Below are 57,671 nucleotides of genomic sequence, written 5' to 3'. Positions count from 1 at the left end.
TCCATATATAATTGACCACTTTGAGACAGATAAGCCTCTTCGTCAAAATATTGGGTATGAAATAACTCAGTCGTGCCTTCAGCAGCTGAACCAGTTAAAATTGGCGGATCAACTTTAACAAAACCTTCCTTTTGGAAAAATTGATAAGTTGCTTGGATGATTTGATCCCTAATTTTCATAATGGCATGTTGTTTCTTAGATCGCAACCATAAATGCCGGTGATCCATTAAGAATTCTGTACCGTGTTCTTTCGGTGTAATCGGATAATCTGTTGCTTCATGGATAACCTCTATTTCTTTCACTTGCATTTCATATCCAAATGGTGATCGAGTATCCTCTACAATCGTTCCCGTAACATACAACGATGATTCCTGGGTGATCGACTTTGCCAATTGGAAAGTTTCTTCTGATACTTCAGCTTTTACGACTACTCCTTGAATGAAGCCAGTACCATCACGCAATTGTAGAAAAGCGATTTTACCACTGGAACGTTTATTGGCAAGCCAAACACCGATGGTCACCTCTTGATTAAGATAATTTGCTACCTGATTAATTGTTGTTTTCATAAAAATCCTCCACTATCGTTCGTACTTATTGGTGATTTTCAACAAATCGTTTAACCCGATTTGCTGCTTCTTCTAGTTGTTCTAATGAAATAGCATAGGAAAGACGAACATTATTTGGTGCACCAAATCCTGAGCCTGGAACTAATGCTACTTTTTCTTCTTCTAATAAAGCTGTAACCCAATCGTCGACCGTATCGAAGCCATTCATTTCCACTGCTTTCTTCACATTTGGGAACAGATAGAAAGCTCCTTTTGGTTTTACACATTCGATTCCTGGTATAGCCACTAACCATTCATATAATTTTTCTAGTCGTTCACTAAATGCTTCACGCATATCGGTTACTGGATTTTGTGAGCCTCTGTAAGCTGCTTCTGCTGCTACTTGTGCAATCGACGTTGGATTTGATGTAGAATGTGATGCTAAATTGGACATTGCTTTAATAAGTTGTTTGTTCCCAACAGCATAACCAATTCTCCATCCTGTCATTGAATGTGACTTGGAAACTCCGTTAATGATAACAGTCTGTTCTTTTAATTTTGGTGAAATCTCTGCAACAGATACATGTTTTGTTGCTGTATAGGTTAATTTTTCATAAATTTCATCTGAAACGATTAAAATATTATGCTTGAGGCATACTTCACCTAAAGCTTCTAATTCTTCTTTCTCATACATAACACCTGTTGGGTTACTAGGAGAATTGATGATAACTGCTTTTGTTTTCTCTGTTATAGCATTTTCTAATTGTTCCGGTGTTAATTTAAATTCATTTTCTTCTTGTGCATCTACAAATACCGGTTTACCTTCTGCTAATTTAATTTGTTCAGGATAACTTACCCAGTATGGTGCTGGAACAATCACTTCATCTTCTTTATTGAGTAACACTTGAAATAAAGTGTATAGTGCATGTTTTGCACCAATTGTTACAATAATTTGGTCAAGATCGTAGGCTAATCCTTGATCTTGCTGCATTTTTTTCTGAATAGCCTGCTTTAATTCAATCGTTCCTCCGGCTGGAGTATATTTAGTAAAACCTTCATACATGGCTTTAGATGCTGCTTCTAAAATGTGTTCTGGTGTATTAAAATCAGGTTCTCCTGCACCTAAACCAATCACATCATGTCCTGCTTGTCTTAATTCTTTAGCTTTTGCTGTAATAGCAAGCGTTGATGATGGAGTTAATGTTTGTACTCTGTTTGCTAATTCCATACTCTTTAATCACCTTTCTATTATTGAAATGATGGCTTTAAAGTTAATCGATAGTGCGTTTTGTCCTCTAGTAATACATGTTCATACACCAGTCTATCTGATGTATCAAGGTATTTAATTTCGAGAACAGGATAGCCACTATCTAATCCAATTGTTGAACCTAACAACTCACATGATGTACATCGATCACGCCATTCGGATAAGAGAATATCTTCAGCATAAAGGGATTCTTTATTATAAATATCATATTCCCATTCCTCTTCCGGCTGATACATATATACTAACGTGGCTTGATTATCATTCGTTTCACCATCTACCACATAGTATAATTGATCGCCATGAAATCGTTCAATACTATGTATCACATCTAGTGAAGTATTATCCAATGCTAAAGTTCTCACCTCATCAAAATGTTCTGTTTTACTATTTATTACGTCTTGGTAAAGCGAAATAAAATAGTACGAAGCGATCAATAAAAAGATAAAAATTATTGATACAAAAATCCATAATTTACTGCGTTCGATAAATGGTAAAGATTGCTTTTTCATCATTATCCTCACTTAGTGTTAATCCAAACATAAGATTTTCTTCTTTCAACGTTCGATTTAGACTATCGACAATTTTATACAAATCGTCCGCATATGTCAGCTGAACAGTAGACAGTGTAGTAATTTTTGAATGGCTTATTTAAGACACCTCCAACAGATATAAGATAGGGAAAGCGATGATCTCTTTCCCTATTGTGTAAAAAGACATTCTTTTATTTATTTTGATAGACTTTGATCAATTTTTCAACTGAAAACATGGTATATTTTAAAATATATATGGTTATTTAAGAAGGTAACAGGCTGACTGAACTATTTTCCGTAAGAATTTCGTAGTCATCCTTATTTAATCGGACAAATACGGTACCAGACTGTTTTAAAAAGTAAACATCAATCCAAGTTGCGTTTAACCGCTCAATTAATGATTCATTAATCTTATGTGTTTGACTTGGAAAAATGATACTCATATATGGATCGATATGTTCCAGAAAGTTTTGGGACGGTGAATGTCCACTACCGAAAGCAGCTACTTTTAATATATCTACATCAACGGTCTGCTCAATTAATTTTTGTTCAATGGTCGTTTCTTTGTCATTCAAAAACAAAATGGACTCTTTTCCATATCGCATTAAAAAAGAAATATCTCCATCCTTAGTTTCATCCAACGGACGGATATTTACATCTTCCCAGAGAGAAAACTCTTCGTTAAGCTTCCAAGTTTCAACCTCGACAGCTTCTAAAAATTCCACATTCATGTTCGAAGGAATGATTAGTTTTTCGACTTGATAATGTTCCAAAAAATACAATAAATTTCCTGTATATTCTTCTGATTGGTTTGTTACAACAATCGTGTCAATTTTGTCGACATGTAGTTTACTTAATTGCTGATATAATGTTTTTTGACTACGTTTAGAAGCTGTATTCACTAAAATGTGCTCACCGTTATGATTCGTTAATAAACTTGCTTCACCGTGTGGTACATTAAAAAATATGATGTCTAATTCATCAGTATTTAATTTTGGTATATCAGGTATAGCTAGTAACGTCGGACTAACCAATAATAATATGGAGCAGAACAAATGTTTTATCATTAGGAAACCTACCTCTTTGATTTTTGATTATACATGTAGGTTTTCACAAATACGGAAGTTTATCATAGCCATTTTTTACTTACACGATTTAGTAAGTCTTGCATGGTTTCATAATGAATAGGAATGTCAGGTATTGATTGAATAAATGTCTTACCATACCGTTTGGTCATGATTCTTTCATCAAAGACAAAAATCATACCATGATCTGTATCTTTTCGTATTAGTCTGCCAAATCCTTGTTTGAATTGCAATACCGCTTGTGGTAAAGCTAATTCCATAAACGGATTCATTCCTTTTGATTTAAAATAATCTGCTTTTTTTATATATACTGGATCTTGTGGTGACTGAAAAGGTAGCTTCACAATGATTAAGCACGACAAATCATTACCTGGAATGTCAATGCCCTGCCAATAAGCATTTGTACCTAACAGAATCGATTTTTCAAATGCTTGAAATTGTTTAATTAATCGATTCCTGCTGCCTGTCGAAACACCTTGCCCAATAATCATATAGTCCATTAACAGATCTGTTTCTTTTAAAATAAAATAGCTTTTTCGCAACATGTCATACGAAGTAAACAGTACTAACATTCTCCCCTTCGTCTTCTCGGCAATCGAAATAATCGCTTCATTAATCGCAAAGATAAAGTCGTCATTATTAGGATATTGTATAGCCGGAAGATCGTTAGGTATCATAAGCTCTACATGGTTCTGATAGTCAAAATGATGTTCAACAATATACTCTTTCGTATGCTCCGTATCAAGCCCTAGTCTTTCTTTTATATATCGGAATGATTGGTTCATGGTTAGAGTAGCACTAATTAATATAATCGATTGCTTTTCCCGAAATAAATAAGATTGTAATATATTCTTAACTGAAAATGGTTCGTGCTGAATAAATACAGCATTCTCTGCACCTTGTTGATCAATTTCCAGCCATGTAACAGCTTCCTGTTTTTCTTCAATCAATAGCTGACGAAGCAGTTCTTCTACGTGTAAGATTTGTTCCTTCTCATCCGTTATATCTTCTGGGAATAATTGTGCTAAATCTTTGATTACCATGATTGTTCGATAAACGCTGTCAACAAGTTCTATTTGTTCATCATGGTTCCAAACAGTTTTTAAACGCCCTACATCTGTAACATTTTTCTGTTTTTTATTCTGTTCTTTGACATATTGATATAACTGACGGAATAATATATCTGTTTCATATTTAACCGTATCTATAGATTGTTGAAGACTTGTACTTTTAACATCACTTTTTTCCAACTGTTGATAAAAGTGAGTTAATTCAAAATAGCTTAAAGAATCTCCAAGATAATTGGTTGCCATTTGTTCCAGTTGATGTGCTTCATCAATAATTAATCTTTGATACGCAGGCAGAATGGGCTTATCTGCTAACATGTCAATTGCTAACAGAGAATGGTTGGTGACTATGATCGAAGCTTCTGTTGCTGTTTTTATCATTCTTTGATAGAAACAATAATCCTTCCACATTTCATTCGCTTTTTCGTTATTGACAACAATTTGATAAAAAACAGGGTGTTTTTCAACCGGAAATTGTATTTCATCTAAATCACCTGTCGTTGTTTCCGTAAGCCAGACGATAATCATCGCTTTTAGCAATATATCCTGATAAGAACGATAATTAGAATCATGAAAGAATTGCTCGAAATTTTGTAAGCTTAAATAATGACTTTTTCCTTTCATAATAGCTGTTCGAACCGGTAAATCTAGTTTTGCTAAATCTTGATCGATTAATTGAGACTGTAAGTTAGTATTAGTTGTACTAATCACTACTTTATTATGGTGATTTAGTGCTTCATAAACAGCCGGAATTAAATATCCAATGGTTTTCCCGACACCTGTTTCCGCTTCGATAAGTGCATGCTCATTCATTCGAAAATGATCATATATCTTTTCACTAATGAAGACTTGTGCGTTTCGTTTCTCGTATCGGACATAGGCTTGTGCAAGTTTGCCATGATCACCATATATTTCATCTAAATATGCAGAAAAGTCTTGCGAAATATAAGCTTCTTCTTCCTTTATTTCTTCTTGTTTCTTTAAAGAAAAACCTCTAATTTCTTCTATATCTGTGCGAATCGCTTGTTGATCTAATGACTCACACAATATAGCAAAATCTGTACGTAAAGGGTGAGATATTGATAACATTTGCTGGATGACATTCTCCGGTAAGCTTTGCAATTTGTTTATTAGCATAATTAGTAAATCAGCTGTTACCAGTGCATCTGATATCGCCCGATGTGGATTAGCATGACTGATCATTAAATATTCAGCTAATTCATTTAATTTATAGCTAGGTGCTTTTGGTAATAAAATTCTTGCTAGTTCGACCGTATCGACAACATAAGGGTGAATTTTGAATTCACCTACTCGTTCAAGCTCTTCATTTAAAAAAGTTAAGTCAAATGGTACATTGTGTGCCACTAAAATAGCATTATCCAGTAAACCTTTAAACTCGGGAACAATTTCAGCGAATACAGGTTGTGTTTCCACATCTTCATCAGTTATAGAAGTTAATTGTGAAATAAAGGTTGGAATAGGTTGTTCTGGATTAACTAGTTGATTATACTGTTGTGTAATTTGGTTGTTTTCGATTACTACTAAAGCTATTTCAATTATTCGGTCACCTTTTGATGCGGATTGTCCAGTAGTTTCGACATCTATTACAACAAATTTTTGCAAAGGATCATCCCCGATACTTGATATTACATTTCCATTTATTATTAGCAACTTCTGACAAATAAATATATAAACATTCGCTTGACCATAGTTCACACTAGATAAAAACTGCGAAGTAATGTGGTAATTAGATGTGCGGTCACCTAAGCGATAATTTTGAAATATATTGTGATGATAACTACCACTTCGGCTGCCCACTTCCCTTTCCGTGGGGTTTGCCCTTCAGCTAACTTTTTCAAGCAAAAACCGCTCGAAAAAGTGGATCTTCAGGCCAAACAGTTCCCACAGGAGTGGAAGTGGGCGGCCTTCGTTAAGCTATTCTCCACAACACTAATCCGAAATCAACCAATCGATTTCCCCACCATATGTAGTTCCGGAAGTGTCGCATTATCCACATCTTAGTATACAATTCTGATCAAGTGACAAGAAATTCAAAGAATTTAGTTCCATGAGTTCTATCCTTTCTATAATCAGAGCACAACAATAGCGGAGTATTCTGCCGGAGCGGTTTGCATGTACTCTCTAATTGAAGAATAGCAGAGAGCAATTCCTTTTCCTCGTTACTGCGCAGTATATAGATGCAGTATATAGATACTGTACATCGTTAGTTGCTATTTTCAAAAAACAAACTCTTATCTTGGTGGATAAGAGTTTGTTTTCATGAAAGGCTTGATAATGGTGGTTCTTGCTCTAAGATTTCTTTTATATTGTTGTGCTCATCCATTACAGCCACTTTTGGTTTGAATTCTTTTAGCTCTTCGTCTGATATGATGCCGTATGAAACGACTATTATAATATCATCAGGCTGAACAAGACGAGCAGCTGCACCATTTAAACAAAATACCTTACTGCCTCTTTCTCCAGCAATTACATATGTCTCCAAGCGTGCTCCATTATTGTTGTTTACAATTTGCACTTTTTCATGAGGTAAAATACCTACTTTATCTAAAATTTCTTCATCAATCGTAATACTACCTACATAATTTAAGTTTGCCTCTGTTACACGTGCGCGATGAATTTTTGATTTCATCATAGTACGTAACATAATCGTTCCCCCTAAACAATTGCTTTAGGTACAGTTCCATTCTCACTTATGATAAGATTGTCAATTAACCGTGCTTTCGTAAATTGAACAGCTACAGCAATGATGACTTGTTGATCAATACTACCTATTGGCTTTAAGGATGGAAAAGTTAACAAATCTACATACTCAATTTTACCGTTTGTTTCTCTATCTAAATATTTTTTTACTTCCTCTATAATCATAACAGGATTTTTTTCACCGTCAATGATTAATTGCTGTCCTGTACATAATGCTTTATATAAGTGAGCGGCTTCTTTCCTTTCCTCTTCAGACAGGTAAACATTCCGACTGCTCTTAGCCAAACCATCTAACTCTCTTACTGTAGGCACTGCAATTAGTTTGGTACGGAAATTGAAATCATCTATAAGTCCTTTTACAACAGCAACTTGTTGTGCATCTTTGAGACCAAAAAAAGTAAAATCTGCTTTTGTTAGATGAAAAAGCTTTGTCAAAACGGTGGCAACACCGTCGAAATGGCCTGGTCGACTTTTACCACATAATACATCCGTTCGTTTCTGTACATGAAGTTTAATCGTTGCCTCCTGAGGATACATTTCGTCCACCGTAGGCAAAAATAAAATGTCGACACTATGTTGTTCAGCAATCTCTTGATCGCGTTCTTCATCTCTTGGATAGCGTTCAAAATCTTCACCTGGCCCGAACTGTAATGGGTTTACAAAAATACTTGCAATTAACACATCTGCATACTTTTTGCTCTCATCCATCAATGTAGTATGGCCTTCATGTAAATAGCCCATGGTAGGGACGAAACCGATCGTTTTATTCTCCTGTTTCAATCTGTCTGTAATAGCTATCATTTCGTTAACAGTACGTACAATTTCCACTTTTATTCCTCCAAATTCAAATCAGCAGCTAGCTGTTCACTCATAACGAATGTATGTTCTCTGCTTGGGAATTCACCGGATTTCACTTGTTTATGATACTGTTGAATCGCTGATTTAATATCTGAACCAACTTGATGATATACTTTTACGAATGAAGGCTGAAAATCTACTCCATAATGTAAAATATCATGATAAACAAGCACTTGTCCATCACAATCCTTGCCTGCTCCTATACCGATAGTTGGTATCGATAATTGTTGACTTATATGTTTGGCTAATCGATCTGGTACACATTCTAATACTACACTGAATGCTCCACTATTTTCCAACTTTTTCGCATCTTCTATTAACTGTTTAGCTGTTTCCTTATCTTTCCCTTGGATTCGATAACCACCTAACACATGAACTGATTGTGGCGTTAAACCTAAATGGCCAACTACTGGTACACCTGCTTCTGTTAGTTTCTCGATCAGCTTTAAAGTATTTGTCGAGGCACCTTCGACTTTTAACGCGTGTGCATTTGTCTGCTGCATCATTTGCTGTGCATTCTCCATTGCTTTTTCTATTGATAAGTGATAAGACATAAAAGGCATATCAATAACAGTAAATGTATTTGGGGCACCTCGTGTAACAGCTTTTCCATGATGGATCATATCTTCTACCGTAACCTCGATCGTTGATTGATAGCCTAATACGACCATCCCGAGAGAATCACCAACTAATAGCATATCAACTTCCGCTTCTTCTGCTAATTTTGCGGCTGGATAGTCATATGCTGTGATCATAGTGATTTTTTCACTGTTCTTTTTCATCTTTTGAAATTGGATTGTATTTTTCACTTTCATCACCCCTTACCATGTAATTTCTGCACTATAAATAACCTTTTCATCCTGATTGTCCTTTAGTACAACTAATGCCCCATCATCCGTTATCCCATTGACAGTAGCATCATACTCTTCTTGGTTTGTTTTTACATGGATTTTTTCATTTAATTTATAAGCGTGCTCTAACCATTTTGATTTGATTGGTTCAAAACCGGTTTGCAAATAGAACTGATAAGCTATTTCGAAATCCTGTAAAATATGCTGAATCATTTCTCGCCGATTCCATTCCTGTCCAGAAGCAATCCGAAGAGAAGTAGATTTTTCTTTTAGTTCTTCGGGAAAATCTGAAGTCAACTGATTGACATTAATTCCGAAACCAATGATTAAATACTGAATGGCTTCCAATTCTGCTTGCATTTCGGTTAAGATTCCAGAGATTTTTCTTCCATCGATAAAAAGGTCATTCGGCCATTTAATTTGGATCTTTTGTCCTGTGACTCGCTCGAGTGTGTCTACTAGGGTAACAGCTACAAATAACGTCATTTGGGATGCCTGATGTGGAGGAATGCTAGGTCTGAGAATGATACTCATCCATATTCCGCCATCATGATCAGAAACCCAGCGCCGGTCCATTCGTCCACGACCAGATAATTGTTTGCTTGTCGTAACAACCGTACCATGTTCTGCACCTTTTCTTGCTAAAGCATGCGCTAAATCCTGTGTAGACGCTAATTCTTGTCTGAAATCAATACGTTTACCCAACCAGTCTGTTTCTAATCCCCATTTAATTGTACTTTCATTGAGTTGTTCTGGCTTAGATACTAGACGATAGCCTTTTTTAGGCACTGAATCAAATTGATAGCCATCTTTTTTCAATTCATTTATATGTTTCCAAATAGCAGTACGGGATACGTCTAATTTCTCAGACAAGGCCTGTCCAGATATATATCGATCTTCTTGTTCCGCCAATATGGAAATTAATTCGTGGCGTTTATTGTTTGTCATATTGTAACCACTCTCTTATACCATTTTTATCATTTTTTATTAATTCTGAAACAACTGCCTTCTCCGTTTCAAGAAGCATGTTCTGAATCCAAGAGCCTTTAGCTCGATTAGGGAAAAAGGAAATAATATCTTGTCCATTAATCGCTAACTCACTTCTATCTTTGATTACTAAGTTCTTTTGTAACATTTTAATTTCTTCTTGCGTAAATGCATCCTTGTGAAACAACTCACACAATATGGTGAATTCTTCAATTAAATCTTCGGGTAAGCGATACAGCACCCAATTGAATGGCTCTTTTGGGTAATCTTGAACAAGTTGAACTAATAAACGGCTAGATTTTTTGATTTGATTGGATAGTTTCCACTTATTTGTCCAATCAGAAATAGCAATGTCTGATACGTTTAAATTCATATAAGCGATGAATGACGCAAAGCTTGGCAGTGGACCATGCAACGTTTGAAATGACTCTTGTATGTCACTATTTTCAGATAAAATGGGTATGTGATTGACTAAACCTGTCCGAAATAGTGATTGTTTTGCATCGTGGAAATAGGTGCCTTTTAACGTTTTTTCCCATTCTACTGCAATTCTTTCCACCGCAATTTTGTCTAGCCATTTTCTATTATCATCGATAGCTTGTAAAACTTCAGTGGCCAATTCAAATCCTAATTGACTCTGAAAACGGATTGCTCGCATCATTCTTAAAGGATCTTCTAAAAAACGCTCCTGCGCTCTTCCGACAGTACGAATCAATTTATTGTTGATGTCGGTTTGGCCATGATATGGATCAATCAACTGTAATGATTGATCCATCGCTATGGCGTTCATAGTAAAATCTCTTCTTGCAAGGTCTTCCTTTAAATCCGTAACAAAGCTTACTGCATCTGGTCTTCGAAAGTCACTATAACTTGTTTCGGTTCGAAATGTCGTCACTTCAAAGGATGTGCTTTGATAACGTACTAGTACAGTACCGTGCTCAATCCCAGTAGGTATTACCTTTGGGAATATTTTCTGTATTTGATCAGGATAAGCTGATGTTGCGATATCAATATCATCAACAGTTCTATCAAGTAGCAAATCTCTAACAGCACCACCAACAATATATGCTTGAAATCCGGAGTTTCGAATTTCTTGGACTACTTGTTGGGCTAATTTAAATAGTTCAGCTTTCATTGTTTTCACCTAACACCTCAGCATACAACGCTTCATATTGCTGTTTAATCTTATCCGATGAAAAATGTTGTACGACTCGTTCTTTTGCCTTGGCTGAAAATGAATGCCATTTATCCATATCATTAACTAACTCTAGCGTTCTTGCAGCAAAAGCATCAATATCTCCCAGTTCTTCTATATAACCTGTCACCCCGTCTTCAATAACTTCAGGAATTCCTCCAATATTGGAACCAATACAGGGAACACCGCAAGCCATTGCTTCTAATAAGACAAGTCCAAAGCTCTCTTTCTCAGATAATAGTAATTTAATATCTGCAATGGAAAGCAAACAAGGAATATTCTTCTGTTTACCAAGGAAATGGACTACATGATCCAATTGTAATTCTCGAACTAGATCATATATTCTACCGTATTCAGGACCATCGCCAATTAACAGTAGCCGAGAAGGAGTCTCTTTATACACGGTTGCAAAGGTGTGAATAACATCTTCTAACCGTTTTACTTTTCGAAAATTAGAAATATGAATCAATACTTTCTCATTTTTTTGAATCCCAAATTCTTGTTTCAATTCTTCCTTACTTTGTGCTTGGTATTCCTGTTCATTCACAAAGTTATAAATGACATGAATAGGACGCTTAATCCCTAACATCTCTTTCGTTTGGTTCACTAGGCTATGAGATACAGCGGTAACCGCATCTGACTGTTCGATACCAAATTGAATCATCTTTTTCAAACTTAGATCAATTCCCAGTACGGTAATATCTGTACCATGCAATGTCGTAACGATTTTAACTGGGTGCTTTGCCATTTGCTTTGCTAAAATAGCACAAATTGCATGTGGCACTGCATAGTGAGCATGAATAATATCTAATTCTTCCGTATCTATGACTTCTGCTACTTTCGTTGCCAAAGCTAAATCGTAAGGTGGATATTGAAAAACAGGATAATGATTTAACTCTACTTCGTGAAAATATATATTAGGATTAAATGAATTCAAACGAAATGGAACACTAGATGTAATAAAATGGATTTCATGTCCTTGTTTTGCTAGCATCTTACCTAACTCGGTCGCAATAATTCCAGATCCACCTACAGATGGATAACAGATAATTCCTATTTTTAGCATGTGGCAACCCACCTATTATTTTGTATTTAGGACTTTATATTACGCCATTCAAAAAAGCCTGCATCAAGCGCTCTTATCATGACCTCTGCTCCTCCTAAATTAGTTACAAGAGGAATTTGATAAACATCGCATAAACGCATCAGTGCACTTATATCTGGCTCATGGGGCTGAGCTGTTAATGGATCACGGAAAAATATAACAAGATCCATTTCGTTCGTGGCAATTTTTGCCCCAATTTGCTGATCGCCACCTAATGGTCCAGACTCAAAGCGTTGAATAGCTAGACCTGTTGCTTCGTTAATTCTTTTACCAGTTGTGCCTGTTGCATATAATGTATGATTTTTCAATATTGCTGAATAAGCTACCGTAAAATTAACCATATCCGTTTTCTTTTTATCATGTGCAATTAAAGCTATATTCATTTGGCTCTCTCCCTATTCAAGTATATTCTCTAATCCATAAACTAAAATATCGAGTTTCATGACATTATCAATCGCTAGTTTGACTCCTGTCATAAAGGAACTGCGGTGAAACGAATCATGTTTGATGGTGAGATTCTCTCCTGTAGAACCGAATACCACTTCTTGATGTGCAACTAAACCTGGTAAACGCATACTATGAATCCTCATACCATCGACATCAGCACCTCTTGCACCAACAATCGTTTCTTTTTCATCAGGATGACCTTGATTTTTCGTTTCTCGTACTTCTTTTATTAATGATGCTGTTTTAACTGCAGTTCCGGATGGAGCATCCAGTTTATTATCATGATGTTTTTCAATGATTTCAACATCTGGAAAATATTTAGCTGCCCATTTCGCAAATTGCATCATCAGCACCGCACCTAAAGCAAAGTTCGGTGCAATGATAACCCCAACTTCTCTTTCTTCTGCCAAATCAGTCAGCTCTTGTAATTGATCATCTGTAAAGCCAGTAGTACCGACTACTGGTCTAATACCATAATTAATGGCGGTCTTGGTATGTATATATCCAAATTCAGGTGTAGTTAGATCGACTAATACATCTGCCTCTACGGATTGAAAACATGTTTCAATATCGTTATAGATTGCAGCATCTAAATTTGGTAACTCTTCAAACTCTTTTATTTGTTTACCTTCAAATTTATGATCTAAACAAGCAACTAATTCCAAGTCTTCTTGTTTTTCAATCATTCTTAAAGCTTCGCTACCCATCTTTCCTCTAGGTCCTGCAACAATTACTTTTACTTTATTCATCGTTATCCTCCTGATTCACTATTCTTGTCCAACGATCTTTGTCTCTTGTTTCGATTTTATTCATTGTTTTTGCAAAGGCGTCACTTAAACTAATATTTTGCGAGTTAGCAAAACAAATCATCACAAAGAGAATATCTCCCAATTCTGCTTCGATCGTATTATCGTCTTCAGATTTTTTCTTTGGCTTTTCACCATAATGATGGTTTACTTCTCGTGCTAGCTCACCAATTTCCTCTGTGAAACGTGCAAGCATACTTAATGGTGAAAAATAACCTTCTTCAAATTGTGAAATATACTGATCTACTCTCTTTTGCATATCTTGCATATTTTCTTTATTATACATTTAACACCCTCCAGAGATAAAGTAAAAAGACAGATGTGTACACATCTGTCTTTCATCATATTTAATATTAATCTTCATTTGCAAGTAAAAACATCGAAGCAAAACGGATTAACTCTGCTACCGCAACGAGTGCTGCTGCAACATAGGTTAATGCTGCTGCATTTAGTACTTTTTTCGTTTGTCGTTCTTCATTATTACGGATGATTCCGGAAGAAATGAGTTGCCCCATTGCACGGTTAGAGGCATCAAATTCTACAGGTAATGTCACCAGTTGGAAAAGAACCGCAAACGACATAAAGATTACCCCAACTAGTACTAAGTCCATCATTCCTAAGAATATTCCGGCTAGGATAAAGATAAAGGACATTTTATCTCCTAGACCAGCAATCGGTACTAATGCATGGCGAAAGCGTAAAAATGCGTATGATTCAGCATCTTGTATTGCATGCCCTACTTCATGAGCAGCAATGGCTGCTGCTGCTGCTGAATAACCATGATAGTTGTCACTGGATAAACGAACTACCTTTTTGCGAGGATCATAATGATCAGACAACATACCTTTTGTTTCCTCTATATTTACATCGTATAACCCATTATCATCTAAGATCTTTCTAGCGACTTGTGCACCTGTTACCATGTTAGAATTCATGACTTGTGAATACTTTTTATAGGTGCTTTTCACTTTCGATTGTGCCCACAGTGGCACAAGAATTAATATAGCAAGATAGACAAAATATCCTAGCATTTTCATTCCTCCATCAAAAATAACATCTTTCTAAGGTCAATTTTAGTCAAACAGTGACATTATGTCAATTAAAATGTTTATACTGATTCGCCTCTGTATTTTGCCCAGGCAACATAAGATAAACTCAGGAAAATAAAACCGAATACGATAAATATTAGCCACTTAGTATAATGAGCATTTGCATTATGAAGCGTGTCAATATTAAGCTTAGAGATTTGTGAAAATGATTCTTCTAATTCCCTTTCGTTATATGATTGATGGCTATTCGTTATGACACTTAATGACTGTTGATAATCTTGATATTGTTCATCATTTAAATGCAATTTCACAACTGGGGATATTGCCTCCACATAATAGACAATCTCCTCCATTTCAGCTTGCCTTACATGCTCCTGATCTAATAGTTTATTCATTTTATTATCTAATTCATACTTCCAAGATGTCCATAATGGAGCACTATCTGAAGTCATAGCATCCCATAAAATAATGGTTTGTTGCGCTACTAACGTTTTCTTAGATTCCGTTGTTTGCTCATCTTGAAGTACATGGAGACATTTATCAATGTATTCTTTCATTACTGGTTCATATGTTCTCTTTTCTTCTGCAACTCTCTGTAAAATGGTGGTTTGATTATTCTCGATAATTTGAACCGCAACATCATAACGTTGCTCTTGTACAAGCCGTTCAAAGGTGTACATATAATGATCATGATCTTGAGCAGAAAGATCGAATGGATGAAAAGCTTGTATTACTATTGAGATGAAAAAAAATGAAAACACATAAATAATTCGCACAACTACCCCTTCTTCCATCTTTCTTTTTAAAAATGTATGAAAGATCTGTAGCAGTTATGCATTCTAATGCTATCCAATCAAAAACCCCATGAAATCGTGTTATTTAATTCATTAATATAAAAAAAGAATCATTCTCTTCAAGAAAAAAATATTTAATAATAGCACAAAATCCATAAGCTGCGCAGTAACTCTCATGAAAATCTGCACTGTCCATCCTCCCATAGAGAGTGTACTGATTACCGCTTCGGCAGAATACTGCGCTTTCCGTGGGCACGGCCTCAGCTAACTTGGTAAAGAAAACCACTTTACCAAGTGGATCTTCGGCTCGTGCTGATCCCACAGGAGTCTCCGTATTCTGCCTACGCTATTTTGGTTCTCTGATTATAGAAAGGAATGAATGCACGGATCTAAATTTTTTTGTTTTACTGCAGTTCTAATCGGCTGTAATTCTGTTACATATGGTGGAGAAATCAACTGGCTGATTTCGGATAAGTGTTGTGGAGAATACCTTAACGAAGGCCGCCCACTTCCACTCCTGTGGGACCTGTTTGACCTGAAGATCCACTTTTTCGAGCGGTTTTTGCTTGAAAAAGTTAGCTGAAGGACAAACCTCACGGAAAGGGAAGTGGGCAGCCGGAGTGGTAGTTATCATCACGATATATTTCAAAATTATCGCTTAGGTGACTGCACAGTATGATCTTATATACATTAAGTGGGCTATGGCGTTTGGTTTCATGGTTCTGGTTATAATTGTCTAATATTTTTCTTTACCGATATCTGGTAAACGGTGAAGATAGTGATAATAGATAGCCAAAAAGTAAAGTAGCCGATATGTTGTTGGTAATCAGCTAAGCTACCATAAACAGGCATCATACCATATACGTAATCGATTAACTCATTATGTAATAACCAGATGGAGGCAATCGCTAAATGGCCCAATTTAATTTTATAAAGTGGTGCATACAAAAATGCTTGAATAGCCATCGCTCCATGAGAAGCGATTAACATATACCCTTGCCAACTTAAATCTCCACTAATATAAAGAGTTAATAAGTTCATCACAACAGCCCATGTCCCATATTTAACAAGTGAAGTAAATGCTAATGCTTCAATAATTGGTACATGCTTCCCTATTAACAAAAAAAGTAAAAACAATGTAAAAAACAGACTAGCTGTTGGGCTGTCAGGTACAAAGGCAAGAAATTGTACAGGTGTATCACTTAGTTGGTTACCATACCAGAAGTATCCATAAATAGTACCTAGTAGATTCACAATGAATAAAAGAGCAATAAAATAAGGATGGAACAAAATCTTATGAATCATTATATCTTTCTCCTCTGCAATTCACTAATTTTGAATTGATTATTCTCTCATTGTGTTGGTAGAGAATAATACTACTTCAAAACAATTTACAAAAATATCGATTAAAAACCCTCGCTCAAGCGTATTTCGAGCGAGGGTTTTTATTTATTCTTCTGCTGAAGCTTCTTCGTTTACTGATACAATAAACTCAGCAAGCTGTTGTAATTCTTCTTCGGTACCTTGGAACTGATCGGCGGGCATTGAACCAACACCATTAACAGCAATATCTTTAATTTCGTCAACACTATGCTCTATGCCAATTAAACCTGGTGCAGCTCCCCCACCGGCAAGATCTCCACCATGACAATTAATACAGCTGTTCTCTTCATACAGTGCATAACCTGGAGCAGACTCATCTATTTCGACAGATGGTTGATCTTCAGGCAACTCTGGTTTATTGTTTTCTGCTTTTTCTTCCCAGTCAACGTGTGCTGCTGCTTCATACGTTAACCAGAAGACTGCAGCAAAACTAAGAAGCATTAATCCTGTTGCAATTGGTCGTTTATGTGGACGGCGCTCTTTTCCTTTGTCTAGGAATGGTGCTAAGAACAGCGCACCAAATGCAAGTCCAGGAATAACTATTGCACCCAATACAAAGAATTGAGCACTTGCAAATTTATATTTCAGTAATTGATATAAAAATAAGAAATACCAGTCTGGTAATGGTAAATAACTAGTATCAGTAGGATCAGCCATTTTCTCTAATGGTGCAGGGTGTGCAATGGTTAGACATAAGAAACCTACTAAAAATACCGCTCCTACTAACCACTCTTTTAATAAGTAATTTGGCCAAAACGCTTCTGTTCTACCAGGATATTCCGAATAATCTTTCGGAATAAACTTCTGTTTGTCAGCTGTAACACGTGAATCGCCAACAAACTTCATCCCTTTTCCTCGTTTCACTGCTATCCCTCCTTCTTTAGCTCTAGTTTATAGCGGACCAGAAATCCCTTGTTTACGGATCATGATAAAGTGAATAGCCATCAACACGAATAGTGCTGCTGGTAAGAAGAACACATGAATCGCAAAGAATCTAGCTAAAGTTTGGGCCCCGACAATAGATGGATCACCATTAAGTAATGTTTTTGCCATTTCTCCTATGAACGGAACACCTTCCGCAATTTCAAGTGTTACTACAGTTGCAAAGTATGCTTTATTGTCCCATGGTAATAGGTACCCTGTTAATCCTAATGCAAGCATAACAAAGAAAAGAAGGACACCTACCATCCAGTTAAGCTCACGTGGTTTCTTATAAGCACCTTGAAAGAAAACACGCAACGTATGTAAAAATAGCATTACAATAACTACACTCGCACCCCAGTGGTGCATACCTCTTACGATTTGTCCATGTGCTACTTCTGTTTGTAGATAATAGACAGAGCGCCATGCATTTTCAATATCTGGTACGTAATACATCGTTAAAAACATACCTGATAAAATTTGGATGACTGTTACAAAGAAAGTTAAGCCTCCAAAGCAATATACGAACGCAGAAAAATGATGTGCAGGGTTAACATGCTCTGGTACTTCGTGATCTGCAATATCTCGCCACAGCGGCGTTATGTCTACACGATCATCAATCCAGTCATAAATCTTCTGTAGCATTTATTAAGCCCCTCCTTCCTGAACCGGATTCTCTTTAACATTTCCTAGATATAATGTTCCGTCTTTTACTTCGTATTCAAATAAATCTAATGCCGCGTTTGGCGGTGTATTCGGGACATTCAAACCATTTTTGTAATAACGACCATCATGACATGGGCAGAAAAATTGATCAGGATAATCTGGATTACCAGCCCAATTTACTGCACATCCTAAGTGTTTACATGTTGGTGATAGCGCTACGATTTCATCATTCTCATCTTTGTAAACCCATGCACTGTGAGTTACGTCCGATGTATACCAAGCGTCGACTTGCTCAACGGTCCAATCAAAACGTTGAGGCTCTTCGGTAATTTCTGATACATCAACTACAGCATGCATATCTTCTCCGCCAGTAGCTTGTAAAACTGGATCAATAGCAAAGCGAACCATTGGTGCTAACATACTAGCAGCCATAAAACCGCCGACGCCTGTTAATGAATAATTTAGAAATTGACGACGGGACACTTGTTGTTTTTTCTCTGACATCATTTACCCCCCTCTACACATATTCCGACTTCATGGATTATAAACTCTTCTATATTACTAGGACATTACTATGATAGCGTAAACTTTTGAACTGGTCAATAAAATCTAATTTATATTATTTATTTTCTATTAACAAACAACTGTTACCAATAGCTTCTGATCAATTCACTAATCTGGATTACTTGTTCGTTTATCCATTTTTTCGTCTGGTCCGATTGATAATCATCAATAGAAGTAGCCGTTAGCCATATCAAGTTACTATCTAGCATACGTTCATGTTTTTTCCAATTCACATCATATGTAAGGAGAAATATATGGTTAAAATGATCATTGGAAAACATGCTTGTCCATTTATTAAGCATAGCACTCTCGTTCTCATAGTTTGTGCTTCGTATATATGTATAAGCTGGACTTAGCATTATTCTACCCGTATAATTTCTTTCTAATTCATCTGATATAATCTGTAATGACGTATATTGATCAGCTAATTTGGTTGCCTCCGACTCTGTTTGTAAATCCAACGGTATTAATGGTACACAGAGTGTATCAATATATTCTTTTGATTGAAAAAACATATTCAGATCTTTCTTTTTCCACCGCATCTATTATCCTCCTCATTAGCGTTACTAGAACATGAAAAACTTGGCGTGATGCCAAGTTGAAAAAATTCACAAAAAGAAACGGAATAACCCGTTCGGAATGGGGTCCCGTTCAAGCAATCTGTTCACTTCTTAATAATATAGGATGCTTCCAGTTTCTTCAATTGATCAGAGTAATGTTCAAATAATTGTTGATTTTTTTGATCTAATGCCTCATTTATGTTTTGGAGTAACATTTCTCTTTTATATTCATATAACGAATATGCTAACCATTCTTCTGCCATCTTTTTATCGCTTTTAGTCAAGAAGTAGTCATCAGGAATAAACGGATTATCCTCCAATACTTTCATATAAGGGATACACTGTTTGGAATCTTTAAAATTAAGTTGGATATATATAGGTTCTTTGGCATGTAATCGAATATCATGAAACGATTTATCCGCATCTGTTGTTACAATATGCTTTTTATAAAAGCGAAAAGCTATTTCTTTTGAACAATGTGTTGAAATAATCATAGCTCTTGGACAGAATCGTGCTTCTAACACAAAATGAACATGCTCCAATAATTGTTCATGGTTTAATAAATAATTAAGAATCCAAACACTTTCTCTTTTTTTTAGTTGATAATTCCCTAAAAACCACTGAATAAATGATTTCTTATCCTCCACACGAATTGAAGTTTCCAATTTTCACTTCCCCTCCATTTAAAAGAGAGTATCATTATTTTGATCTTTCAGCCTTTCGGCATATTGTTGAATATCGAAATCTGATGGCTCTAAAACCAGATACTCTTCAAATATTTCTAGAGCTAAACTGGTCCTCCCTTCTTCTACTAGAAAATATCCATAATCTTTTAAGAAGTCGGTATCTTGCTTTATTTTAGTGTATGCATTTTGGTATGCATTTAATGCCTGTTTAAACTCTTCTTCCTCATTATAAGCTTTCGCAAGCTCCCAATAAAAAATTCCATCTAACGGTTCAATCTCAACCTGTTCAGTTAGTAAGTGGATAATTTCAGCATAGTCTTCCCGTTTTTTATAGGCTTCAACGAGGAACAAAAGTGCTTCCTGGTATTCATTATCTAACGATATTGCTTTTTTCACTAAATCAAATGCCCGATCTGTGTTGCCAGTTTTTAAAGTGATTCTGCCTGCGGTAAACCACATTTCTTTATTAAACGGGTCCATTTCTACCCCTTGATTACCCGCTTGATATGCCTCATCAAGCATACCTTCTTCTTCATATGCCTTCGCTAAATACAAATAGACAGAAGGATATTCTAATTCTTCTTCCAATAATTTTTCCCAAGCCTGAATTGCTATTTCATATCGCTCAGATTTATATGCTAAAAAACCATAACGAAAAAGGGTTTCAGGATCTTCGGTATCTAATGATTGATAGTGATGAAGAGAAGATTCAAATTCACCATTTAATGCATATGCTTCTGCTAAGCGACTGGCAATGTTAACACCGGCAAATTCTTCGGTTTTGCTTTTTAGTTTTTCATAATAAACAATTGATTTATGATATTCTCCTGAAGAAAATAATAATTCACCTAATGCAAAGTCAATGATTGGTTCGTCTGGTGCAATATTTTTAGCTATCAACAGCTTTTGTTCTGCTACTTCAAATAGCCCTTGTGCTTGATATAGGTCTGCTAGCTGCACTAGTGCCTGCAAGAAATTATCATCACCATCTTGTATTTCATTCAGAAGTTCAATCGCTTGTTCGTCTTTATTATCATCAATCATTATATCTGCTAATAATAATTTTGCCTCACTATTACCTGGCTCCGTGTTTAAGACATCTTCTAAAACTTCTTGTGCTAAATCATGATTTCCTAATTCTACAAAGATCTGAGAAATCTCAAGCTTCGTATCTATATCAGCTGAAATTGCCGTTTCATTCAGCAATGATAAAGCTTCTTCTACTTCCCCTGCATGGATCATTTCAATTGCTTGTTCAATCGTATTCAATGATTTCAACCTTTCTTTATAACGTATACTTCTAACTATTCATCTTATCGAATAACATCCAATCGAGCAACTAAGACAATTTGTAAGATCAAAAAAATTATATACATAGTCCGTCCCTGCACGATCTCAATAAGATACGCATTAGATAACAACTGCGAAGTTGTGAAAATTTGTCTTGGGGTAGCTTCCTCCCATTCTGATTTAAGGTGAGTGCTAGCATTCGCTCCGGCAGAGTACTGCGCTTTCCATGGGCACGGCTTCAGCTTCCTCGGAAAGCAGAGATCACTTTCCTGCGGGATCTTCAGCTCGCGCTGTCCCATAGGAGTCTCCGTACTCTGCCTCCGCTGTTTCTAATGTTCTCATTGTTGGAAAAAGAAAATCTTCGGATATATAATCAAGGGACTTCTTCTCACTTATCCAAAATACTAATCAAAGCTGCGGAAAAATGCGACACTCCTGGGGGAATAGCGCGAGCCGAAGATCCAATTGGTGAAGTGGTTTTCTTCACCAATTTAGCTGAGGCCGTGCCCCCGGAAAGGGAGTATTTTTCCGCAGCGACGATCATGCACTCATCAAAATTCAGAGTAGCAGAGAGCAAATCCATGTCTAAATTACTTCGCAGTTTATGGATTTTGCCTAAGCAGCAAAAGCTCCAAGTTCAGTATTATACTAAACTTGGAGCTTTTGGTTTAGTTGGATAATAAGGAGTGTAAGTCTTCGAAAAAAGTTGGATAAGAAATTGCGATACATTCGTCATCATGTAATTCTACTTTTTCATCTGTTAAAAGAGAGGCAACTGCAATCATCATACCAATCCGATGATCACCAAATGATTCGGTTACACCGCCATGTAGCTTGGTATTGCCCTCGATGATCATTCCATCTTTAGTTCCAGTAATGGTCGCACCTAACTTGGATAATGTATGGACCACTGATTCAATCCGGTCTGTTTCTTTAAAACGCAATTCTTCAGCATCCTTTATAATGGTTTGACCAGTTGCTTGTGTCGCCAATAATGCAATAACAGGAATTTCATCAATAATTCGAGGGATAATATCCCCTTCTATAACAGTAGCTTTTGGTTTTGAATTCCGTACCGTAATATCTCCAATTGGCTCCCCGCCAATTGTTCTTTTCTCCACAACATCGATGGAAACACCCATCATATTTAAGACATCTATGATTCCTGTTCTAGTTGGATTCAGTCCCACATTTTCTATAGTCACATGACTTCCTTCTGTAATAGCAGCAGCTACCAAGAAAAATGCAGCAGATGAAATATCTCCAGGTACTTCGATATCACAGCCTGTTAATTTTTTATTACCTGTTATTTTTACTTTTGTACCCTCCACATTAATATCAGCACCAAACGCTTGTAGCATATTTTCCGTATGATCACGTGTTTTTGTTACTTCTTCAACAGTTGTTACACCATTTGTTAAAAGACCAGCTAATAAAACACCTGATTTAACCTGTGCACTTTTTACAGGTGGTTTGAAATCGATCGGGGACAATTGCCCACCTCGTATTGCTATTGGAAGTAACCTACCTTGTTCACGACCATCAATTTTCGCTCCCATTTCGCGTAACGGATGGACAATCCGGTCCATCGGTCGTTTCGATAGCGAATCATCACCATACAAGGTAAAGTGGAAAGGTAAGCCTGCTAATATTCCCATTAACAGTCGAGCGGTTGTTCCAGAGTTACCAAGATTAATCGGTTGAACCGGTTCTTGCAATCCATTAATCCCTTCTGATTCAACCAATACTGTATTATCTTCACGCTTAATAGAAACCCCCATTGCTTGAAAAGCCTCGATGGTTGATAAGCAATCCTCACCAGCTAAAAAGTTAGTTATCTTTGTTGTTCCTTCTGCAAGAGAACCAAACATAACTGCTCGATGAGAAATAGATTTGTCTCCTGGAACCGTTATGTGCCCCGTTAGCGTCTTTTGTTCAAATGCTAATACTTTTTGTGACAAGATATTCCTCTCCTATTCTTCAATCACCGTATCATAGTGATTTTTCTTCAAAATAGCCTGACTTAGTTCTTGATCATTTTTATTTTGGAAGCTTAAGCGTAACACACCAGTAATTCCTTCTCTAATCTCCAATATTTCAATATTATTAATACTAATATCATGATTAGCAAGTAACTCAATTACTTTCAATATAGCGCCTGGTTGGTCAAAAATATCAACATATAAATCATAATAAGATGGAATAGCTCCCTGTTTTCTACTATCCAATCCATCACGATATTCGCGAGCTTGCTCTAAATATTGCTGGATTTGTGTTTTTTCTCCTGTGTCAATCAACTCTTTTAACTGTTTCATCTCTTCTATCCAATCAGCTAATAACCGACTCATTTTGGATCGATTCTGAAAAAATATATCTCTCCACATTAAGGGGTTACTAGAAGCAATCCTTGTAATATCTCGAAACCCTCCTGCAGCGAGCTTATGTATATATGGATGTGTTTTTTGCCAATTTCTCGCTTGATGAACAAGTGATGAAGCAATTAAGTGCGGAAAATGAGAAATAACACTGGTCATTTCATCATGTTCTTCTGGTTCTAAAATTAAAAATTTACTATTTGTAGGAGTTAATAGTGCTTGCAATCGTTCTACATCCTCTTTTCTGCTGCTTTCTGTCGGGGACAGTACATAGATCGCATTTTCAAACAAATGTTTCTTTGCCGCTTGAATTCCTTTCTTGTGTGAGCCTGCCATCGGGTGACCACCAATAAAGGAGATGTGAGGTGAATCGATCTTACTCGCAGCATCCATAATTGGCCCTTTAACAGATCCGACATCTGTCACGATCAGCGATTTATTTAAGGAAATAGTACTCAAATGGTTAATCAGCTCTATTGTTACAGAAACTGGAGCGGCTAAAATACAAATATCTGCCTGCAGTAGGGCCTCAGTAAAATCACTGTAAACTTCATCTACGATTTTATTCATTTTAGCATATTCCAATGTACTGTAATTGGAATCATATCCTATCAATCGTACTTCCTTTGTTTCATGTATACTTAAAGCAAGCGAGCCTCCTATTAATCCGAGACCCGCTATCAAAACCGTTTGCTTCACGATTTATTCTCCTTTTATATTGATGCTAAATATTCTTTCATGTTTGTTACTAATTCACTCATTTGTTCTTTAGAACCAATGGTGATCCGTACGGCATTAGGATGACCTAATGCCTCACCAGAGCGAACGATGAAACCTTTTCTTAATAAATAATCAAATAAGGCGTCACCTGAAGTCGGTAATTTCACAAATAGGAAATTTGCTTCTGAATCATAATAGCTTAACCCCATCTCATCACAACTTTTCATAAACGCTTTTTTATTCTCAAGATTTTCTTCATACGTACGTTGTAAGAAAGCTTCATCTTCAAGCGCTGTTAGAGCGGATAATTGTGAAATCGATGTTGTATTAAACGGTCCACGCGCAATATTTAAATAGGTGGCAACCTCTTCTGATGCAATCCCATAACCTACACGCAGATTAGCGATACCATATGCTTTAGAAAAGGTACGCAAAATTACTAAATTCGGATATTTTCTTAATAATCCAAGACTATCCGGGTTTTGACTAGCTTCGATATATTCATAGTAAGCTTCGTCCAATACAACCATAACATCTGCAGAACATCTATCTAAAAAAGAGTCTAACTTATCTCGACTGATCAATGAACCAGTAGGATTGTTAGGGGAACAAAGCCACACAACTTTTGTCTGGTTATTGATTTTCTCTAGCATTGTTTCTAAATCATGATAACCATCGATTAAGGGTACTTCTACAATATTTGCCCCTTGAATTAAAGCATTATGTTTATACTGAGGAAACGTTGGAGTTGCCATTACCGTATTTGTTCCTTCTTCTAAATAAGTGCGACAAATGATATCAACAACTTCATCTGAGCCACAACCAAAAATAAGCTGCTTCTCTCCTACATTTAATTTCTTAGCTAATGTTTCTCTTAATGCCGTCGCATACCCATCAGGATAAATCTCCAAGTGATCTATCATTTTTGGAATAGCTTCTTTTATTTTATCTGAATAGCCGAATGGATTTTCATTTGAAGCTAATTTAACTATTCTTGTTAAGCCATATTCCTTTTTGACATCCTCAATTTGTTTTCCAGGTGTATATGGCGACATATTTTGAAATACTTGTTTTGCTTGCAATGACATAACTCCTTTCATGTACTTACTTTTCTTCTAGTAAGTCGGGTCTTAACTTTACTGCATCGTTTAAATAGATATGTTCAATTTCTTTTTGGGATTTTGATGTATTCACTGTCATCATTACGCGAATACATTTCGGTAAACTACCAGGAACATCAATCTCTGGCATACACATTACCGGTACATACTTCCAACCATCAATAAGACGTAGTGCTTTAGCTGGAAAAGTGGCATTTAAATCAGAAGTTACTGAAATCATTACCGAAGCAATTGTTTCTGGGTCTATATCGTTTACTCTAGCCATCGCTTCAATCATCTCTTTTGTTGCCTGGACGATTTCATCTGCGTCATTGTTCTTGACAGTTGTTGCCCCTCGTATTCCTCTTATCATTAAGAATCCAACTCTCTCATAAAGTTTTCAAGAAGATTGGTTAGGTCATAATCAGGTATATCTTCTGTAACTGGCACACCTATTTCTTGTAATAATACCATTTGAACAATGGCATTCTCTGATTTTTTATCTATTTTCATGCGCTCAACAAGTTTTTTAGTTGATATCGCTGGCAAATTTAACGGATAATGATTTTTGGATAGCCAATTATATAATGTGTCATATGGTAACGTACTATTTAATCTTTGTTCACTTACTTTTATAGCAAATAACATGCCAATTCCAACTGCTTCACCATGCGTAATTTGCCCATAGCCTAGCTCCGATTCAATGGCATGACCCAATGTGTGCCCAAAATTCAAAAATTTCCGAATATTAGACTCCTTCTCATCTTGTTCCACGATCTTTGCTTTGACAGAGATCCCTTTCTGCAGATGATCGGTCAGCACATGTGAATCAATCTCTTGTGTTAGGTCTACTTTCCATATATCTTCCAGATAAGCAAAGTTACTTATAAATCCATGTTTCACTACTTCTGCATAACCTGATCGTTTTTCTTTAGCTGGAAGTGAATTTAATGTATCAATATCATAAAGAACTGCCTGAGGTGGATAAAAACTCCCGATTAAATTCTTACCCTCTGGATGATTAATCGCCACTTTGCCACCTACACTACTATCATGAGCTAAGATGGTAGTAGGAACTTGTATAAAGTCAATCCCTCTCATATAAGTAGCTGCAACAAATCCCGCCAAATCTCCAATCATCCCTCCACCAAGTGCGATAATCAGTGATTTGCGATCTAACTGATAGTCAATCGCTTCTGTCAGCAATTGATAATAGTTCTCCATGCTTTTAGAAGCTTCTCCAGTTGGAACTACACTAACAGATACCTTAGCATCATTTGGCAGGTTGGCTACCACTTTTTCCGTGTAAAGCTCGTTTACCACTGAATCCGTAATAATCATAATATTTCGATACGGTTTAGGTAGATAGTCTTTCAAATTCCCCAAAATATCTTTACCAACAAAAACATCATATTGATTGGTACTAGTTGTTATTGTCTGCCTATGCATTAAAAGCACCTTATTTCCTCGCGGTAGTTATCAATTGTTTCTTTTAATTTCGGAAATTGATCGTTCGGGAATTGTTCCAATATCGCTTTTGCAATTTCAAATGCAACGACATGTTCCATTACCACAGCTGCGGCCGGAACAGCACAGGAATCAGATCTTTCAATACTTGCATTAAAAGCTTCTTTCGTCTCAATATCCACACTTTGAAGTGGTTTGTATAGTGTAGGGATTGGCTTCATAACTCCTTTTACGATTACAGGCATACCAGTTGTCATTCCACCTTCAAAACCGCCTAAACGATTCGTTCTTCGGTAGTAGCCTCGTTCTTCAGACCAGAGAATTTCATCATGTACCTCACTGCCATTTTTACGAGCTGCTTCAAATCCAATTCCAAACTCAACACCTTTAAAGGCATTAATACTTTGCACTGCTCCGGCTATACGACCATCTAATTTACGGTCATAGTGTACATAAGATCCAATTCCTGCGGGTAATCCTTCAATAGCAACTTCACAAACTCCACCAATAGAGTCCCCATCTTTTTTCGCTTGATCGATTGCATCCATCATTTCTTTACCAGCTGTCTCATCTAAACAGCGGACAGGTGATTCTTCTGAAACACGGATCTTGTCATCGATTGATAAACCCGTTTTTTCTTCCGCTTTAATTCCTGCAATTTCTTTCACATAACCAATAATTTTAATATCTAATTGTTTTAACAACGTTTTTGCAACTGCGCCAGCTGCAACTCGAGCGGTTGTTTCTCTGGCAGACGAACGTTCTAAAATATTTCGCATATCTCGATGGCCATATTTCAGTGCGCCATTTAAATCAGCATGGCCCGGACGTGGTCGAGTTACCACACGACGAATATTTTGGTCTTGTGGCACAGGATCTTCTCCCATTACGTCAATCCAGTGTTTAAAGTCATCATTATGTACAACTAGAGCGATAGGAGATCCTAAAGTATAACCATGACGTACGCCACCAACTATATCTACTAAATCTTTCTCTATTTGCATTCGCTTCCCTCTGCCGTGGCCTTTCTGACGGCGTAGGAGTGAATCATTAATATCATCTTGTGTAATCGGCATTCTCGCTGGTAAACCCTCGATAATCGTTGTTTGTTGTTTACCATGCGATTCACCTGCAGTTAAATATCGCATTGTTCTCCCCCTCAAAATTATTTTTTGTATTACTATAACACAGCATGGGAAAAATGTGTGTGGAAATATTCTGATTTTTATGTATTTTATTTTTTTCCATAAAAAAAGGTGTCCAAAACTTTGAACCCGTATTTATCGGGTGAAAATATTTGTTCAGTGCTTCCTACAAAAAAAATACCATCATTAGCTAATGCATCACTAAACTTATGATAAATCGAGTTTTTGGCTTCTTCCGTAAAATAAATGAGTACATTACGGCAAACAATCAAATCTACTTGAGCTGGATATGGGTCTGCTAGTAGGTTATGTTCCTTAAAGGTGATAGCCTGCTTTAATTTATCATCTACTTTAAATGTACCACCTTCTTGATGAAAATATTTCTTTTTTATATCTGCAGGTACTTCTTGCAGTGCTCTTTCATTATAAATACCTTGCTTAGCTCTAGCTAACACATTAGGATCTATATCAGTTGCTAGAATATCAATATCTGACAAATTCCAGAATTGATTGGCAATAATCGCTAATGTATACGGCTCCTCCCCTGTAGAGCAAGCTGCACTCCAAATTTTTATTTTCTTCTTTGTTTTTTTAAATGTCGGAACAATTTTGCTTTCCAGCACTCTCCACCTTGCTGGGTTACGATAAAATTCTGATACATTGATGGTAACCTTATCTAAAAATTCCTGAAGTAATTGCTGGTCTTTGTTGATTGCTTGAAAATAGCTGCTAAAAGATTGATAACCTCGTTTATTTCGTAAAGATGTTAATCGTCTTTTCATTTGTACCTCTTTGTATAAAGATAAATCGAGGCCGGTCTTCTTGTATATCTGACCTATAAATGTTTGATAATCCGTCATGTCTCTTCTCCCTTAACATTGCTGTTCAGATGCAACTATGAAAGCCAGTAGTCAACATTTTTTTCATAGCTCTGTATTTCTTCTTTCTTAAAAAAGAGATTGATTTCTCTTGTTGCGCTTTCTGGTGAATCAGAACCATGAATAATATTACGATGCATCACTAGTCCGAAATCACCTCTTATTGTACCTGTTTCAGCCTCTTGAGGATTCGTTTTCCCCATCATCTTTCTAGAAGATTCAATTACATTTTCACCTTCCCATACCATAGCAAACACAGGTCCGGATGTAATAAAAGAAACTAAATCATGGAAGAAAGGTTTCCCGTCATGTTCAGCATAGTGCTTTTTTGCTAGAGGTTCCGAAATGGTCGTAAGCTTCGCAGCAACTAATTTGAATCCTTTTCGTTCAAATCTAGCCACAATTTCACCAATTAAATTACGTTGTACAGCATCTGGTTTAATCATTAAAAATGTCTGTTCCATCATATTCACCTCGTTATATTTTTCTGTTTCCTATGTAATTAGCTATATTAGCTAAAGCATCTTTTGCTTGAATATCTGGTAATAAGTTAAGAGAATCGTATGCTTTCTTAAGATATTGGTCACTCACTTCTCTAGCTCTTGTAATGGCATCAGATTTTGATATTTTTGAAATAATAGGGCTCAATAGTTTAGGACTTATATTACTGTTGTTTGCAAAGGCATCTTGCAACTCTCGTCTAATAGACGGATTTTCCATAGCATATAATACAGGTAGTGTAATATTTCCTTGAATCAAATCACTGCCAGCTGGTTTTCCCAATTCTTTCTCGGAAGCAGTAAAATCTAATATATCATCGATAATTTGATAGGACATTCCCATAAAATAACCATAACGAAATAGAGCTTTCTCTGTTTCACTATCCGTATTTGCCACAATAGCACCTAACTGACAGCTGGAGGATATTAACAGTGCTGTTTTTCTTTTTATTCGTCTTAAATAAGTCCTTAAATTTTGATCTAGGTTATATTTATCTTTAATTTGCTCAATTTCACCAATTGTCAATTCCATCATCGTATTAGCCAATATTTGATGGGCTCTAGGTTTATCTATCTCAGTAAATTGTTGTAATGCCTTAGCGAATATAAAATCACCTGTGAGCATCGCTACCTGATTGTCCCATTTCGCTTTTACTGTTGGTTTACCACGCCTTATATCAGAATTATCAATGACATCATCATGCACAAGTGATGCCATATGAATTAACTCTAGTGAACTGGCGACATTTTTGATTTTATTTAGGTTATAATCACCAAATTTTGATGCTAATAATACAAAAACCGGCCTTAGCCTTTTCCCTCCAGCCTTTAATAACTGGGTAGACGCTTCGTGCAAAACCGGCTGGTCAGCATACACCGTTTCTTCCAATGCATCTTCAATTAATGATAAATCCTTTTTTAAAAAAGCATATGTTTTTGCAAGCTTCATTTGACTTCACCTTTATTTCTTCACTTGTTTTTCACCTAGATGCATGGCCGCTACTCCGCCTGTATAACTTTTATATTGGACATTTACAAGTCCAGCATCTTCAAATAAACGCTTTAATGCATCCTTTCCTGGAAAGTCTTTCGCAGACTCATGTAACCACACGTATTCTTGATAACTCTTCGCGAAAAGCTTACCGAATAACGGCATAATATTTTTAAAATAAAAATAATATAATTTCCGAAAGATGATTCCAGTTGGTTGCGAAGTTTCGAGACATACAACCATACCTCCTGGTTTAACGACACGGTGCATTTCCTTTAAAGTTTGCAAGTAATCTGGAACATTTCGTAAACCAAATCCAATAGTTACATAATCAAAATAATTATCTTCAAACGGTAGTTCCATTGCGTTTCCATGTATAAAAGTTAGATTGTTAAGTGGATGATTAGATTGCCTTTCTCTTGCAACAGATAACATATTTTGGCTAAAGTCTAAACCAATCACTTCACCATTTTCTCCTACAGCTTCTGATAATGAAAAAGACCAATCTCCTGTTCCGCAACATACATCTAAAGCTTTATTTCCTGATTGTACTTGCATTCTTTTCATTACATCGTTTCGCCACTTCTTATGTTTTTGGAATGAAATAATCGAATTCATAAAATCATAATTATTATAAATCTTTTCAAATACTTGATGTACTTTTTCTTCTTTTGTTTGTTTTGTCATTGTGATAATCCTTCTTCCAACTCCATATTCCACTTTTTCTGTAACGTATAATAATTAAAGAAATTTAAATCTTTTGGAAATGCTAAACTCTTCTTGTTATCAGCTATTATTTTATCTAAATCATGATTAATTTTCATTAATTGTTGACGTATTTTTTTCTCCAATTGCTCCTTATTTTGTATACTTTGTACATTTCCTAAAATTAATTTTTGGAAAAAGGTGTGCTTATCGCTACGTAATTGTATTAATTCAAATTCTAATCGTTTTGCCATAAGCCAAGTAGTTATATACGGTAACTGTTCTGTTTTATTAACAAAATCAGCTACTTTCTCTATCAGTTTACTCTCAATTTCTTTATATTTAGCAAGAAAACTATCTAAATCATTAAAATAGCTATAATAAAAAGCCATTTTAGCTTGGGTTATTTCATTAATGCCATCTGCAAGCAACCGAATGAAAGGTAAATTATTATGGTTTGCTAATAAATGATAATAGATACCTGAATAGTAATCCCCTGCCAATACTGTAAGTTGCTGTTTCTTTATATTTTCTTCTTCAAAATCAACGCTGATTTTATCATGGGTATTCAACGCTATTTGAACTAACATCGTTGTCTGAACTAATTCCTCATAGTTTGGTTTATCTTGGACTAATTCATGAAGAGTAATCAATTTATGTACTTCTATCTCTGGTTCATCTAAATGTTTATTCAAAAAACTTTGGTTAATGGTTTGCGTTATTAAGTTTGTATAATAATTAATTGTGTCTATGTATGTCATCAAATTCACCACAATTCTTCAAAATCCTATTCTATATTAACATAGTATATCATAAGTTTACATCTTACAGGATAGATAAAACTTGTGTTTTATGAAAGGGAAAATTTTCAGAGGAAAAATTAGGATAGTTGGTATGAAAAAAGGGTGCAATCTGCACCCTCTCTTGCCCATATGTAATACCATATTATTTTACGATATCTTTAAGGGCTTTACCTGGTTTAAAAGCAGGCACTTTGCTTGCTGGAATTTCGATTTCATCCCCAGTTTGTGGATTACGCCCTTTACGTGCAGCACGCTCGCGTACCTCAAAATTACCAAAACCAATTAATTGAACTTTGTCTCCATCTTTAAGTGAATCCATGATAGATTCAAAAACTGCATCTACAGCTTTTGTTGCATCTTTTTTAGAAAGTTCACTTTTCTCTGCAACTGCATTAATTAGATCTGTCTTGTTCATGATATTCACCTCCTCCCAATAAAAGCTATAAACTTCTTTCAAAGAATTACTTATAGCTAATTGTCATCCATGAAATGATGACAAGGCTTATAATAACTGAGAATGAAAGATAATTCAACAATTATTCGCATTTCACAGAGAAAAAATTATTATTTTCTCCATTTCCTGCTAAGTTATCAAGAATGTTATCATATGTTATTTCGGGATGCAAGTGTTTTCAAACGTTGATATCATAATATTTTTAGTAATTAGGACGTAAGTTTTATTCACATTACCTATTATTACCATAAAATTTGAATTTAAACAAAACAAAAAAGCGTAATGTTGATACATTAACGCTTTTTCAATCTTCTTTATAAAATGATAGCGATCAACCCGCCTGAACCTTCATTGATGATTCGCTCTAGTGTCTCTTTTAATTTAAACCTAGCGTTTTCAGGCATAAGTGATAGCTTTGCTTGAATACCTTCTCTAACAATTGAACTTAATGATCTTCCGAAAATATCAGATTGCCAAATAGATAATGGATCTTCTTCAAAATCTTGCATTAAATATCTGACTAATTCTTCACTTTGTTTTTCGGTACCGATAATAGGTGCAAATTCTGACTCCACATCTACTTTTATCATGTGGATTGACGGTGCTACAGCTTTCAAACGAACGCCAAATCTGGAACCCTGCCTAATAATTTCAGGCTCTTCCAATGCCATATCGGTTAAAGCAGGAGCTGCTACCCCATAGCCAGTTTGTTTTACCATTTTTAATGCTTCAGCGATTTGATCATACTCTTTTTTAGCGTTGGTAAATTCTTGCATCAATTGCAGTAAATGATCTTTCCCTCTAATTTCTTCCCCAACGATTTCTTTTAATACTTGATCATATAATTCATCTGGAGCATGAAGGTCAATATCTGCTATTCCTTCCCCCATCTCAATTCCTGCTAAAGAAGCTTGCTGAATATAATCAAATTGATCAAACTGCCCGATTACATGGTCAACATCTCTTAACCTTCTTATATCTTTAACTGTCTCCTCGATAGCGAGTTGATAATTTTGTCTTAACCAATGTGACTCATCTAAAACTAATACCCAACTAGGCAAGTTCACATTGACTTCAAGAACTGGGAACTCGTATAGCACTTCTCTTAATACATTGTTAACATCATGCTCAGTCATGCTTTCCACACTCATAGACAGAACTGGAATATCATATTTTTCTGTGAGATCTTGCCTTAACAATTCCGTCTCTTGATTATAAGGTTGTACGGAATTAATAATCATAATAAATGGTTTACCGACTTCTTTTAATTCATCCACAATACGTGATTCTGCGTCTTCATAGTCTTCTCTTGGTATTTCGCCAATACTTCCGTCAGTTGTTACGACAATTCCCATTGTAGAGTGTTCTTGAATGACTTTCCTTGTTCCAATTTCGGCTGCATCATGAAAAGGTATAGGTTCTTCGTACCAAGGTGTATGAATCATACGTGGACCATTTTCATCTTCAAAACCTTGTGCGCCATTAACGGTATATCCGACACAATCTACTAATCGGACATTTACATCTAATCCCTCCTCAACTGTTAACGACACTGCCTGATTCGGAACAAATTTCGGTTCAGTTGTCATAATTGTTTTTCCAGCTGCACTTTGTGGTAATTCATCTTGCGCTCTCAATCGATCACTTTCATTCGGCATGTTTGGTAAGACTGTCTTTTCCATAAATTTCTTAATGAATGTAGACTTACCGGTCCGAACTGCTCCAACAACTCCTAAATAAATATCACCATTCGTCCGTTTTGAAATATCCTTGAAGATATCTACCCTTTCCAAATGATCCCCTCCCGATCTATTCGACCTCATCATTCCTTCGAATCTTTGACAATTCTATTCTATGATGTTGTCCTATTAATTTATGCTAAATATTCGCATAATAAATAAACTTTTCCTGATATAGCGCTTATGGATTATCCAGTTCTAACTTCAACATATGATGTAAAGAACTAGTTTATTCACAAAAATTAGAAAAGCTTTCATAGAAGAGAATCTTTTTAAACAACACCATTTTGACACAACAGCGTACAGCTTATCTAAATCAAGTCAGATAACTACTGTATACTAGTGATAATTTGTTTCTGTGATAACGTTTGTTGACCAGACATTTAATGCGTTATTTGAGGGAATAACACAAGTATTTCGGTGCTAGCGGACATCTAATCACTTATTCAGTTACTTTTGGTAAAAATCAACTTTGTTTTCGATGAATAACGGAATAGATGTCCACACACAACCAAAAAAAGCCACTTTTATCACAAATAACGGAACAAATGTCCTAAATCAATCTCCGATTTACTATTTCGCAGTTTAAGCATTTTCTTTAAGGCATAAAAAAACTTACCCAAACTGGATAAGTTTTTGTAAACATATGCTAATTTACCATCCTTCTTCTATTTCTGGTGCAAATACAGGCTCATTATCTTTTACTGTATATGGAATACTGTATGCAGGAACAACGGGATGATCCTCAATAAGGATAGCTCTGATATCATCCCCGTTTTTATAAGTGTGATTTTTTTCTTGTAAAGCTTGATACAGCTCCATTCGATAATCAATTAATAGATTACCGTCTGTACTGATATAAACTGGTAAACGATTTTCAGAATACGGACTGTTTACACTTGGAGCCGCATCTAAATTAAGCTCTTCATAATCTAGTTCGTATACCCCATCTTCCACTTTGTCTCCGAATGGAGGATATGTATGCTCATCTCGATATATCGTTAAACGCTGTTGGATGGTTCTTAGCTCATCTGTTAAATGTAAATCAATTACTTTAACAGTTGGATTTTCTTCCACATCAACTAAAACATATTGATAACTCCCCCCATTTTCAAAAGCTGTTCCAGGAATAGCTTGAATAAGTCCTTGCTGCTTTAACAAACTAAAATCAATAAGGTATTTTTGATATAAGGGTGTATCACTTTCTTTTGTTACAATCGGTAGAATACCATCATTTTGTTCTGCGTACAGATCTATAGCATTTTGAACTAATTGTAGTTGAGTATCATTTGAAATTTGATTTTGGCTGAGATTTTCTGATGGATACATGCAACCTGTCAGCAAAATCAAACTAAAAGTAAATACGATAAGTTTATGTACCATTGTTATTTGTCTTTCCTCCTTATCAGGATGATGGCCCGCTAATAACTACTAACGTAATGATAATGCCACCTATAATTAAACAGCTATAGGCTACAAATGCCACAATACCTGATAAAATTCCTTTTAATTTATATCTGCTAAGTACAATTAATACCATGGATAATATAAGTGCGCCCATGCCTCCAAACGATATCCACATTTTCATTAATGGATCTGACAACTGACATTCATCCTTTCTTCCGATTTCTACATAAATACTTACATCGTTACATATTATAACATAATTATTTTAAAAAAAGGAAAGCCCTTATAGAAACGCAGTTATTTTAGAAACAACAAAGGCTAAGGAATCATTGAAAACCATTTTATATTTTCCTAAAATACAAAAAAAGACCGAAGTAGTAGGGGCAAAATCTACTCCGGCTGTGACTAAATAAATACCCATCATCACCCTGAAAGTGAATGCTTGTGCGATTTATTGTATGCGAAGCAATAAGACCTTGCATCCTCATGTGCCTATAATGTTAGTTTTTAAACAATTTACTTAACGAATTCATATCTTTAGGCATATTATTGCTTGTAATTGCTTTCACAATTTTATCTTCTTTTTGCTTTGACACAGGCTTGCCAGAAAGTTTGGCTAATTGCTTGACTAATTTTCTTACTGTCTTTTCATCAGAAAAGTCCGCATTTTGAACAGATTGTGCCACTTTCATAATTTGATCAGGCTGGACATTTGAATTTTTTTGAATCTGATCAAACATGTTTTGTTTAAAGTCACTCAAATTAACTCCTCCTAACTACTATAGTCATTCTTATAGTATGCACGGAGGAGTTAAACAGTTAATCCATATACCTATTTAGAAGTAAGGATGAAATATCATCTACTTCATTTGTCCGATTTCTTGTCATGAGATCGTCAACCACCTCTTTCGGTGATCTTATTTCATAAATTACGTCATATATACCAGTAGTTATCGGCATTTCGATATTTTCTTTCTTCGCCAACTGGTAAACTGCTTCAGTCGTACGAATTCCCTCTACGATCATGCCCATTTTACTCAAAATTTCATGTAATGGAATTCCTTTACCTAACATATTACCCGCTCGCCAATTACGACTGTGCGCACTTGTACAAGTAACAATAAGGTCACCAACTCCTGATAAACCGATAAATGTTAATGGATTCGCACCCTTGATGGTCGCTAATCGTGAAATTTCAGCTAAACCTCTGGTGATAAGCGCCGCTTTTGCATTGTCACCATAACCTAGTCCGTCGGAAATTCCGGCACCTAGAGCGATAATATTTTTTAGTGCACCACCTAGTTCTACCCCAATAATATCTTTACTTGTGTACACTCGAAAATACTGATTGATAAATAAGTCTTGTGTAAATGCGGCCAATTCACCATTCTCTGAAGCAGCTGTCAATGTCGTAGGGTGCTTCACACTTACCTCTTCAGCATGACTTGGTCCTGAAAGTGCCACAACATCATCGTATAAACTTTGGGACAGCTCTTCTTTTATCATTTGTGAAATACGATAATGACTATCAGGTTCAATCCCTTTACTGCCGTGGATGATCACTACTTTATGATCTAAGACGTGATTCAGTTTTTGGCAAATTTCTCGTATGGCTTTTGTTGGCACAACTAATACAATTGCTTCTACTTGTTCAATTGCTTGACTGAGATCATCATAAATTGCTAATGATGTTGGGAGTTCAATATCAGGTAAATATTTTTTGTTTTTTCTTTCTAGTTCCATTGCTTTTTTTTGATCTGGGTTATGTGTCCAAAGCCTTACATTATGATGGTTATCACATAAAACCATTGCAAGTGCTGTACCCCAGCTACCTGCACCTAGAACAGCTACCTTTGACATCTCATTCACCTCTAACTTCGCTTGCGAGCATAAATTTTTATCGGAGTACCCTCAAAACCAAATGCTTCACGTATTTGATTTTCAAGGAATCGTTCATATGAAAAGTGCATGAGTTCCGGCTCATTAACAAACACAACAAAAGTTGGTGGCTTAACCGCGACTTGAGTTGCATATAACACTTTCAGCCTTTTCCCATGTTTTGTTGGTGTTGGATTTATTGCTAATGCATCCATGATGACATCATTTAAAACATTCGTTTCAACACGTTTTGTATGGTTCTCGCTGGCTTGTACCACATTTGGTAAAAGCGTGTGAATTCTTTTTTTCGTTTTCGCTGACAAGTACACAATCGGTGCATAATCTAAAAATGGAAAATGGGCTCTTACGTTATCCTCAAATTCTTTTATTGCTTGATCATGTTGTTCTATCGTATCCCATTTGTTGACAACAATCACAACGGCTTTTCCTGCTTCATGAGCATAACCTGCAATTTTTTTATCTTGTTCAATAATACCTGTTTCAGCATCAATTAACGTTAGAACAACATCCGATCGCTCAATGGCTTTTAATGCCCTTAAAATACTGTATTTTTCGGTAGTTTCATAGATTTTTCCTCTTTTTCTCATGCCGGCTGTATCAATAATGACAAAGTCACGATCGTCTTTACTGAAATTTGTATCTATTGCATCACGCGTTGTTCCGGCAATATCACTAACTATAACCCGTTCTTCATTTAAAATGGCATTAACCAACGAGGATTTCCCTACATTTGGTCGGCCAATCAGACTAAAATGAATAACATCTTCATCTACTGGTTCATTCTCTCTTTCTGGAAAAAGGTTGACAACACTGTCCAGTAAATCCCCTAAACCTAACCCATGTGTTCCTGAAATAGGATGAGGCTCTCCAAATCCTAAAGCATAAAATTCGTAGATCTGTTCCCGCATATCTGGGTTATCTACTTTATTTACTGCTAATACGACAGGTTTATTTGATTTGTACAGAATCTTAGCAACCTCTTCATCAGCCGCTGTAATACCTTCTCTTCCATTTGCGAGAAATATAATAACATCAGCCTCTCTGATAGCGACTTCTGCTTGTTCACGCATTTGAATTAATAACGGTTCATCGCCAATTTCAATACCACCAGTGTCTATTAAACGAAAAGTGGTGTTTAACCACTCTGCTTCTGCATAAATTCGATCTCGGGTTACTCCAGGAACATCTTCCACAATTGATATTCTTTCCCCGACTAATCGATTGAAAATAGTTGATTTCCCAACATTTGGCCTTCCAACTATTGCTACTACTGAACTTCTCATGAAGGCACATCCTTCCTTATATTGATTTCTAAAATGTTCCTCAATCGTTTCACTTTACTAAATTACCACAACTAATATAAATAAAACAAGTTAATATATATTTGTTAACATAATAAAATTACTGTTGATTCGTCAATGCTTCACGATAATATATAATTCATCACTAAGTGCATGGCTAATACCATCTAATATTGCTTCTAAATTGGCAGCTACCTTGTCCATTTCTTCCTTATTTTCACAAATAAAAATCGATGCACCTGCTGTTACTTTATTTGAATTAGTTGTGATTGTGGCTAGAATAGCTTTTTCCAATTTCATCGATTTCACTCCTTATTTTGCGTATTGGCTTCAGATGGCATTCGAACGGCATTTTCTAAAACTGGTACTGATTTAAGTACTTTTAAGGCCTGATTTAAATCCTTATTTTGGGGTAGGATGAATACCCCGATACGGCCATCATCTAAATCACGTTTAATAAGTGGAACTAAAGCAGGCGTACCAGAATCTCTAAAAACTCCTAATGAGACGGAAATATCATGTAATATCGCCTGTCGTTGACCTAAATTTGCAATAGAAGAGCGAACATCAAAGGTTTTCGGTTTTATCACGAAACCCATACCATATTTTAAAATTTCTTCTTGTCGCTCTGGTAGACCAATATTCATAATATAAATATTATCCACGTATAACCCTGCACCATCAAAAGATACTGGAGCATGTTCTATATCCACAATCTCTCCGAGGGTTGATCCACTCATATACTTACGAATAATGAGATAGCACAATACCGAAACTACAATGGCGACATATATATTCCAAACTAAAAACGCCAGCGTACCCAATAGTGAAGTGAAAATCACTAGGTAATTTCTACTTTCAAAAGCAATCGCTATTCCCTCAATATATGTATTACCTCTCGGAACTAACTCATAACTGTCCATCTCTGTAAGTGTCTCTCTTTCCATATTACGAACTTCTCTAAACTGAGATGCAGCAATGGTTAAAAATGTTACAGCTGTAAACTCTTTTTCCATTAGCGCTGGAACAGCAACTGCTCCAAGACTCGCCGCAATAAATCCTAATGCCAAATGAATTATTTTTCCATGTAAATAGGTTGGGTATTGGCGGTAATCCGTTTTTAACATAATAAACCGAGCGATCGTTCCAATTATAATTCCATATAAAATCGGATATGTATATTCATTCACGAGTTCCACCTCTTTTTATATTCCACTATTCTTACTATGTTTTCTATTTTAGAGATTATATACTCCCAGCTATGTTGGATAGCAATGAGTAATAGTATGGCAAATAATATACTGAAAAAATGTGATTCATTAATCGTATATTGTAAGTAATAGCTTCGGCATATAATGCTGTACATAAATTGACCAAAGCTAACTCCTGCAATTAAAATGGTTATTTGTTGATGAATATTTTTCGATGAAATTTGCAACAATAAAAACCCACTTATAACTGCAATGGTAATAAAAGCAAAATCATTCAGAATTGGACTTGTAATGCGCCAAATAAAATAAATAGCATATAAATAACTGAAAAATAGAATCAAAAAATACTTTTTAAAGGTCAATTTACTTTGAATAGTAGTAAAAGCACTATAAATTAATAGAAACAAGAAAGAAACATTCATTGGCAAATCAATGATAATAATTTCATAAGGTAGAAATATTAAAAATAACAGTAATACAATCGAATAGGTGGTACGTTTTCCTTGTTTCGACATAAAAAAAGTTACAAAACACCACAACACCCAGCATAAATAGATCGTTAAATATTGATACATGAACATCACCTTTAACAGTATGTACGGAATTCATAGTTTTTAATCTTTTTTCAAGTACATAGTAAAAGAATTTACGAGGTGTGTGTGTTTATAGCCTTTGCAATTATACGTGTTTTACAAGGTGGATAACATGTAGGCAACCTGTCTAGACACGTCCAGTTTACAATGAGCAAAGTAAAAATCGCTAATTGTAATTAGAAAAGCAACCGTATTACTTCATGCTAGCGTTGTAGAGCAGATCTTATTAGCGTAGGCGCCCACTTTAAATTGTTTGGTCTGATGATCCACTTTTTCGAATGATTGTTGCTCGAAAAAAAGGTTAGCTGAAGGGCAAACGTGGTGGTCATACGGTCCATATATTTCATTATGGCTACTTGAGGAATCGCAAATTTCCTAGACAACAAAAAACATGCTACAAATTGTAGCATGTTTTTTGAATTAATCGTCTTTATATTTATTTAATTTATCTCCGATCATATCACCTAATTGGAATCCTGATTGATCATCATCACTTTCATACTGTTTTATTTCTTGTTGGTTCTTCTCTTCTTCAATTTCTCTAATACTTAATGAAATACGCTTATCCTGCTCACTTACATCAAGTACTTTTACATTGACAGTTTGTCCAACCTCGAGCACCTCACCTGGTGTTCCAATATGCTCCGTAGAAATTTGCGAAATATGAACAAGCCCTTCTACACCTGGTAGTACTTCAACAAAGGCACCAAAGTTAACTAAGCGTTTTACCGTACCTTCTACTACATCATTAATGGCTATTTTCTCTTCAATATTGTCCCATGGTCCCGGTTGTGTTGCTTTATGAGATAATGATACTCTTTCGTTTTCTTTATCTACTGATAACACTTTTACTTTAAGTGTCTCACCTTCAGAAACGACATCTGAAGCTTTCTCTACGTGCGTATGTGCAAGTTGTGAGATATGTACTAAACCATCTAATCCACCAATATCTACAAATACACCAAAGTCTGTAATACGTTGAACCGTACCTTCTATCACTTGACCTTCTTGAAGTGAATCAAGTAATTTGCCTTTTTTCTTTTGTTCTTCCTCTTCAATAACAGCGCGATGAGATAAAATAATTCTATTTTGTTCTTTATCTAATTCTACAATTTTTAATGTTAACGATTTATCTTGATAATCAGCGAAATCCTCAACATAGTGTGTTTCTACTAAAGAAGCTGGAATAAATCCTCTGACACCTACGTCTACTACAAGGCCACCTTTCACCACATCACGGACGGTAGCTTCAATAATTTCGTTATTTTCAAACTTTTCTTGTAAGTCTTCCCAAGCTTTTTCCGCAATTACAGCTTTTTTAGATAAGACAATTTCCTCGTCTTCTACTTTTTTTACTTGTAATTCCAGTTGGTCACCTTCACTAACTGCATCACTTGCAGTTTCAATGCGAAGTGCAGAGAGCTCACTAATCGGAACAATCCCTTCCACTTTATATCCGATATCGACAAGTACGTGTTTTTCTTCTACTTTAACTACTTTACCTTGTACAATATCGCCTACTGAAAGTTCCTTAATCTCAGAAATTTCTTGATTCATTTCATCCATGACAAAGACCTCCTTCGATTTCCAACACAAAAAACATAAATGTGCTTTTTTCTAACTTCTAACATTTAGCGTGATTTGTCAAGTTATATATATAAAACTTAATGATTTTCTTTAATTTTTCTAATCTCGTCCATTATTGCATCTGTTACCTCCTGTGCGGAAGCTTTGCTTTCTCGTAAAGGCTCTAAATCAACTGGTTTACCGTAAATAACCCTAAGAGGTTCTTTACTCTTGTAACTACCAACAATTGCACATGGAATGACCGTAGCCTGAGATCTAAGTGCAAAGAAGCCTGCTCCTGCCAACCCTCTTTTTAACTCACCAGTTTTACTTCTTGTCCCTTCTGGAAACAGACCTAAAACGTTACCTTCTTTTAATACTTCTAGACCTTTTCTTAACGCATTACGATCTTTCATCCCCCGTTTTATTGGAAAGGCATTTACATGATTTAGAATAAATGCAAACAATTTATTTTTGAATAATTCTTCTTTAGCAAGAAAATGGATTGGTCTTGGACAAGTGATTCCAACGATAGGAGGATCGTAGTTGGAAATATGATTGGAACAAATAATAACTGGACCTTCTGAAGGAATATTTTCTATCCCTTCTTCTTTTACTTTATACTTTGGCTTTAAAACCATTTTTACCACTGTTTTTGCAAATTGATAAAAACTCATCTTCCTAACTCCTCATCTTTTTATTAGCTAAAGATAATATTCTGTCTGCAACTTCCTCAATGGTTAAAGAAGTTGTATCAATTTCTGCTGCATCAGCTGCTTTTTTTAGCGGAGAGACTTTTCGTTCTGAATCCATTTTATCTCGCTTTTCAATATCATGTTTAATTTGATCCAAATCGGATGAAAATCCTTTTTGTAAATTTTCTGTATGTCTCCGTTCAGCTCGTTCTTCCACACTCGCAACCAAAAAGACTTTTACTTCGGCATCAGGAATTACATGGGTACCAATATCTCTACCATCCATTACAACCGCTCGTCTTTCAGCGAGTTTTTGTTGTCTTTTCACCATTTCCTGTCTAACTTCTGGAATCGAAGCTATAGCAGAAACGTTCTTTGACACTTCATCAGTCCGAATAGCTTCTGTTACATCTTTCTGGTCTATCAATACTTGTTGATTAGCATTGATGTCAATGACAATGTCATGAAGATGCTGGATTACCATGTCAGCATTATTTATATCAATTTGATTAGTTAACACTGAATAAGTTAATGATCTATACATTGCACCTGTATCAATGTATATGTAACCTAATTTTTTCGCAACAATTTTTGCTACAGTACTTTTCCCTGCAGCTGCTGGTCCATCAATCGCGATGGCTATTTGTTTCTCGTTCATTATTATCCTACCCTTCTATCTACGAAAGACCTTTTCTTCGATCTTCTAATTGTCTTGTAAAGCAATACTGTACAATGGACTGCTGATCCTGTATATCCATTTCATTAAATTTTACAGATAAAATATTTTTATCTTCATTTCTCTCTTGTATTCGTACTGCTTCTCCAATAATATGTAGATATTCAATTCTTTTTTCTAAAGGTAATACTAACATAATATCCAATAACTCGCCTTGTTTTACTTTGAAATTTTTATCCACGAGAATGGCGATACCCCCACCACTGATATCATGAGTTACAGTCGTAAATGAATCAAACTTTTGATCCGCACTTTGCACGGATACATCCAATAACGATTCAGTACGTACAAACTCTCGCCGTTGAATTTTTTCTAGATTATTTATTTCCACAGAAAGAATTAGTGTTGGGATATTTTTTATTTTAGCCTTACCGATGATTTCACTTGGAAAACTATATACCGAATTGTTTTCAATAAAGTGAACCTGAAAATGTGTACCGACCGGAATCATATCGGAGCGTTTTGTCTGCTCTTCAATAGGATAATCAATATATAACTTATCCTTTTTTGTTTCGATTACCCTGCATTTATAAGTTTTCCTATCTTCGTTTATCTGTTCAAGTTGCAAAAATGTGCCGATTTTAATCAATGTTCATCCTCTTTCTCTACTAAGTATTTGTATGAATGATAAAAATGGAAACTAGTTCAATACTTATTATCGCAAAAAAAAGAAAGAAGGAAAAGTCCTTCTTTCTTACTTTTTTAATATTTCATCTCTGCTTGTTTTAATTTATCTACTCTCACTTCACTTCCATCAGAAGCATTAATGAAAATTTTATATGTGTCTTGGTTTAAGGTTCCTAAATAAACATAGGTTAATACTTCTTCACCCATATCATCTTCAATAACAGCAAGGTGATGTTCTTGAATCTTCAAATTAGGATTCACTTTATCACGTGCTTCCTCTTCTGATAATTCGACTTCCGGTATTTCTCTTTCATGATAATTCTCCAAGTAATCTTTTGCCACAAAACCAAGTACTTCTCCATTATCTAAAGCAACCTTGATTTGTATTGCATCTGGATAGATCCAGACATTCTCATGCTTCGGCACAAACTGAAATACTCCGACATTGTCATATTGATTACTTTCGACTAAAGCAAGATCTGTAGTGAAATCCAATTTGGACAAGTAGTCTTTAGCATTTTGCATCGCCTCATGTAGACTTTTATTTCTTTCTTCTACTTCTCGATTAATCATTAACGTAATAGGATATCCACCATTTTGTGTTACATCAATATATCCAGTTGTATCATCCTCTTTATAGGATCCACTGTATAACGGAACATTAGCTCCCTCACCTGTTGAGGCAACCGTTATTTTAGTTTCCTCATCAATTCGTAGCAGTGATCGCATTTTCTTTTTCGCTTCTTCCTCTGATATCTTTTCATCTCCAAGAATTGTAAAGCCATCTTTCTTACTTGACGTCCCCATCATACTTGCATTCAGTTTTCCTTCTGAATAGCCTTCAATTGTTTTTTCTACCGTTTCGAAACCATCTATAATCGTATTATCTGCTTGCTCATCATTATTAACTAATGCTAGTTGTACATCCATCCACCTCAAATTATCATTTAACACCATATTTTGTACTTTACGTAATTCTTGTTCTATGCCTCCTGATACTTCATAGAGAGATTCTAATGCCTCCAATTCATCATCAGAAAGTGGCTCTTTATCTAAATCTCTTATTGCTGTACGATAACTAAAATCACCCATTTGTTGTAAAAACTCTTCTGTCTTATTAAACGGTAGTAATGTTAGTGGTAATTGTCCAACATCATTATGAGCCATAGAAGTTAACCGCCATATCTCAGCCAATTGTGGTGACAATTGTTCTCTCGTATTCATTGCTAAAGTAGATCCAATTTTATCGTGTAGAAGATCTAGATTATAGGTTAAATCATGAAAGGAACGTTGATAATTATTTTCAGCTTGAATGAGTATTGCATTTTTTTCTTGATGCTCTTGATAGCCCCATACAGAAACTCCAATAACAGCAATGCTTAAAAGTGTAATAAGTGACCAACGAAACATTTTTTCACCTCCAAATAATTACATACAGAATACATGTTTACCAATTCGCTTAATTTGTGGTCGTGACCATATCCAGCCAGATGTAGCAGTATCCGGGTTAAAGTAATACAATGCTTCTCCAGTTGGATCCCAACCATTGATTGCATCTAATACGGCATTTTTTGCTTTCTCATTTGGTGTTAACCAAATTTGGCCATCGCTAACTGCTGTAAACGCACGAGGTTCAAAAATTACACCTGATACTGTATTTGGAAAAGTGGAACTTTCCACGCGATTTAAAATTACAGAGGCAACTGCTACCTGACCTTCATAAGGCTCTCCCCTTGCTTCTCCATATACAGCATTTGCCATGATTTGAATATCATTTTGCGAAAAACCTTGTGGTATATTGACCGCTGTTGGTTCTAAGTCTTCCTCTGTTGCATCAGGCTGATCATTCTCTTGTTGGGCTTGTTGATTTTGCTGCTGCTGATCGCCTTCCTGCTGACCTCCATCCCCCTCTTTTTGTTTTGTTGGAGATGGCTCCGTTTGTTTTTCTTTGTCTACTCCACCATAATGGGTAAATTTCTTCCCTTGTTGAATTTGCTCGTGCACATAGGATTTATCAAATTCACTTGCATTTTCTAGTTTTTGCTTTACTTCCTGGCCTGCTAAACCGTCTACTTCCATACCAAATTCATACTGAAAATTACGTAATGCCCAATACGTACCCCAACCGAAAACACCATCAATATCGCCATTATAAAAACCTAAATACTGAAGCCTCGCTTGGAGTTCAATGACATCGTCCCCTGTGGCACCATGCTGAATCACTTGATTTGAAAAACCATGGACCTGATCATTTTTTCCATCAATGAAGAAAAAAGAACTTATGGCAAAAATGATAAGACAAATCGTTATCTTTTTTTTCATTAAAGCTACCTCCAAATTAATATCTAAGTAACATTTTGTTATGGATAGCTTTTAATAAAAAATGAAATTTATTCATTCAAAAACTGACAACTTTTATATCTATTGAACGCTAGACCACCCAAAAAGTGCTCAAAAAAAATACCCGTATCCCTCTTCAATAAAAAAAGGAAACGAGTATCCATTCATGAAATGTTTCAGAATATTAATAAACTGCGAAGTAACTAAGACATGGATATGCACTATTCGTACTGCATTAAGAGATAATTTTGACATATATTGTGATAATAACTACCACTCCGGCTGCCCACTTCCCTTTCCGTGGGGTTTGCCCTTCAGCTAACTTTTTCGAGCAAAAACCACTCGAAAAAGTGGATCTTCAGGTCAAACAGGTCCCACAGGAGTGAAAGTGGGCGGCCTTCGTTAAGATATGCTTCACAACACTAATCAGAAATCAACCAGTCAATGTCGTCACCATATGTAGTATTGGGTACAACTATGCTAAAAGGGTTAGTACTGTAGATATTTTTGTACCATGAGTTGATTTCATTCTATAATCAGAGAACAAAAACAGCGTAGGCAGAATACGGAGACTCCAGTGGGATCAGCACTAGCCGAAGATCCACTTGGTAAAGTGGTTTTCTTTACCAAGTTAGCTGAGGCTGTGCCCACGGAAAGCGCAGTATTCTGCCGGAGCGTATGTGAGCACTCATCATTAAGCAGAATGGGAGAGAGCCTCACTTTTTCTCCTTTCATTACTTCGCAGTATATATCTACTGTGCGTTGTTTATACTTGCTGGTGACTGATTTCGTTGGCTACTTTTACTTTTCGTAGACTAAGCAACCATAGTATAACCATGAATGGGATGAGTCCGTATATCCATTGATTCTCAATTGCTTCTAATATAAAGTCATACGTCCCGTGTAAGAAAGTAGGTAATAATAATGCTAATAATAGCGAGAGTATTCCATTGTTAGGCGAAAATTTGGCTCTTCCCAAATAATAACCCATTATCACTCCGAACAATGCATGAGATGATACAGGGAAAATTGCCCGGCTAAAGGCAAATTCAATACCATGTGCAAATAAATAAAGAATATTTTCAACAGTTGCAAACCCTAAACTAATAGAAACCCCATATACAATACCGTCATAAACTGTATTAAACTTTGAATACTTATAAGTGGTGAAAATAAATATAAACCATTTAAAAAACTCTTCAAATAGTCCGTAGATAAAATATGATTGTAAAAAAGGAGTTTGTGCAATACCTTCTTCCTGAAATGCATACTGAATAAACATAATTGGAAATACTAGTAATGCTCCATATATAAATGTACGAAAAATCGCATTAATCGGCTCTAATTCATATTCATCTTTTAAATAAAAAAATGATAACAATGCAAATGCCGGAGCAATGGAGACTGATATAAGAGCAAACAACTGATATCACCTACTTTCTATCTCCCAATAAATATGGCATAATATCAAAAGAATTTATTTAAGATAATATACGTTTAATAAAGAAAGTTGGGAGTATAATGAAAAAAACATTAATTATTCATACTGGTGGTACAATATCGATGAAAGAGAATCTAGATGGGAGTGTCGTAGAAACAGATACACATCCCTTATCAAAAATGGAATTATTACATTCTTTTCCTATAGAAGAAGTAAATTTATTTCACTTACCATCACCACATATTACACCGAAACACATGCTTCAATTGGCAGACTTTATTAAGGAAAATATAGATTCAGATAATTATAATGGAATTGTAGTTACACATGGTACAGATACATTAGAAGAAACCTCTTATTTTGTAGATCTATGTGTAAAAACAAGTATTCCTATCGTATTTACAGGTGCAATGCGATCAAGTAATGAAATTGGTTCAGATGGTTTATATAACTTGATCTGTGCCATTCGAGTAGCGTCTAATCCTAAGTCATGTGACCGAGGTGTATTAGTTGTAATGAATGATGAAGTGCATACCGCACAATATGTCACCAAAACGTCTACTAGTAATGTGGCAACCTTTCAAAGTCCGCAATTTGGACCTGTTGGTATGGTGACGAAACAAGATGTTTATTTTTATCAAAAAACTTATCACCATGAAACCATAAATATTCAAGATTTAACGAAAAACGTACTTCTTTTGAAAGCATATGCAGGTATGTCAAATGACCTATTAGATTATATCCAACCTTCACACATCGATGGACTTATTATTGAGGCGTTAGGGCAAGGAAATGTTCCTCCTGCAATCGTCCCAGCCATAAAAAACTTTATTAAACATGATATAACGGTATTATTTGTATCCCGCTGCTATAAAGGAATTGTACAACCTACTTATCAGTACGAAGGCGGTGGACGAACTTTACTGGAGGACGGTGTCATCTTTGCTAATCATTTAAATGGTCCAAAAGCTCGTTTGAAGCTCATGCTGTTATTGGAAAAAGGTGCATCTCACCATGAACTTATGAAAGCTTTCAGAGATTAATATATTCATTTTTCCCTCCACATATCAATGTGGAGGGATTTATAATTATCATCTTTCTTTGTTACTGATAGATGTTGCAATTAATCCACCGTGGAAACGACCATTTTCAATAAATATTTCGTTATTATCGTATCCGGCAGCAATAACTCCAGCAATATAAATATTTTCTATATTTGTTTCCATTGTATCTAAATCAAAAGTAGGTCTACCTGTTTCTCGGTCAATCGTAATCCCTACCTGTTTAAGGAAACCTTGGTTCGGTTGGTATCCTGTCATAGCAAACACATAATCATTCTTAATCGATTTCTTCTCACCGTTTACTACATAAGTAACCTCGTCCTTTGTTATTTCCTCCAGCGTTGCGTTAAATTCCATTTTGACTTTACCATGCTTTACAAGTGAAGCAAATTCTGGTAATATCCATGGCTTCACACTTGAAGAGTACTCACTGCCTCGATAAAGCACTGTGACATTAGCACCAGCTTTATGTAATTCGATTGTAGCATCTACAGCAGAGTTTTTTCCACCAATTACTGCAACATTTTGTTGGTAAAAAGGGTGCGCTTCTTTAAAATAGTGTGATACTTTATCCAATTCTTCTCCTTTTACTCCCATATAATTGGGTTGACCGTAATAGCCTGTTGCAATAATACAATATGTTGTGTGATACTTTCTTTTTTCGTTATGTTGATTCTTTGTTTCTAATTGAAAACCGTTATCTGTTTTTTCTATTTTATATACTTCTTCAAAGCTATTAATTCGTAAGTTTCTACGAATGGCGACCGTTCGGTAATAAGCTAATGCTTGGTTTCGAACGGGCTTATTTTTTTCCGTAACAAACGCAACATCACCAATCTCCAATTTATCACTAGAACTGAAAAAGGTTTGGTGGGTTGGGTATTGATAAATCGAGTCAACAATATTCCCTTTTTCAATGATCAATGGATCTATTCCTATATTCTGTAATTCAATTGCCGCGGACATACCACATGGCCCTGCCCCAATCACAATCACTTTTTCTTGTTGCATAAAACGTTACACTCCTTCAACACTTCACATATTTATGTATGTTCTAATATCTGCTTCTGAAATGCGCAGCTTCGGCCTGATTTTTTTCAAACCATTTATTAACGAACCATATATATATTAACATGTTTATTTTCAGAAACATAGCAAACTTGTTTGATCGTTTGATTGATTAAGCTGATAAACTTATAGTCTGTTTCCAAATGATACATTTACAAATGGGTTAATACATATTTGTAATAGGACATGATGTAACCTCCATACAATGAAAGGGAAGTGAATAATTTTTATACAATAAATTAAGAGGATAATCGTATAAAAAACTTACGCTCTCGCCTGTAATGAGCAATAATTTGTCAAGGTGTTCCACTTCTAGCTTCTTGTAGATGAAGAAGCCAAAAAGAGGATTTAAAAAAACTCTAAGGAAGCCTCACTTTATACGAAAGAAAGGAGAATATCATGTCTTTTACACTAACTAAATGTTACTCCCCGTTCGTGAGCAAATTTGATCCATGTAAACCCGTCCTAACCAAGTGCTATTCTACTCCTCCCAATTTATATATAGGTTTTCAGCCAAACAATGCAGAACAATTTTCAACTGCTAGGGAAGCACTTTATGCAGGAACATTATGGCCATGTTTGTACGATCCATATTACTCGAAAAGGGGTGAATCAAGCGAATGACACAGGAAAAGCCACTACCAGACAGTTATTATCAGTTAATGGAACAAATTCAAGCTGTAGATTTTGTCTTAGTTGAGTTAACACTATACCTTGATACCCATCCCCATGATTTAGATGCCATAAAACAATTTAATCAAGCTTCTTACGAGAGTAGACAATTAAAAAATCAGTTTGAAGAACAATTCGGCCCTCTAATGCAGTATGGTCAAAGTTATTCCAGTTATCCATGGAATTGGAAAGAGGCTCCTTGGCCTTGGCAAGTATAGAAAGGGAGGAATATTAGAAATGTGGTATTACGAAAAAAAATTGCAATATCCGGTTAAGGTAAGCAGGTGCAATCCGATGTTAGCAAAATATTTAATTGAGCAATATGGAGGAGCAGACGGAGAGCTGTCTGCTGCTTTACGCTACTTAAATCAACGTTATACCATACCTGACAAAGTCGTAGGCTTATTAAATGATATTGGTACAGAAGAGTTTGCACATTTGGAAATGATAGCTACTATGATTTATAAATTAACAAAGGATGCTACTCCTGAGCAATTGGAGGCTGCAGGCTTAGGTGCACACTTCGTTAATCACGACCATGCTTTATATTATCAGAACGCAGCTGGATCTCCTTGGACGGCAACTTATATCCAAGCTAAAGGAGATCCTATAGCCGATTTGTATGAGGATATTGCTGCGGAGGAAAAAGCCCGAGCAACATACCAATGGATTATCGATATATCTGATGATCCGTTTATAAATGATTCATTAAAGTTTTTACGAGAGAGAGAAATTGTCCACTCCCAACGATTCCATGAAGCAGTAGAAATATTAAAAGAAGAACGTGATCGCAAAAAAGTATTTTAATAGCCGTACTAATGGAACACCCCCGTCATGCTCACATGTAACGGGGGAAATAATTTTCAATTTTCATCAACATTGGGAATTACAATTTCTTCACCAACAATTAAAGTATCATTTTCTAATTGATTGGCCTCGATAATATGTTTTACAAAGTTCGTATTACCGTAATATTTTTCAGAAATCGAAAATAACGTATCCATTCGATCTACTTCATGAATAATTATATCCGATCCATTTATTTCCTCTGTATCAGAGGAATTCGATTTAATAAATACGTGCTCAGCAAAGTGATCTTCTTCCTCAGATTCTGCTGATGATAAATATTCTTCTCCCCAAAATTTAACGGTTAATAATAAGAGTATGATCACAATAAACATTAGTAAAATAAACCGTATAAATGGAAAAGATATTTTCCATTTTGCCTTCGCTTTTCTCGTTTGATGCACTTCACTCCTAGGTGGCAATGAAGAGACATTATCGTATTTCGCTTGTTGCTGTACAACCTGATTTCTTAACGATGTTGCCTGGTCATCTCTTTGTTCATGATGCATGACGAAACCTCCCCGACCTGATTAACAAAGCCAATATAACATCTACAAGAAAATGCAGTGTGATTACCACACTCAAATTGCTTGTCCAATAATAAGCCAAACCTATCCAAAAACTCAAGCCAATAATCGCAATAAAAAGGACGACTTTTGATAAATACCTAATATGAACAACCGCAAAAAGAATACTTGCAATCAGTATGCCAAAATTAGTCTGGATCACACCTCTAAACAGGAATTCTTCAACAGAAGCAATAAAAAAACATAACAAGATAATGCCTATATAAGAGCCTTCTTGAAATATTTTTTGATTGATCCCCCCATCATCCCACCAGTTTTTCGGAAATATTTTCATTAATAGTAGATCCAATGAGATGATCATAAGAGCAGAGAAAACACCAAATATAATCCAATCGGAGAAATTCCAAGAAAACAAAGCAACTATATCTTGCCAATCATTAAATAAAATGGATGCTAAAACGACCGCTATAAGTCCAAGAAATAGCTGGGAGAGCCATATTTGTTGTTTTAATTGTTTACTTGACAGTAGTCTGATAAGTTCTGCTTGGCTTTTTTGCATATTAGTCTCCTTGATATAATATCTCTTTTAAATTGGTTTGCCAATCTTGCGTATTACAATTACTCTGTTCAATTGCTGGATGCCAGTTTTCCCATCGAAAATCACAATAATCACAACACATATTCGTTGGTTTTTGGATATGATCCTGAAAATGTGAAAAGAGTTCATTTCTCCTACAACCTGTCGTATGAAGCCATTGTAACATTTCGTTTAATTTATTATATTTGTATCGATAGCGTTTTTCTATAGTTTCTTGCAATGTCATAAAGGCATTCTGAAATGGTAGAGCGGTTATATTGAATTGTTCACGTTCTAAAATCTTCAATTTTTCTAATTGATAACGAAAAAACCTCCAATGAGGCTCCATTCCATTTACTTTCAACATAAATTCCTCTTTCAAATCATTCAATGATACATCATTATGATAAATTAGTTTTAACATTTGCTTAACAACGCTAATGTCAGGTAATTCTGTATCAAGTAACCGTTGTGGAATGATGTGATCATACTCATGGAAAAGGGTTACACTAACAGCTTCCTGCCCATTTCTTCCCGCTCTACCGATTTCCTGTATAAATGATTCGATTTGGGATGGAAAATGATAGTGAATCACTAATTGAATATCTTTTTTATTAATGCCCATGCCAAAAGCATTTGTACAACAAATAACATCCAATTGCTTGTTCATAAACTGTTGTTGGATCAATAATCGGTCCTGATTATCTAAGCCTCCATGATAATAAGCGATATTTCGATCATGTTCTTTTCCTTGTAATATCGACGCAACCCTAGCAGCTTCTTCTCTACTAGAAAAATAAATTAAAGTAGGAACCCTATAATTCCGGATAATCTTCGTAAGTTTATCTTCTTTTTCTTTCACCTGATCCACCTTTTCCACTACAAAGGAGATATTCGGTTTATCCATTGGATAGATAAATTTTTTGACATCCGGTATTTGTAATGCCTCCAAAATATCTTGTTGGACATCTGGTGTTGCCGTTGCAGTCAGTGCTAATAATGGTGGTTTATTTAATAACTGGTGTACTTGTTTAATTCTAAGATAATCTGGACGAAACTCATGGCCCCATTGAGAAATACAATGCGCCTCATCTATTACAAACAAACTAATCTTCAAAGACTTTATTCTCGTTAAAATCCGTTTACTCTGTAGCATTTCCGGTGATAAATATAGTAATTGATAAGAATCCATTTGTTGTATAAGAATTTCTCTTTCTTGATAGGAAAGCATACTGTTTAATGCAGCTACCTTTTTAAACCCAGTAGCCTTCAACTGCTTAACTTGATCCGTCATTAATGAGAGTAGAGGTGATACGACAATGACGGTTCCTGATAACATCATAGCTGGTAACTGATAACAAATAGATTTCCCTGTTCCAGTTGGAAGGACCGCAAAGACGTTCCGTTTCTTCAGAACAGCTTCTATAATTTCTTTTTGGCCAGTACGGAAAGTCGAAAAACCGAAATAAGCTTGTAAATACTGTTCTAGTTGTGATTTAGACATAATGATTCTCCCCCACATTATTTCGTCCTTCTAAAGCTATTACCAGTTTAATTTGGAAATAGCTAATTGAATCTGGTAATAGACTTTTAATATCCTTCAATCTTTTGGATTCCTGTTTTTTTAATATGTCTCTAATTAATCGATATTCTTGTTCCGTAATATAGGTAGGCCAATTCAATTCTTGGTATATATAGGCAATTTCAACAATGTGATCTTTTATCGTATTTTCTTTTAAATTCCGAACATTAGCAATTTCATCAATTGATAGACCCTGCTTCAAATAATAGAATGTCTGATTTGTTGAATCACTTAACAACTTATTTGTTTGATAAACAGGATATAATTGAGGAAGAAACTTAAAGTTATGGTTCGTTTCGATTGCTTTACAGACAGCATGAATAATGTTCATGAAAGACAAATGAACATCGTGAGTAGTAATATAATATTTATTTGCAATTTGGTAACGGCTAAGTCCAACTTTTTTAAGAGAGGTTAAACTATCAACAAAAGCTGCTGCATGATCATCTGGAAAATTCTTTAATAGCATGGTTAAATCTTGATAGAGATATCTCAATATTGTAGCAGTACCAAGTTGGTGTTGTCTGTTCCATACTTTTTTTACAAATTGCTGGCTTTCAATATCCTCAACAATCGGTATAAAGCGTGGATTTTTCCGATGAATATGTGTCAATGTTTGAATAAAAAGTAATAAATTTTTAGAAAAACGATCCGCTTTTTGATGAAATTTCTCACCGTTCAGATGAAAATAATCCGCTTGTTCTTCCCTTAGCTGTTTATAATACACCTTTCCCCTTTCACTAATATGTACAGTTTGTTGATCGGGGTTAACCGTAATAAGCTGATGATATTCTAGGCGTTGGATTTCCTGATTAAAGGCTTGTCTAGTTAAAGAATTATATATTCCGAAATAATTAGTTAAACCAAATAAATTGCTATCTTGTATCGTTTGAGTTGATTTCTTTGCTGTTAATAAGTGATAAATATTATATACTGTTCGTTCACCATTTAGCTTTAATATACTATCTAATAAAATACATTCAAACATGTGAACACCTCAATCTAAGCTATCTATATTTTAACAATTATTGTGAGATTTGAATACAACATCATTGTAACTTACATAAGTATTTGATAATCTAATAACTAGAATATAAGAAAGAAAAGGAAGTGGCAATTGATGCCATATTATACGTGGATAGAGAAAGAAACGTGTATTGCGTGTGGGGTATGTGGTGCAACTGCACCTGATTTATTCGACTATGACGACGAAGGTGTTGCATACAGCAAACTCGATAATAATAAAGGTGAAACAGCAGTGCCTTCAGATTCTGAAGAGGATCTTTTAGATGCGCATGAAAGCTGTCCAACAGAATCAGTAAAAATATATCACAAAGAATAGGGGGTTGTTACTGCCCTATTCTTTGTTTTTTTCTTTTGCGACCATTTATTGAATAATATTAATTTGATCGGTAGTTTGAATGGGTTCGGATAAATCATACTTACCAATTTGATCGATTCCTATACTGAAGATGACTTCCTGATATCCATAAGTGGACGCAGTAGCTAAGATTGCTTCAATCATTTGAACGGTAATTTGATTGTCCCCAATTTGTGAAGAGGATAAGGAAATAAATACCTGACCACCCGTCTGATCCTCGGTCTCAATAACCGCATCTTCCGGTATAGAAGGCTGAACATTGAATGCTGGTTCCGCTATTTTCATTTCTTCTAACGCTGCAGTTAATGTCTTAAATATCTCATCGGTTTTGGCAGCCAACCATTCTGACCCATTATTACCCTGATATATTTTATAAGGTACTTGCTGGATAGGACTTAGAGGAACAAGGTTATTACTATTATCTCCTTCATTTAAGATAGGATGGTGATTCTCAAATTGAATTTCCTTCATCCCTAATGGTCGAAACATATAAGCTAGCACCTTTTTGAAATTGCTGTAATTATTTCCACTAGGTTGCAATTCAAAGGAATCTGTAAATGTTGCAATTACTTTTTGGTTATCTCTTTGAAATTGTATCTCTCGTATTCCGATATCATACAAGCCGTTTTCCTCTAAATCGATATATTCGTTAATTTGATTATAAGAAAAGTTACTATGCAAAATCGTAATCGGTATGATATGTTGGCCTTGTTCTGTCAAAAACGCCATATGGCTAGCACCTTGTATATCTTCCATGTCAAGTAAATAACGATATTCTTCTTTTATATTGTCCTGCATTTCCGCTTTATTAAAAATGTCTTCTTCTCGAGATTCTTCTGCGGTTGATGCTTCATCATTAGCATTATCAAAAGTATTCATGTCTGAATCATCAGCCATTTCAGAAGTTGATTGATCATAACTCCCTGAAAAATCCTGCCCCTGTATAATCACGAAAATTAACAATGCTGCACAAACAGTAGCAAACAGCGGAACCCATATAAATGACCGCTTCTTTCGAGAAGATGGTTTATCTTGCTTCATTTGTGCTTCAATTTGCTGATAAACCTCTTCCTTAGTACGCTTATCTTCTATTTTTGGTAATTTTCGTAGCTGTTCTTTTAACTGTTCATCATTTGACTTATGATTCTTCATGATCGCCTTCCTCCTCTCTCAACGAGGTCATCATACATTGTTGCAGGACTTTAAGCGCACGATGCTGAGTAGTCTTTACTTTACTGGTAGTCCAATCTAATATTTCTGCCGTCTCTTTTATATTAAAGTCTTGGATAAAACGTAATATAATTACTTGTTTTTGATCATAGCTACAATGTTCCATACAGGTATAAATCTGTTTCATTTGGTCATCTAACAACACGTATTCTTCCGGCGCATGATGACCCGACTGAAGTTGCTCCCCTTCTTCTCCCCAGTTAAAGAATTCTAAAAATTTATTTCGTTTTCTCTTTAATTTGCGAAAATAGTCAAAAGTAACATGCCTGGCAATCGAAAAGAGCCATGTCTTTTCCGAACTTTCTCCTTTAAAATGTTGATATGAACGTAAGACCTTGATATAAACTTCCTGAACAATATCTTCGGTTTGTTGTTTATCTTTTACCATATAAAATATATATTGAAATAAATCCTGATGATATTTATCATATAGTTCCTCAAAAGTGGTCTTCACGTCAAGACCCCCTCACCTTATTCTATTTGTCGAAAATCATAGCGAAAAGTTACAAATCAGTTCAAATTATGTATACAGAACTAAAATACCACAGTAATTCATACTGTGGTAGTAAATTTGGTGAACTACTCCCACCACTTACCACCCTTACGGGTTTGCTTGATGTGGGGGCTTCTTGGGTAATCGCCACTTTTGATAGCTGA

Annotated in this window: 65 protein-coding genes (1 of these 65 running past the window's edge); 6 read left to right on the top strand and 59 right to left on the bottom strand. The window is 35.5% G+C overall.

Translation table 11 applies throughout. The annotated features are described in order from the left end of the window. The 24 genes from asnS to GH715_RS13275 form a co-directional block, all read right to left on the bottom strand. Positions 1-566: the 5' portion of an asparagine--tRNA ligase gene (gene asnS / locus GH715_RS13390; RefSeq protein WP_153836475.1), read on the bottom strand. Its footprint begins 727 nt before the window's first position; only the first 566 of its 1,293 coding nucleotides appear in the window; the start codon lies at positions 564-566; the stop codon falls past the left edge of the window. A gap of 25 nt (positions 567-591) precedes the next feature. Continuing rightward, entirely contained in the window at positions 592-1,773 is a 1,182-nt protein-coding gene (locus tag GH715_RS13385; protein ID WP_153836476.1) for a pyridoxal phosphate-dependent aminotransferase, read from the bottom strand. Between the two features lie 20 nt (positions 1,774-1,793). Next, positions 1,794-2,321, bottom strand: a complete 528-nt coding sequence (locus tag GH715_RS13380; protein ID WP_153836477.1) for a cell wall elongation regulator TseB-like domain-containing protein — start codon at positions 2,319-2,321, stop codon at positions 1,794-1,796. Continuing rightward, positions 2,284-2,460, bottom strand: a complete 177-nt coding sequence (locus GH715_RS13375; protein WP_083939071.1) for a YpmA family protein — start codon at positions 2,458-2,460, stop codon at positions 2,284-2,286. The genes GH715_RS13380 and GH715_RS13375 overlap by 38 nt, the downstream gene beginning before the upstream one ends. 145 nt (positions 2,461-2,605) lie before the next feature. Next, a complete protein-coding gene (locus GH715_RS13370) occupies positions 2,606-3,409 on the bottom strand; it encodes a ComEC/Rec2 family competence protein (protein WP_153836478.1) in 804 nt (267 codons plus the stop codon). Between the two features lie 62 nt (positions 3,410-3,471). Continuing rightward, entirely contained in the window at positions 3,472-6,312 is a 2,841-nt protein-coding gene (dinG, locus tag GH715_RS13365) for an ATP-dependent DNA helicase DinG (protein WP_240469392.1), read from the bottom strand. A 460-nt stretch (positions 6,313-6,772) separates the two neighbouring features. Beyond that, positions 6,773-7,159 (bottom strand): aspartate 1-decarboxylase, encoded by a 387-nt coding sequence (panD, locus tag GH715_RS13360; protein WP_153836480.1) that lies wholly within the window; start codon positions 7,157-7,159, stop codon positions 6,773-6,775. A gap of 11 nt (positions 7,160-7,170) precedes the next feature. Continuing rightward, positions 7,171-8,043: a pantoate--beta-alanine ligase gene (gene panC / locus GH715_RS13355; RefSeq protein ID WP_163578656.1), complete on the bottom strand. Its 873-nt coding sequence runs from the start codon at positions 8,041-8,043 to the stop codon at positions 7,171-7,173. A gap of 2 nt (positions 8,044-8,045) precedes the next feature. After that, complete coding sequence (gene panB / locus GH715_RS13350) at positions 8,046-8,882, bottom strand: 3-methyl-2-oxobutanoate hydroxymethyltransferase (RefSeq protein WP_163578655.1); 837 nt, start codon at positions 8,880-8,882, stop codon at positions 8,046-8,048. 12 nt (positions 8,883-8,894) lie between these two features. Beyond that, the gene (locus GH715_RS13345; RefSeq protein WP_153836482.1) at positions 8,895-9,872 is read right to left on the bottom strand and encodes a biotin--[acetyl-CoA-carboxylase] ligase; all 978 of its coding nucleotides are present in this window, start codon (positions 9,870-9,872) and stop codon (positions 8,895-8,897) included. Beyond that, positions 9,859-11,046: a CCA tRNA nucleotidyltransferase gene (locus tag GH715_RS13340; RefSeq protein ID WP_153836483.1), complete on the bottom strand. Its 1,188-nt coding sequence runs from the start codon at positions 11,044-11,046 to the stop codon at positions 9,859-9,861. Before GH715_RS13340 ends, GH715_RS13345 begins: the two co-directional genes overlap by 14 nt. Next, positions 11,036-12,172, bottom strand: coding sequence for an N-acetyl-alpha-D-glucosaminyl L-malate synthase BshA (bshA, locus tag GH715_RS13335; RefSeq protein ID WP_153836484.1), 1,137 nt, complete (start codon positions 12,170-12,172; stop codon positions 11,036-11,038). The genes GH715_RS13340 and bshA overlap by 11 nt, the downstream gene beginning before the upstream one ends. A 26-nt stretch (positions 12,173-12,198) precedes the next feature. Continuing rightward, the gene (mgsA, locus tag GH715_RS13330; RefSeq protein ID WP_018933730.1) at positions 12,199-12,594 is read right to left on the bottom strand and encodes a methylglyoxal synthase; all 396 of its coding nucleotides are present in this window, start codon (positions 12,592-12,594) and stop codon (positions 12,199-12,201) included. Between the two features lie 12 nt (positions 12,595-12,606). Beyond that, positions 12,607-13,407: a 4-hydroxy-tetrahydrodipicolinate reductase gene (gene dapB / locus GH715_RS13325; RefSeq protein ID WP_153836485.1), complete on the bottom strand. Its 801-nt coding sequence runs from the start codon at positions 13,405-13,407 to the stop codon at positions 12,607-12,609. Continuing rightward, positions 13,400-13,750 carry a nucleotide pyrophosphohydrolase gene (locus tag GH715_RS13320; RefSeq protein WP_153836486.1) on the bottom strand — a complete coding sequence of 117 codons (351 nt, stop codon included), beginning with the start codon at positions 13,748-13,750 and terminating at the stop codon, positions 13,400-13,402. Before GH715_RS13320 ends, dapB begins: the two co-directional genes overlap by 8 nt. A gap of 67 nt (positions 13,751-13,817) precedes the next feature. Continuing rightward, the gene (locus tag GH715_RS13315) at positions 13,818-14,495 is read right to left on the bottom strand and encodes a zinc metallopeptidase (RefSeq protein WP_153836487.1); all 678 of its coding nucleotides are present in this window, start codon (positions 14,493-14,495) and stop codon (positions 13,818-13,820) included. Between the two features lie 77 nt (positions 14,496-14,572). Next, positions 14,573-15,274 carry a sporulation protein YpjB gene (locus GH715_RS13310; RefSeq protein WP_163578653.1) on the bottom strand — a complete coding sequence of 234 codons (702 nt, stop codon included), beginning with the start codon at positions 15,272-15,274 and terminating at the stop codon, positions 14,573-14,575. Between the two features lie 759 nt (positions 15,275-16,033). After that, positions 16,034-16,612 (bottom strand): lipoprotein heptaprenylglyceryl N-acetyltransferase LhaT, encoded by a 579-nt coding sequence (lhaT, locus tag GH715_RS13305; protein ID WP_153836489.1) that lies wholly within the window; start codon positions 16,610-16,612, stop codon positions 16,034-16,036. Between the two features lie 144 nt (positions 16,613-16,756). Continuing rightward, positions 16,757-17,554 carry a menaquinol-cytochrome c reductase cytochrome b/c subunit gene (locus tag GH715_RS13300; RefSeq protein WP_163578652.1) on the bottom strand — a complete coding sequence of 266 codons (798 nt, stop codon included), beginning with the start codon at positions 17,552-17,554 and terminating at the stop codon, positions 16,757-16,759. Between the two features lie 27 nt (positions 17,555-17,581). Next, complete coding sequence (qcrB, locus tag GH715_RS13295) at positions 17,582-18,256, bottom strand: menaquinol-cytochrome c reductase cytochrome b subunit (protein WP_018933723.1); 675 nt, start codon at positions 18,254-18,256, stop codon at positions 17,582-17,584. A 3-nt stretch (positions 18,257-18,259) separates the two neighbouring features. Then, positions 18,260-18,781 carry a QcrA and Rieske domain-containing protein gene (locus GH715_RS13290; protein WP_153836490.1) on the bottom strand — a complete coding sequence of 174 codons (522 nt, stop codon included), beginning with the start codon at positions 18,779-18,781 and terminating at the stop codon, positions 18,260-18,262. Between the two features lie 143 nt (positions 18,782-18,924). Continuing rightward, entirely contained in the window at positions 18,925-19,383 is a 459-nt protein-coding gene (locus GH715_RS13285) for a DUF2487 family protein (protein ID WP_153836491.1), read from the bottom strand. A 122-nt stretch (positions 19,384-19,505) separates the two neighbouring features. Next, complete coding sequence (locus tag GH715_RS13280; RefSeq protein WP_153836492.1) at positions 19,506-20,066, bottom strand: ReoY family proteolytic degradation factor; 561 nt, start codon at positions 20,064-20,066, stop codon at positions 19,506-19,508. A gap of 18 nt (positions 20,067-20,084) precedes the next feature. After that, positions 20,085-21,356 carry a tetratricopeptide repeat protein gene (locus tag GH715_RS13275; RefSeq protein ID WP_153836493.1) on the bottom strand — a complete coding sequence of 424 codons (1,272 nt, stop codon included), beginning with the start codon at positions 21,354-21,356 and terminating at the stop codon, positions 20,085-20,087. Between the two features lie 362 nt (positions 21,357-21,718). On the opposite strand from GH715_RS13275, the gene GH715_RS13270 reads away from it, so the two are divergent. After that, positions 21,719-22,057: a hypothetical protein gene (locus tag GH715_RS13270; RefSeq protein WP_163578651.1), complete on the top strand. Its 339-nt coding sequence runs from the start codon at positions 21,719-21,721 to the stop codon at positions 22,055-22,057. Here GH715_RS13270 and aroA read toward each other — a convergent pair. From aroA to prsW, 28 genes are all read right to left on the bottom strand, one after another. Next, positions 22,046-23,338 carry a 3-phosphoshikimate 1-carboxyvinyltransferase gene (aroA, locus tag GH715_RS13265; RefSeq protein ID WP_153836406.1) on the bottom strand — a complete coding sequence of 431 codons (1,293 nt, stop codon included), beginning with the start codon at positions 23,336-23,338 and terminating at the stop codon, positions 22,046-22,048. The two genes, GH715_RS13270 and aroA, sit on opposite strands and share 12 nt — an antisense overlap. A 12-nt stretch (positions 23,339-23,350) precedes the next feature. Beyond that, a complete protein-coding gene (locus tag GH715_RS13260) occupies positions 23,351-24,451 on the bottom strand; it encodes a prephenate dehydrogenase (RefSeq protein ID WP_205601859.1) in 1,101 nt (366 codons plus the stop codon). Between the two features lie 14 nt (positions 24,452-24,465). Then, positions 24,466-25,554 carry a histidinol-phosphate transaminase gene (gene hisC / locus GH715_RS13255; RefSeq protein ID WP_153836407.1) on the bottom strand — a complete coding sequence of 363 codons (1,089 nt, stop codon included), beginning with the start codon at positions 25,552-25,554 and terminating at the stop codon, positions 24,466-24,468. Positions 25,555-25,576: 22 nt separating this feature from the next. Further along, positions 25,577-25,945: a chorismate mutase gene (gene aroH, locus GH715_RS13250; protein WP_153836408.1), complete on the bottom strand. Its 369-nt coding sequence runs from the start codon at positions 25,943-25,945 to the stop codon at positions 25,577-25,579. Further along, positions 25,945-27,021 (bottom strand): 3-dehydroquinate synthase, encoded by a 1,077-nt coding sequence (gene aroB, locus GH715_RS13245; protein ID WP_153836409.1) that lies wholly within the window; start codon positions 27,019-27,021, stop codon positions 25,945-25,947. Before aroB ends, aroH begins: the two co-directional genes overlap by 1 nt. After that, positions 27,021-28,187 carry a chorismate synthase gene (aroC, locus tag GH715_RS13240; protein ID WP_153836410.1) on the bottom strand — a complete coding sequence of 389 codons (1,167 nt, stop codon included), beginning with the start codon at positions 28,185-28,187 and terminating at the stop codon, positions 27,021-27,023. Before aroC ends, aroB begins: the two co-directional genes overlap by 1 nt. 86 nt (positions 28,188-28,273) lie before the next feature. Then, on the bottom strand, positions 28,274-29,044 hold the full coding sequence (locus GH715_RS13235; RefSeq protein ID WP_153836411.1) for a CheR family methyltransferase: 771 nt from the start codon (positions 29,042-29,044) through the stop codon (positions 28,274-28,276). A 35-nt stretch (positions 29,045-29,079) separates the two neighbouring features. Next, on the bottom strand, positions 29,080-29,529 hold the full coding sequence (gene ndk, locus GH715_RS13230) for a nucleoside-diphosphate kinase (protein WP_194928289.1): 450 nt from the start codon (positions 29,527-29,529) through the stop codon (positions 29,080-29,082). A gap of 10 nt (positions 29,530-29,539) precedes the next feature. Next, on the bottom strand, positions 29,540-30,511 hold the full coding sequence (hepT, locus tag GH715_RS13225) for a heptaprenyl diphosphate synthase component II (RefSeq protein WP_153836413.1): 972 nt from the start codon (positions 30,509-30,511) through the stop codon (positions 29,540-29,542). 12 nt (positions 30,512-30,523) lie between these two features. Then, positions 30,524-31,240 carry a demethylmenaquinone methyltransferase gene (locus GH715_RS13220; RefSeq protein WP_153836414.1) on the bottom strand — a complete coding sequence of 239 codons (717 nt, stop codon included), beginning with the start codon at positions 31,238-31,240 and terminating at the stop codon, positions 30,524-30,526. Further along, positions 31,237-32,019: a heptaprenyl diphosphate synthase component 1 gene (locus GH715_RS13215; RefSeq protein ID WP_153836415.1), complete on the bottom strand. Its 783-nt coding sequence runs from the start codon at positions 32,017-32,019 to the stop codon at positions 31,237-31,239. The genes GH715_RS13220 and GH715_RS13215 overlap by 4 nt, the downstream gene beginning before the upstream one ends. Positions 32,020-32,203: 184 nt before the next feature. Further along, positions 32,204-32,476, bottom strand: coding sequence for an HU family DNA-binding protein (locus tag GH715_RS13210; RefSeq protein ID WP_033405291.1), 273 nt, complete (start codon positions 32,474-32,476; stop codon positions 32,204-32,206). Positions 32,477-32,829: 353 nt separating this feature from the next. Beyond that, entirely contained in the window at positions 32,830-34,308 is a 1,479-nt protein-coding gene (spoIVA, locus tag GH715_RS13205; RefSeq protein ID WP_018934350.1) for a stage IV sporulation protein A, read from the bottom strand. A 600-nt stretch (positions 34,309-34,908) separates the two neighbouring features. Next, positions 34,909-35,637 carry a hypothetical protein gene (locus tag GH715_RS13200; RefSeq protein WP_153836416.1) on the bottom strand — a complete coding sequence of 243 codons (729 nt, stop codon included), beginning with the start codon at positions 35,635-35,637 and terminating at the stop codon, positions 34,909-34,911. Between the two features lie 22 nt (positions 35,638-35,659). Further along, positions 35,660-35,857, bottom strand: coding sequence for a DUF2768 domain-containing protein (locus GH715_RS13195; RefSeq protein ID WP_026287412.1), 198 nt, complete (start codon positions 35,855-35,857; stop codon positions 35,660-35,662). A gap of 304 nt (positions 35,858-36,161) precedes the next feature. Continuing rightward, positions 36,162-36,422 (bottom strand): stage VI sporulation protein F, encoded by a 261-nt coding sequence (locus GH715_RS13190; protein ID WP_018934347.1) that lies wholly within the window; start codon positions 36,420-36,422, stop codon positions 36,162-36,164. A gap of 58 nt (positions 36,423-36,480) precedes the next feature. Then, a complete protein-coding gene (locus GH715_RS13185) occupies positions 36,481-37,521 on the bottom strand; it encodes an NAD(P)H-dependent glycerol-3-phosphate dehydrogenase (RefSeq protein WP_153836417.1) in 1,041 nt (346 codons plus the stop codon). Between the two features lie 11 nt (positions 37,522-37,532). Beyond that, positions 37,533-38,843, bottom strand: coding sequence for a ribosome biogenesis GTPase Der (gene der / locus GH715_RS13180; protein WP_153836418.1), 1,311 nt, complete (start codon positions 38,841-38,843; stop codon positions 37,533-37,535). Between the two features lie 132 nt (positions 38,844-38,975). Further along, positions 38,976-39,161, bottom strand: coding sequence for a capping complex subunit for YIEGIA (locus GH715_RS13175; protein WP_153836419.1), 186 nt, complete (start codon positions 39,159-39,161; stop codon positions 38,976-38,978). 5 nt (positions 39,162-39,166) lie between these two features. Beyond that, positions 39,167-40,051, bottom strand: coding sequence for a YIEGIA family protein (locus tag GH715_RS13170; RefSeq protein ID WP_163578650.1), 885 nt, complete (start codon positions 40,049-40,051; stop codon positions 39,167-39,169). Continuing rightward, positions 40,048-40,647: a YphA family membrane protein gene (locus GH715_RS13165; protein WP_153836420.1), complete on the bottom strand. Its 600-nt coding sequence runs from the start codon at positions 40,645-40,647 to the stop codon at positions 40,048-40,050. The genes GH715_RS13170 and GH715_RS13165 overlap by 4 nt, the downstream gene beginning before the upstream one ends. 438 nt (positions 40,648-41,085) lie before the next feature. Further along, positions 41,086-42,231, bottom strand: a complete 1,146-nt coding sequence (gene rpsA / locus GH715_RS13160; RefSeq protein ID WP_153836421.1) for a 30S ribosomal protein S1 — start codon at positions 42,229-42,231, stop codon at positions 41,086-41,088. Between the two features lie 98 nt (positions 42,232-42,329). Then, positions 42,330-42,908 carry a lysophospholipid acyltransferase family protein gene (locus GH715_RS13155; RefSeq protein ID WP_153836422.1) on the bottom strand — a complete coding sequence of 193 codons (579 nt, stop codon included), beginning with the start codon at positions 42,906-42,908 and terminating at the stop codon, positions 42,330-42,332. A 4-nt stretch (positions 42,909-42,912) separates the two neighbouring features. Next, on the bottom strand, positions 42,913-43,584 hold the full coding sequence (gene cmk / locus GH715_RS13150) for a (d)CMP kinase (RefSeq protein WP_153836423.1): 672 nt from the start codon (positions 43,582-43,584) through the stop codon (positions 42,913-42,915). A 19-nt stretch (positions 43,585-43,603) separates the two neighbouring features. Then, positions 43,604-44,251, bottom strand: a complete 648-nt coding sequence (locus GH715_RS13145) for a flagellar brake protein (RefSeq protein WP_153836424.1) — start codon at positions 44,249-44,251, stop codon at positions 43,604-43,606. A 113-nt stretch (positions 44,252-44,364) separates the two neighbouring features. Next, a complete protein-coding gene (ypeB, locus tag GH715_RS13140) occupies positions 44,365-45,699 on the bottom strand; it encodes a germination protein YpeB (RefSeq protein WP_153836425.1) in 1,335 nt (444 codons plus the stop codon). Positions 45,700-45,717: 18 nt separating this feature from the next. Further along, positions 45,718-46,611 (bottom strand): spore cortex-lytic enzyme, encoded by an 894-nt coding sequence (sleB, locus tag GH715_RS13135; RefSeq protein ID WP_153836426.1) that lies wholly within the window; start codon positions 46,609-46,611, stop codon positions 45,718-45,720. Positions 46,612-47,395: 784 nt separating this feature from the next. Beyond that, positions 47,396-48,052, bottom strand: a complete 657-nt coding sequence (prsW, locus tag GH715_RS13130) for a glutamic-type intramembrane protease PrsW (RefSeq protein WP_153836427.1) — start codon at positions 48,050-48,052, stop codon at positions 47,396-47,398. Between the two features lie 98 nt (positions 48,053-48,150). Between prsW and GH715_RS13125 the strand changes: the two genes are divergently transcribed. After that, positions 48,151-49,113 carry an asparaginase gene (locus GH715_RS13125; RefSeq protein WP_153836428.1) on the top strand — a complete coding sequence of 321 codons (963 nt, stop codon included), beginning with the start codon at positions 48,151-48,153 and terminating at the stop codon, positions 49,111-49,113. Positions 49,114-49,161: 48 nt separating this feature from the next. On the opposite strand, the gene GH715_RS13120 is transcribed toward GH715_RS13125, so the two are convergent. After that, complete coding sequence (locus GH715_RS13120) at positions 49,162-50,142, bottom strand: YpdA family putative bacillithiol disulfide reductase (protein ID WP_153836429.1); 981 nt, start codon at positions 50,140-50,142, stop codon at positions 49,162-49,164. A 456-nt stretch (positions 50,143-50,598) separates the two neighbouring features. On the opposite strand from GH715_RS13120, the gene GH715_RS13115 reads away from it, so the two are divergent. From GH715_RS13115 to GH715_RS13105, 3 genes are read left to right on the top strand one after another with little or no spacing between them, the layout of a single operon-like run. Then, the gene (locus tag GH715_RS13115; protein WP_153836430.1) at positions 50,599-50,823 is read left to right on the top strand and encodes a spore coat associated protein CotJA; all 225 of its coding nucleotides are present in this window, start codon (positions 50,599-50,601) and stop codon (positions 50,821-50,823) included. Continuing rightward, the gene (locus GH715_RS13110) at positions 50,820-51,089 is read left to right on the top strand and encodes a spore coat protein CotJB (protein WP_153836431.1); all 270 of its coding nucleotides are present in this window, start codon (positions 50,820-50,822) and stop codon (positions 51,087-51,089) included. Before GH715_RS13115 ends, GH715_RS13110 begins: the two co-directional genes overlap by 4 nt. 19 nt (positions 51,090-51,108) lie before the next feature. Further along, positions 51,109-51,678 (top strand): manganese catalase family protein, encoded by a 570-nt coding sequence (locus tag GH715_RS13105; protein WP_153836432.1) that lies wholly within the window; start codon positions 51,109-51,111, stop codon positions 51,676-51,678. Positions 51,679-51,734: 56 nt separating this feature from the next. Here the strand turns inward: GH715_RS13105 and GH715_RS13100 are convergent, their stop codons facing one another. From GH715_RS13100 to GH715_RS13085, 4 genes are read right to left on the bottom strand one after another with little or no spacing between them, the layout of a single operon-like run. After that, positions 51,735-52,226 carry a LysM peptidoglycan-binding domain-containing protein gene (locus GH715_RS13100; RefSeq protein WP_153836433.1) on the bottom strand — a complete coding sequence of 164 codons (492 nt, stop codon included), beginning with the start codon at positions 52,224-52,226 and terminating at the stop codon, positions 51,735-51,737. Beyond that, positions 52,216-52,803, bottom strand: coding sequence for a CPBP family intramembrane glutamic endopeptidase (locus GH715_RS13095; protein WP_153836434.1), 588 nt, complete (start codon positions 52,801-52,803; stop codon positions 52,216-52,218). The genes GH715_RS13100 and GH715_RS13095 overlap by 11 nt, the downstream gene beginning before the upstream one ends. 1 nt (position 52,804) lies before the next feature. Then, positions 52,805-54,325: a RecQ family ATP-dependent DNA helicase gene (locus GH715_RS13090; protein ID WP_153836435.1), complete on the bottom strand. Its 1,521-nt coding sequence runs from the start codon at positions 54,323-54,325 to the stop codon at positions 52,805-52,807. Continuing rightward, positions 54,318-55,391 carry a YpbB family protein gene (locus GH715_RS13085; RefSeq protein ID WP_153836436.1) on the bottom strand — a complete coding sequence of 358 codons (1,074 nt, stop codon included), beginning with the start codon at positions 55,389-55,391 and terminating at the stop codon, positions 54,318-54,320. The genes GH715_RS13090 and GH715_RS13085 overlap by 8 nt, the downstream gene beginning before the upstream one ends. Positions 55,392-55,523: 132 nt before the next feature. Here GH715_RS13085 and GH715_RS13080 point away from each other — a divergent pair, with 132 nt between their 5' ends. Beyond that, the gene (locus tag GH715_RS13080; protein ID WP_153836437.1) at positions 55,524-55,745 is read left to right on the top strand and encodes a ferredoxin; all 222 of its coding nucleotides are present in this window, start codon (positions 55,524-55,526) and stop codon (positions 55,743-55,745) included. A 45-nt stretch (positions 55,746-55,790) separates the two neighbouring features. Here GH715_RS13080 and GH715_RS13075 read toward each other — a convergent pair whose 3' ends face one another. Further along, positions 55,791-56,936: a GerMN domain-containing protein gene (locus GH715_RS13075; protein WP_153836438.1), complete on the bottom strand. Its 1,146-nt coding sequence runs from the start codon at positions 56,934-56,936 to the stop codon at positions 55,791-55,793. Next, positions 56,923-57,468: an RNA polymerase sigma factor SigX gene (locus GH715_RS13070; RefSeq protein WP_163578649.1), complete on the bottom strand. Its 546-nt coding sequence runs from the start codon at positions 57,466-57,468 to the stop codon at positions 56,923-56,925. Before GH715_RS13070 ends, GH715_RS13075 begins: the two co-directional genes overlap by 14 nt. Between the last annotated feature and the right edge of the window lie 203 nt (positions 57,469-57,671).

Source organism: Gracilibacillus thailandensis (assembly GCF_010994055.1).
Lineage (GTDB): Bacteria > Bacillota > Bacilli > Bacillales > Amphibacillaceae > Gracilibacillus > Gracilibacillus lacisalsi.
This window is presented reverse-complemented; position numbering and strand designations above follow the sequence as displayed.

What these genes read in the sequence shown, in the direction of transcription:
- GH715_RS13385 (WP_153836476.1), bottom strand. Translation starts at nt 1,773, where the DNA reads ATGGAATTAGCAAACAGAGTACAAACATTAACTCCATCATCAACGCTT.
- GH715_RS13380 (WP_153836477.1), bottom strand. Translation starts at nt 2,321, where the DNA reads ATGAAAAAGCAATCTTTACCATTTATCGAACGCAGTAAATTATGGATT.
- GH715_RS13370 (WP_153836478.1), bottom strand. Translation starts at nt 3,409, where the DNA reads ATGATAAAACATTTGTTCTGCTCCATATTATTATTGGTTAGTCCGACG.
- panD (WP_153836480.1), bottom strand. Translation starts at nt 7,159, where the DNA reads ATGTTACGTACTATGATGAAATCAAAAATTCATCGCGCACGTGTAACA.
- GH715_RS13345 (WP_153836482.1), bottom strand. Translation starts at nt 9,872, where the DNA reads ATGACAAACAATAAACGCCACGAATTAATTTCCATATTGGCGGAACAA.
- GH715_RS13340 (WP_153836483.1), bottom strand. Translation starts at nt 11,046, where the DNA reads ATGAAAGCTGAACTATTTAAATTAGCCCAACAAGTAGTCCAAGAAATT.
- bshA (WP_153836484.1), bottom strand. Translation starts at nt 12,172, where the DNA reads ATGCTAAAAATAGGAATTATCTGTTATCCATCTGTAGGTGGATCTGGA.
- mgsA (WP_018933730.1), bottom strand. Translation starts at nt 12,594, where the DNA reads ATGAATATAGCTTTAATTGCACATGATAAAAAGAAAACGGATATGGTT.
- dapB (WP_153836485.1), bottom strand. Translation starts at nt 13,407, where the DNA reads ATGAATAAAGTAAAAGTAATTGTTGCAGGACCTAGAGGAAAGATGGGT.
- GH715_RS13320 (WP_153836486.1), bottom strand. Translation starts at nt 13,750, where the DNA reads ATGTATAATAAAGAAAATATGCAAGATATGCAAAAGAGAGTAGATCAG.
- GH715_RS13315 (WP_153836487.1), bottom strand. Translation starts at nt 14,495, where the DNA reads ATGCTAGGATATTTTGTCTATCTTGCTATATTAATTCTTGTGCCACTG.
- lhaT (WP_153836489.1), bottom strand. Translation starts at nt 16,612, where the DNA reads ATGATTCATAAGATTTTGTTCCATCCTTATTTTATTGCTCTTTTATTC.
- qcrB (WP_018933723.1), bottom strand. Translation starts at nt 18,256, where the DNA reads ATGCTACAGAAGATTTATGACTGGATTGATGATCGTGTAGACATAACG.
- GH715_RS13290 (WP_153836490.1), bottom strand. Translation starts at nt 18,781, where the DNA reads ATGTCAGAGAAAAAACAACAAGTGTCCCGTCGTCAATTTCTAAATTAT.
- GH715_RS13285 (WP_153836491.1), bottom strand. Translation starts at nt 19,383, where the DNA reads ATGCGGTGGAAAAAGAAAGATCTGAATATGTTTTTTCAATCAAAAGAA.
- aroH (WP_153836408.1), bottom strand. Translation starts at nt 25,945, where the DNA reads ATGATAAGAGGAATACGAGGGGCAACAACTGTCAAGAACAATGACGCA.
- aroB (WP_153836409.1), bottom strand. Translation starts at nt 27,021, where the DNA reads ATGCATAGGCAGACAATAACAACTAGTACCAATCAATATGATGTTTTT.
- aroC (WP_153836410.1), bottom strand. Translation starts at nt 28,187, where the DNA reads ATGCGATATTTAACTGCAGGTGAATCGCATGGTAAACAACAAACAACG.
- GH715_RS13235 (WP_153836411.1), bottom strand. Translation starts at nt 29,044, where the DNA reads ATGACGGATTATCAAACATTTATAGGTCAGATATACAAGAAGACCGGC.
- ndk (WP_194928289.1), bottom strand. Translation starts at nt 29,529, where the DNA reads ATGATGGAACAGACATTTTTAATGATTAAACCAGATGCTGTACAACGT.
- hepT (WP_153836413.1), bottom strand. Translation starts at nt 30,511, where the DNA reads ATGAAGCTTGCAAAAACATATGCTTTTTTAAAAAAGGATTTATCATTA.
- GH715_RS13220 (WP_153836414.1), bottom strand. Translation starts at nt 31,240, where the DNA reads ATGACAAAACAAACAAAAGAAGAAAAAGTACATCAAGTATTTGAAAAG.
- GH715_RS13215 (WP_153836415.1), bottom strand. Translation starts at nt 32,019, where the DNA reads ATGACATACATAGACACAATTAATTATTATACAAACTTAATAACGCAA.
- GH715_RS13210 (WP_033405291.1), bottom strand. Translation starts at nt 32,476, where the DNA reads ATGAACAAGACAGATCTAATTAATGCAGTTGCAGAGAAAAGTGAACTT.
- GH715_RS13200 (WP_153836416.1), bottom strand. Translation starts at nt 35,637, where the DNA reads ATGGTACATAAACTTATCGTATTTACTTTTAGTTTGATTTTGCTGACA.
- GH715_RS13185 (WP_153836417.1), bottom strand. Translation starts at nt 37,521, where the DNA reads ATGTCAAAGGTAGCTGTTCTAGGTGCAGGTAGCTGGGGTACAGCACTT.
- der (WP_153836418.1), bottom strand. Translation starts at nt 38,843, where the DNA reads ATGAGAAGTTCAGTAGTAGCAATAGTTGGAAGGCCAAATGTTGGGAAA.
- GH715_RS13175 (WP_153836419.1), bottom strand. Translation starts at nt 39,161, where the DNA reads ATGAAATTGGAAAAAGCTATTCTAGCCACAATCACAACTAATTCAAAT.
- GH715_RS13165 (WP_153836420.1), bottom strand. Translation starts at nt 40,647, where the DNA reads ATGTATCAATATTTAACGATCTATTTATGCTGGGTGTTGTGGTGTTTT.
- rpsA (WP_153836421.1), bottom strand. Translation starts at nt 42,231, where the DNA reads ATGGATGAAATGAATCAAGAAATTTCTGAGATTAAGGAACTTTCAGTA.
- GH715_RS13155 (WP_153836422.1), bottom strand. Translation starts at nt 42,908, where the DNA reads ATGAGTTTTTATCAATTTGCAAAAACAGTGGTAAAAATGGTTTTAAAG.
- cmk (WP_153836423.1), bottom strand. Translation starts at nt 43,584, where the DNA reads ATGAACGAGAAACAAATAGCCATCGCGATTGATGGACCAGCAGCTGCA.
- ypeB (WP_153836425.1), bottom strand. Translation starts at nt 45,699, where the DNA reads ATGTTTCGTTGGTCACTTATTACACTTTTAAGCATTGCTGTTATTGGA.
- sleB (WP_153836426.1), bottom strand. Translation starts at nt 46,611, where the DNA reads ATGAAAAAAAAGATAACGATTTGTCTTATCATTTTTGCCATAAGTTCT.
- GH715_RS13125 (WP_153836428.1), top strand. Translation starts at nt 48,151, where the DNA reads ATGAAAAAAACATTAATTATTCATACTGGTGGTACAATATCGATGAAA.
- GH715_RS13120 (WP_153836429.1), bottom strand. Translation starts at nt 50,142, where the DNA reads ATGCAACAAGAAAAAGTGATTGTGATTGGGGCAGGGCCATGTGGTATG.
- GH715_RS13115 (WP_153836430.1), top strand. Translation starts at nt 50,599, where the DNA reads ATGTCTTTTACACTAACTAAATGTTACTCCCCGTTCGTGAGCAAATTT.
- GH715_RS13110 (WP_153836431.1), top strand. Translation starts at nt 50,820, where the DNA reads ATGACACAGGAAAAGCCACTACCAGACAGTTATTATCAGTTAATGGAA.
- GH715_RS13105 (WP_153836432.1), top strand. Translation starts at nt 51,109, where the DNA reads ATGTGGTATTACGAAAAAAAATTGCAATATCCGGTTAAGGTAAGCAGG.
- GH715_RS13100 (WP_153836433.1), bottom strand. Translation starts at nt 52,226, where the DNA reads ATGCATCATGAACAAAGAGATGACCAGGCAACATCGTTAAGAAATCAG.
- GH715_RS13095 (WP_153836434.1), bottom strand. Translation starts at nt 52,803, where the DNA reads ATGCAAAAAAGCCAAGCAGAACTTATCAGACTACTGTCAAGTAAACAA.
- GH715_RS13090 (WP_153836435.1), bottom strand. Translation starts at nt 54,325, where the DNA reads ATGTCTAAATCACAACTAGAACAGTATTTACAAGCTTATTTCGGTTTT.
- GH715_RS13085 (WP_153836436.1), bottom strand. Translation starts at nt 55,391, where the DNA reads ATGTTTGAATGTATTTTATTAGATAGTATATTAAAGCTAAATGGTGAA.
- GH715_RS13080 (WP_153836437.1), top strand. Translation starts at nt 55,524, where the DNA reads ATGCCATATTATACGTGGATAGAGAAAGAAACGTGTATTGCGTGTGGG.
- GH715_RS13075 (WP_153836438.1), bottom strand. Translation starts at nt 56,936, where the DNA reads ATGAAGAATCATAAGTCAAATGATGAACAGTTAAAAGAACAGCTACGA.